Origin of the sequence: Caballeronia sp. INDeC2 (genome assembly GCF_023631325.1) — a bacterium.
GTDB lineage: Bacteria > Pseudomonadota > Gammaproteobacteria > Burkholderiales > Burkholderiaceae > Caballeronia.
On sequence record NZ_JALQDG010000003.1, the window covers coordinates 343,820 to 399,862 of the forward strand.

Consider the following 56,043-nt stretch of genomic DNA (forward strand, 5'->3'; position numbering starts at 1 on the left):
CGCCGCTACAAGCTGATGAGCAAAATGGGCGTGCGCAATCTCGCGAGCTTCAACACGAAGATCGACGAAGCGAAGAAGCGCGACGAAAAAATTCCGAATCCGTTTAGCCTCACGCCCGACGATCCTGAGCCGCTTACGCGCCTGCCGAATATCGTCGTCGTGATCGACGAGCTCGCCGACCTCATGATGGTCGTCGGCAAGAAGGTCGAAGAGCTGATCGCGCGTATCGCGCAGAAGGCGCGCGCGGCGGGCATCCATCTGATCCTCGCGACGCAGCGTCCGTCGGTCGACGTAATCACCGGCCTCATCAAGGCGAACGTGCCGACGCGCATGGCGTTTCAGGTGTCGTCGAAGATCGATTCACGCACGATTCTCGACCAGCAGGGCGCCGAGTCGCTGCTCGGCATGGGCGACATGCTCTATCTGCCGCCGGGCTCGGGCTTGCCGGTGCGCGTGCACGGCGCGTTCGTATCGGATGAAGAAGTGCATCGCGTGGTCGACAAGCTGAAGGAGCACGGCGAGCCAAACTATATCGAGGGCATTCTCGAAGGCGGACTTGCGGGCGACGGCGACGAAGGCGCGACGGGCGCGGCCGGAACCGGCGGCGCCGACGGCGAGTCCGATCCTTTATACGATCAGGCGGTCGAGATCGTCATCAAGAACCGGCGCGCGTCGATCTCGCTCGTGCAGCGGCATTTGCGCATCGGCTATAACCGCGCGGCGCGTCTGCTCGAACAGATGGAGAACTCGGGGCTCGTGTCGGCGATGTCGTCGAACGGCAACCGCGAGATCCTCACGCCGGCCCGCGACGCGGAGTGACGTGCGCGTCCAATTGGAGAACATAACGATGAAGCAAATTACGGGGAATCCGCTTGCCAAGGCTTTGGGCGCGGTGATCTTTTCGGCGTCGATGCTTTTCGCATCGCACGCATTCGCGAGCGGCACGGAACAGCTGAAGGCGTTCGTGTCGCAAGTGCGCGCGGCGCGCGGCGACTTCACGCAGCAGGAAGTCAAGGCGCCCGGCAAGACCAACAACGGCGCGACGTCGAACGCGATGCCGACTCGGGGCGCGACCTCCAGTGGCACCTTCATGTTCGCGCGGCCGGGCAAGTTCATCTGGTCGTATCAGAAGCCGTATTCGCAGATTCTCCAGGCCGACGGCGATAAGCTCTACGTCTACGACAAAGACTTGAACCAGGTCACCGTGCGCACGCTCGGCGGCGCGCTCGGCGCAAGCCCGGCGGCGATTCTCTTCGGCAGCAACGATCTGGAGAAGAACTTCAACCTGCGCGATGCGGGCGAGAAGGGCGGCATCGACTGGCTGGAACTGACGCCCAAGGCGAAGGACACGCAGTTCGAGACGGTCGGCATCGGCTTCAAGGACGGCAATCTGCAGGCGATGGAACTGCACGACGTGTTCGGCAACGTCACGCTGCTCACGTTCTCGAACATCCAGAAGAACCCGCCGATCAAGAGCGATACCTTCAAGTTCACCGTGCCGAAGGGCGCGGACGTGATCAACGGCTGATTCGAAAAGGGCGCGACGAAAGCGCCCTTTCTTCATTCGATGGCCGCGTGCGCGGCGGCCATGTCCTCGAGAAAGGCTTCCACGATCTCGCGTTTCGCGCCCCGCGCGCCGCTCAGGCGTTGCGCGCGCGTGACCATCTGAAACGCGACGCGATAGCGCATCGCCTGCGGATTCAGTGGCGCGAGCACGCCGTCTTTCACGTACGGCGCGGCGAAGTGCTCGGGCAGATAGCCGAGATGCCGGCCCGACAGCACGAGCATCGCGACGGCCTCCATGTTGTCCGCGACCGCGCCGATATTGCGCGGCGTGAGCTCGCCGGCTTCGGGCAGCGGATAGCTGCGCCACGCCCAGTCGTGCTCGAACGCCTGCGCGATGCCGACATCGCCCGCCTGCGCGAACAATGGATGCCCGCGTCCACAGTACGCGAGCTGATCCTCCGCGAAGATTTCGGTGTAGTCGAGCGACGGCACGCGATGCCAGAAGTAGCCGATCGCCATCTGGATGCGCTCGGCCAGCAGCATTTCCTCCAGTTCGCCCGGCGAGCGCACCAGCACCGCGAAGCGCACGGATTCGTCGCGCCGGCGGAAACGCGCGATCGCCTGACTGACGCGCGCGTTCGCGCTGACGGGCGTGTTGCCGATCATCCCGAGCGTGAGCGTGCCGACGAGCGTCTTGCCGACATTGCGCGCGGTCGAATCGAAGGTATCGATGGCGGCGAGCAACGTCCGGCACGCCTCGACGAACTGCTCGCCGCGAGAGGTCAGCGCGAAGCCGCCGCGCCCGCGCTCGCAGAGCCGGTAGCCGAGCCGCGTTTCGAGCGTCGCGAGCTGCGTGCTGATGGTCGATTGCCCGACGTTGAGCGTCGCCTGCGCCGACGAGATGCCGCCCGCATCGGCGATGGCGAGGAACACGCGGATGAGGCGCAGATCGAGATCGGAAAGGTGAGTGAACATGGGCGCCGTCGAAACATCGATAAATGTCGATGTTAAGTTAATTTCGTCGCCATTTTATCTTGATCGAAAAGGCGCTATAAATTTCAGGGTGCCAACGTGAATCCATCTGACGCCATGAATACATCCTCACTTTTCGCGCCTGCCGAACACTTCGATTCCCACTTCGTCGAACAGCGCGCCGAGCGCCCGCAGCCGTTATCGGGCAACCAGATGCCGCGCTGCGGCGGCATCACGACGATGATGCGCCTGCCGCACGTCCATTCGGCCGAAGGGCTGGATGCGTGTTTCGTCGGCGTGCCGTTCGATCTCGGCACGTCGAACCGCACCGGCGCGCGCTTCGGTCCACGCCAGGTGCGCAGCGAATCCGTGCTGCTGCGCCCGTACAACATGGCGACGCGCGCCGCGCCTTTCGATTCGCTGCGCGTCGCGGATATCGGCGATGTCGCGATCAATCCGTACAACCTGCTCGATTCGATCGACCGCATCGAGCGCGCGTACGGCGAGATCCTGAAGCACGGCTGCAAGCCGCTCACGCTCGGCGGCGATCACACCATCGCGCTGCCGATCCTGCGTGCAATCCACGCGAAGCACGGCAAAGTCGGGCTGATCCATATCGACGCTCACGCGGACGTCAACGACACCATGTTCGGCGAGAAGATCGCGCACGGCACGCCGTTCCGGCGCGCGGTGGAAGAGGGCTTGCTCGATTGCTCGCGCGTCGTGCAGATCGGCCTGCGCGGCACGGGTTACGAAGCCGGCGATTTCGACTGGTGCCGCGATCAGGGTTTTCGCGTCGTGCAGACGGAAGAGTGCTGGAACAAATCGCTCGCGCCGTTGATGGACGAAGTGCGCGCGCAAATGGGCGACGGCCCCGTCTACATCACGTTCGATATCGATGGCATCGATCCCGCATTCGCGCCCGGAACCGGCACGCCGGAAATCGCCGGTTTGACCGTGCCGCAGGCGCTCGAAATCGTGCGCGGCGCGCGCGGGCTGAATATCGTCGGCGCGGATCTGGTGGAGGTCGCGCCACCTTATGACCCGTTCGGCACCACCGCGCTCCTGGGCGCGAACCTCGCGTTCGAGCTGCTGTGCGTGTTGCCGGGCGTCGAGTATCGCGCGGGGCGTTGAGTGCCCCGAGTCTATGTGAAAAAGCCGCCAGAAATGGCGGCTTTTTCGTCGGGCGATCACGCGTAGGCGCGGCGCCGTCCCGACACGAGCAGCAAATAGCACACCGCGCCGAGCGCGAGCGCGGGCAGCGTCGCGCCGAGATTCGGCAGCCATTGATTGATCGCGTGATACGCCGCGATGCCGATGCCCCATGCGATGAACGCGCTCACGTGCCAGCCGCCGGAAAAGCCATAGCGCCCGTCGATGGACCCGAGCGCGGCGGTCTCGATGCGGCGCTTGCGCACGATGAAGTGATCGGCCAGCACGACGCCGAAGAGCGGCGCGAACACCGAGCCGATCAGCAACAGGAAGTTCTGATACTTGCCCATCTCGACGACGAGCGCGACGAGCGTGCACAGCGCGCCGAACGCGCATGAGAGCATCGGCACGCTGGCGCGCGCCCAGAACGTGCCCGTCGATACGGCCGCGGAGTGGATATCGGCAAAGGCGTTGTCGGTTTCATCGATCAGAATGAGGAAGAGCGCGACGCCGCCGCCGGCCTGCGCGAACGCGGTGGTGAGGAGCGCATCGCCGCCGCCCGCCGCGAGGCCGTAGATCGCGCCGAGCGCATAGAACCACAGGTTCGCGATGCCGTAGCCGAGCAGCGTGCCGCGGAACGCGCCGCCGGCGCTCTTGCCGAAGCGCGTGTAATCGGCGATGAGCGGCAGCCACGACAGCGGCATCGCGACGACGAGATCGATGCCCGCGCCGAACGCCAGCTCGCCCGTGCCGGGGCGCGCCAGCAGCGCGGCGAGATCGTGCTTGGCGAGCAGATTCCAGGTGAGCCAGCCCGCGCCGCCGAGCAGCAGCCAGATGCCCCAGGTGCGCAGGAAGCGCCGCACGAAGGAGAGCGGGCCGCTCACCGCGAGCAGCGTCGCGAGCGCGCCGAAGATGAGCGTCCAGACGAGCGGCATCGAGAAGTGGAAGGACTGCTTCGCGAGCGCATCGGCGGAGTCGCGCATCACGATGATTTCGAACGAGCCCCAGCCGACGAGCTGGATCGCGTTGAGCACCGCCGGCACCGACGCGCCGCGCACGCCGAGCGTCGGGCGCAGCGAGGACATCGCCGCGAGCCCCGTATCCGTGCCGACGACGCCCGCCAGCGCGAGCAGCACGACGCCGATCACCGTGCCTATGGCGATCGCCGTCAGCGCGTGGGGCAACGACAATCCCGGCACGAGGAGCGCGCCCGCCTGCGCGACCAGCAGCCCGATGCCGAGCGAGAACCACAGCGCGAAGGCATCGCTCGTGCCGAAGGCGCGCCGCTCGGGCGGCACGGGCGTGAGCGGCGCGTAGGTCGAGGTTTCGCCGTGCGCCGCGGCGTTCGTGGTGTGCTCTTGCCCCATCGGATTGCGTCCTTGTCGTGTCGAAGCGTGGTTTGCGGGCGCGTGGCCCGCTTCGTGCGAACCCGCCGCTGTCAGGCTGTCATAATGACCCGATTTCGCGGTCGCGCCGCGCCTTCCCTGAAGGGCGAGATTATCGCCGCGATCCACCCAACTGCGTCAATCCGCATCGCACAGCACATGTTCGAAGAAAACCGTGGCAACGTTCCGCTCGCGGAGCGCCTGCGCCCCCGCACCATCGACGACGTGATCGGCCAGAAGCATCTGCTCGGTCCAAACAAGCCGCTGCGCGTCGCGTTCGAATCGGGCGAGGCGCATTCGATGATTCTCTGGGGCCCGCCCGGCGTCGGCAAGACCACGCTCGCGCGTCTCATGGCCGATGCGTTCCACGCGCAGTTCATCTCGCTCTCGGCGGTGCTCTCGGGCGTGAAGGACATCCGCGAGGCGGTGGAGACGGCGCAAATCCATCGCGCGAACGGGCATCAGACGCTCGTGTTCGTCGATGAAGTGCATCGCTTCAACAAGAGTCAGCAGGATGCGTTCTTGCCGCATGTGGAGTCGGGTTTGTTCGTGTTCGTCGGCGCGACGACCGAGAATCCGTCGTTCGAGGTGAACAGTGCGCTCTTGTCGCGCGCGGCGGTCTACGTGCTGAAAAGCCTCGACGCCGACGAATTGAAGCAACTGCTCGAACGGGCGACGAAGGAACTCGGCGGATTGACGTTCACCGACGAAGCCCGCGACGCGCTGATCGGTTCCGCCGACGGCGATGGCCGCAAGCTGTTGAACAATCTGGAGATTGTCGCGCGCGCGGCGGCGCAGCAAAAGCAGACCGACGTCGACGGTACGCTACTCGGCAGCGCGCTCGCCGAGAATCTGCGCCGCTTCGACAAGGGCGGCGACGCGTTTTACGACCAGATCAGCGCGCTGCACAAGTCCGTGCGCGGCAGCAATCCGGACGCGGCGCTCTACTGGTTCTGCCGCATGCTCGACGGCGGCGCGGACCCGCGCTACATGGCGCGGCGCATCGTGCGCATGGCGTGGGAGGATATCGGGCTGGCCGATCCGCGCGCCGGCCGCATCGCGCTCGATGCGGCCGAAACATACGAGCGCCTCGGAACACCGGAAGGCGAACTGGCGCTCGCGCAGGCGCTCATCTATCTGGCGGTCGCGCCCAAATCGAACGCGGGCTACAACGCGTACAACGAGGCGCGGCGCTTCGTCGGCAAGGATCAATCGCGCGGCGTGCCGGTGCATCTGCGCAATGCGCCGACCAAGCTGATGAAGGAACTCGGCTACGGCCACGAATACCGTTACGCGCACGACGAGCCCGACGCCTACGCTGCCGGCGAAACCTATCTGCCGGACGGCATGCGCGATCCGAACTGGTATCAGCCGACGCCGCGCGGACTCGAAGGCAAGATCGGCGAAAAGCTCGCGCGTCTCGCGGAACTCGACGAAGCCTGGCGGCGCGAACATCGCAACGACAAGAAGTCGTGAAATTCGAGGCGTTCGTTTCGTGCGCGGGCGAATGGCGTTTCGCGAGGCGCATCGCCGATCGCACCCGGCGCGCAATGGCCGTGCGCTAAAATCGGCATTTCCGATTACTTAACAAAGCTGCCCCCGCCATGCTCGACATCCAAACCCTCCGCAAAGACCTGGACGGCGTTGCGAAGCGCCTCGCCGATCGAGGCTACACGCTCGACGTCGCCGCCTTCGCCGCGCTCGAAGCCGAGCGCCGCGAGATCCAGACGCGCACCGAAGAACTGCAGGCGCGCCGCAACAGCCTGTCGAAACAGATCGGCGCGATGAAGGGCCGCGGCGAGGACACGTCCGCGGTGATGGCGGAAGTGGGCGGCATCGGCGACACGATGAAGGAATCGGCGGCGAAGCTGGACGATATCCAGAAGCGTCTATCGGACCTGATGTTGACGGTGCCGAATCTGCCGCACGAGAGCGTGCCGGTCGGCAACGACGAGACGCAGAACGTCGAAGTGCGGCGCTGGGGCGCGCCGCGTTCGTTCGACTTCGAAGTCAAGGATCACGTCGATGTCGGCGCGCCGCTCGGACTCGATTTCGAAACCGGCGCGAAGCTCTCGGGCGCGCGTTTCACGCTGCTGCGCGGGCCGATTGCGCGGCTGCATCGCGCGCTCGCTCAGTTCATGATCGACACGCACACGGAGCAGCACGGCTATACCGAGGCGTACACGCCGTATATCGTGAATCCGGAGATTCTCTACGGCACGGGCCAGTTGCCCAAGTTCGCCGACGACATGTTCCGCGTCGAGAAGGGCGGCGATGAAAACACCATCACGCAGTATCTGATCTCGACCTCGGAGATCTCGCTGACGAACACGGTGCGCGACAGCATCCTCGAAGCCGGCGCACTGCCCGTGAAGCTCACGGCGCATTCGCCGTGCTTCCGTTCGGAGGCTGGCTCGTACGGGCGCGATACGCGCGGCCTGATTCGCCAGCATCAGTTCGACAAGGTCGAGATGGTGCAGATCGTGTCGCCCGAACATTCTTATTCCGCGCTCGACGAGATGGTCGGGCAGGCGGAGGCGATCCTTCAGAAGCTGGAACTGCCGTATCGCGTGATTACGCTGTGCACGGGCGATATGGGTTTTTCGGCCGCGAAGACGTTCGATCTCGAAGTGTGGCTGCCGGCGCAGAACACGTATCGCGAGATTTCGAGCTGCTCGAATACCGAGGCGTTCCAGGCGCGTCGCATGCAGGCGCGTTTCCGCAATGCGCAGGGCAAGCCGGAGTTCGTGCATACGCTGAACGGTTCGGGGCTGGCGGTCGGACGCACGCTCGTCGCGGTGCTGGAAAATTTCCAGAACGCGGACGGTTCGGTGACGATTCCGGCGGTGTTGCGTCCATATATGCGTGGCGCGGAAAGAATCGAAGTTTCGCCGACGGAGTGACGTTTATTTTCAAAACGGCTCTTGGAAACCGCGAAAGAGTTCGATATACTTTCGTTCTTCGTTGAGCAACGACCGGTTCACGAAGACCCGAAAGGGTAGACGGAGAGGTGGCAGAGTGGTCGAATGTACCTGACTCGAAATCAGGCGTACGGTTTTCCCGTACCGTGGGTTCGAATCCCACCCTCTCCGCCAAGACACTAAAACCCCGCAAGTCGCAAGACTGCGGGGTTTTGCTTTTGGGGCGCCGCGATGAAGCTCCGTTCATCGAGCGGCGCGATGCCTCAAGTCGTACACCGTGCGATATCGAAGCGCAGCTCCGGTTCGGGCACGCCGCCATCGTCGCTCGACGACTGCTGCACCTTCACGATCGATCCATACGCCGAAGGCGTCAGCGTCACGAGCCACGCATTCGAGCCGACCAGCACCTCCGTCGTCCCTTGATCGCGCCGCGTTTGCGCGGAGGGAATCATGCGCTGCAAACAACTCGATATATCCGACGCGGGCCGCGCCGACGAAACATGAATCACGGGCTTCGACGCGCGCAACTCGGGACCGCTCGTCGAACTGCAGGCGGCGAGGGCGGCGACGCCCGACAGCACGGCGCAAATCAGTGCAAATCGATACACGTTCATAACACTCCGGCAGGTTCGAAAACGGGCCACTAAAACACAAACGCGCTTTCATCACAAGGGCGAACGACGCTCGCGGCGCGTCGCAAGGAACGCGTCCGAAGCCTCGAAATGCACTGCCCGCGCGGCTCTGCAAGCGGCGGCCGTGCGCGGGAGTGCTATCATCGGGCCCATTGTCCTCGCGCGGCGGCCGTCTCGAACGCCGGTGAAAACGCACACGCGAGGCGGCACGAACCCATCGCATTGCTCAATGGCCATCACGCTCAAGACACCCGCCGACATCGAAAAGTTGCGCATCTCCGGCCGCATGGCCGCCGAAGTCCTCGCGATGATCGCCGAACACGTCCGCCCGGGCGTCACCACCGACGAACTCGACGCCATCTGCAATCGCTTCATCGTCGACGAACTGAAGGCCATTCCCGCCAACGTCGGCTATATGGGCTTCCCGAAGACGGTCTGCACCTCGGTGAATCACGTCGTGTGCCACGGCATTCCCGGGCCGAAAGAACTGAAGGACGGCGACATCATCAACATCGATGTCGCGATCATCAAGGACGGCTACTACGGCGACACGAGCCGCATGTACTGCGCCGGCACCCCGAGCGCCGAAGCGCGCCGCCTTACGGAAACGACCTACGAAGCGATGGTCGCCGGCATGCGAGAAGTGCGCCCGGGCGCGACGCTCGGCGATGTCGGCGCAGCGATCCAGAGCGTCGCGCATCGCGAGGGCTTTTCTGTGGTGCGCGAGTATTGCGGCCACGGCATCGGCCGCGTGTATCACGAAGACCCGCAAGTGCTGCATTACGGCCAGCGCGGCGCGGGCCTGCGCCTGAAGCCGGGTCTCGTCTTCACCATCGAGCCGATGATCAACGCGGGCCGCGCCGCCACGCAGCAGTCGCGCGATGGCTGGACCGTGACGACGAAGGATCGCTCGCTTTCCGCACAATGGGAACACATGGTCGCCGTCACCGACGACGGCTTCGAAGTGCTCACGCCGTGGCCGGACGGCACGGGAAGCTATGCAGCGCCATGAGCGCGCGTTCGCCTGATCGTGTGCGCTGTAAAGCACTTTCCCGGATTTAGGAATTGACGGGTTCGCCCGTTCGGTTGAAGCTATGTCCACGGCCCGCGCGCCGGACCGGCCAAGAGAGCCGCACGCGCATGAGCCAGAGAGCCAGAGAGAAATAGCCCGCATGAGTCCCTCATTGACCGTCAGCCGCATCGCCGCGCAGCAAGGATCGGTTTTGCGCGAGCTTCGCACGGCATCGCTGCGCGAAGCGCCGTATGCATTCGGCGAAACGCTGGAAGATGCGCTGCTCGTCGATCCGTCCTTGTTCGACGACACCGCTGCGCTGCACGCGAATTCTGCCCGGCTCGCGACGTTTCTGCTCTACACGGAAGGTCATCCCTGCGGTCTCGTGCACGCGTACATCGAAGAGGCGCCGAGCGCGCGCGCGTTCGTGAGCGCGCTGTGGGTCGCGCCGGCGGTGCGGCATCTGCGCGGCGGCGAGTTGCTCGTGAACGTCGCGTCGCAATGGCTCGTCGGGCAGGGCGTCGCCGAGGTGCATGCGTGGATTTCCGCGGAGAACCGGACCGCGGTGCGCTTCTACGAGCGACTCGGTTTCGGTCCCACCGGCGATCGTCGCGCCATGCCGTCTCACGAAGAAGAAGCCGAGTCGCTCTTCGTGCGCCATATGCCCACCGGACAGTACGCCTAACTTGCGTTAGTTTGCGCTGCATCGGCGTTGCACGCGCGCCCATCGTGCGCACGCGCGGCGCTCACTTCTCGTTTTCGATAGCTGAAATCGGTCCTAAAAATTATGGCCGTGTGCGGCAACGCCTGTAAAATACGCAAAAATTTTGGCCGTTCCTATGTCGCTCAACAAAACGCCCTTCTTCGAACTGCGCAGCGGCTCCGTCGACACGCTTCTCTTCGTCGTCAAGACTCCCGACCTCGACGCCCTGCGTACCGAACTCACGCGGCGCTTCGAAGCAACTCCCGAATTCTTCGCAGGCGATGTCGTCGCGATCGACGTGCGCCGTATCGCTGATGCCGCGAAGGGCGGCGAGGGCGAGCGCGTGTCGCTCGCCGAACTCGAAACACTGCTGAAGAGCGTGCGCATGCGCCCGATCGGCATCGTCGCGCTGCCCGCGCAAACGTGGGCGATTCAATGGGCGAACGAAGGCGGCCTGCCGATTCTCGAAGCGCGCGACCGGCGCGGCGCGCCGAAGCCTTCCGTCGACGAGGCGAAGCCGAACACCGAAGCCGCAGCCGTGATCGAAGCGGCCGTCGCGAAGGAGCCGGCCCCCGCGTCGCTGCCCGCGCCCGCGACCATCATCGACCGGCCGCTGCGCTCGGGCCAGCAGGTCTACGCGAAGGGCGATCTGATCGTGCTCGGGCTCGTGTCGTACGGCGCCGAAGTGATCGCGGAAGGCAATATCCATATCTATGCGCCGTTGCGCGGCCGTGCGCTCGCGGGCGTGCACGGCAATCTCGACGCGCGGATCTTCTGCACCTGTCTCGAGCCGGAACTCATCTCGATCGCGGGCATCTATCGGACGACCGAGAACCCGTTGCCGGCCGACGTGCTCAGCAAGCCCGTGCAAATCTGGCTGAACGAAGAAAAACTCATGATCGAACCGCTGCGGCTGACCTGACGGGTTGGATCGACTCGCGCGCCCGATGCCCCGGCGCGCGCCCGAAAGCAACGCGAGCGGACCTATTGACGAACACAAGGTACTTGTATGGCAAAAATCATTGTGGTGACTTCGGGGAAGGGCGGCGTCGGCAAGACGACCACCAGCGCGAGCTTCGCATCGGCGCTCGCATTGCGCGGCCACAAGACGGCCGTGATCGACTTCGACGTCGGTCTGCGCAATCTCGACCTCATCATGGGTTGCGAACGCCGCGTGGTGTACGACCTGATCAACGTCATTCAGGGCGAAGCCAATCTGCATCAGGCGCTCATCAAGGACAAGAAGTGCGAGAACCTGTACATCCTGCCGGCGTCGCAGACGCGCGATAAAGACGCGCTCACGCTCGAAGGCGTCGAGAAGGTCATCAACGAGCTGATCAAGATGGATTTCGAGTACATCGTCTGCGATTCACCGGCGGGCATCGAATCCGGCGCGCTGATGGCGATGCACTTCGCCGACGAAGCGCTCATCGTGACGAACCCGGAAGTGTCTTCCGTGCGCGACTCGGACCGCATCCTGGGCATCCTTTCGTCGAAGACGAAGCGCGCGATCGAAGGCAAGGAACCCGTCAAGGAACATCTGCTCATCACGCGCTACAACCCGAAGCGTGTGAGCGAGGGCGAAATGCTGTCGCTCTCCGACATCCAGGAAATCCTGCGCATCGAACTGATCGGCGTGATTCCTGAATCGGAAGCGGTGCTGCATGCATCGAATCAGGGCTTGCCGGCAGTGCATCTGGATGGCACGGATGTCGCCGAATCATACAAGGACGTGGTGTCGCGCTTCCTCGGGGAAGAAGCGGCGCTGCGCTTCACCGACTATCACAAGCCCGGTCTGCTGCAACGCATCTTCGGCACCAAGTAAGGGGACGCAATGTCGATTCTTTCGTTTTTGCTGGGCGAGAAAAGAAAGTCCGCTTCGGTCGCGAAGGAACGCTTGCAGTTGATCATTGCGCACGAGCGCGCGGGTGGCAAAGCCGCCGCCGATTATCTGCCGGCGTTGCAACGAGAACTTGTTGCCGTGATTTCGAAGTACGTGAAGATTTCCGATGACGATATTCGAGTGAGCCTCGAACGTCAGGACGACCTCGAAGTGCTGGAAGTGAAGATCGAGATTCCGCAGGCATAACGCTTGACGCGTAGCGCTTGCGCGCGGTATCGCGTCGGCTCGGGCCGCCCGAGCGCCGCGGGAAAAATGCAGAGCCAGGATCGGGTGATCCTGGCTTTTGTTTTTGCGCGCTATCGTTTGCGCGTGCAATTCGTTCGACGGCTGCGCGCCTTTCATCAATATTCGGTTGCACATGGGGTGTCGTCGTAATACGCGGTTTGTCCTCCTTCTGACGGCCTCGCGCATTGAATGCGTATCGGCGGTGCTGAGTCGCCGGTTGCATCGATCCGCGCCATACGGCGTTTAATGTCTCGAAAGAAGAAGAGGTCCACCATGAAAACATCCCTCCGTACGCTGCTTGCCCGAACCGCGCTGGTCATCGCCGGCGCGATCACCGTGACGGCTGCGTCTGCCGCCGAAGTCGTGATCGTCGCGCCGAGTGCGCCGCCCGCGCCGCGCTTCGAGGCTGCACCGCCGGCCCGCGCGGGCTATGTCTGGGATCGCGGTCACTGGAACTGGGAGCATGGCCGATACGTGTGGGTCGGCGGTCATTGGGAAGCCGAGCGCGTCGGTCATCGATGGGTGCCGGGCGAATGGGTCGGACACGGCGCGCAGTATCGCTGGGTCCCGGCGCATTGGGCGTGAAGGGGCGCGCGATGAAGAGGCTGCTGATGGTCCTCATGGCTGTCGTGCTCGCCGATGCGCTTGCCGGTTGCATCGTCGTGCCGGAGCATCATTACGCGTATCGGCCGGCGCACGTGTACGTGTATTGACGGCCTGACGACGATACGGAACGCAGCGGCGGCCGGCCCGGCATGCTCGCTGCGATCAGTCGATCGGCAGCGGCGTCGCTTCGCGTGCGGGGGCTGAAAAAAGAACAGGCGCGAGGCTTTCGCCGGGCGCCCAAGAAACGCTCCCGCTATAAGCAGGAACGGAGAGGAGAGGTGAGCCGTCAGTACAGCCCGCCAGGCGAGCCGCACGAACCGCATTATCTGCTCAGAGCGGACATTCGCTCGAAAGTTCAATCGATTTGAAATTTTTCTGTAGGCCCGGTCTGCGAAGCCGGGCGCAGCATTTCAGGCAGTCAGCGCTTCGAAAGCCAGCACCGCCGCAAACGCACCCACGTTCGCGACGACCGCCTCGAACAACACGCCTCGCCATGTCGCGGGACGGAATTTCACCGCGAGCAGCAGCGCGGTCACCAGTGCGATGGCGATGATCGCGACGAGATGGGCACTCTGCAAATGAATGCGCATTGCGTTCTCCGTTCGGACTCGCGGCAACGATTTCCCGCGAATCGTTTTTGTCCAATTTGTTTCGAGTATAGGCAGCGACATATTTACTGGAAAGCGGACAAAAAAGTCATTTTGCCGCCAGCTTGCCGACTGCCATCGAGTGTTAATTTAAATACTCGTTGATTCAGGGAATTTTCTTTCTAGACTAGGTACAAACCCCGTATATGCGCGAGGCCAGTTTCGGCGCCGCGTAGAACCGCAAGTCTGTGGAGCATTCGCCAGATGACTTCCTTGACGACACGTTCTCTCGAAGTCGATTTCTTTCGAGGAATCGTGCTGCTCATTATCGCGGTGGACCACATAACGGGAAGCGTGCTATCGCGCTTTACGTTGCATCAATATGCATTCTGCGATTCCGCGGAAGTATTCGTGTTTCTTGGAGGTTATGCGTCGGCGGCGGCTTATACGGCGCTTGCGACTCGCCGTAGCGATTCAGCGGCCCGTCGACGCTTTTTCAAACGCAGCTGGGAAATCTACCGCGCGTATCTGTTCACCGCGTTTCTCATGCTGATCGGCGGCGCGCTTTTGATGGCGCTGAAAGTCGATACGCCGATGGTCCAGTACACCGAATGGCCGAGCTTTCTCACGCGACCGTTCGGCCTGACCGTCGATATCGCATTGCTGCGTCAGCAGCCCTATCTTTCCGCGGTGTTGCCGATGTACTCGGTGTTCGCGCTCGCCGTGCCGGTGATCGTTCCGCTCGCGCAGAAGAAGCCCGTCATCGCGATGTTCGGCAGCCTGCTCGTGTGGCTCGCGGCCATGCCGCTCTTGCGCTTCTTGCCGGGCACGTACGGCGAAGCGTGGTCGTTCAACCCGTTCGCCTGGCAGCTGATGTTCATGACCGGCATTCTTTCGCGCGTCCAGCCGATCAGCGACGAATTCCACGCCGGCCGGGCCGCGCGCTGGCTGACAGCGAGCGCGATCGCCATTGCGCTGACCTTCGCGTTCTACAAGCTCTTCCTCGAAACCCAGGCGCCGCCGGGATACATGAAGCAGAACCTCGCGACGCTGCGCATCGTGAGTTTTGCGGCGATTGCGTGGATCGTCGCGCGCGGCGTGTATGCGGGATGGGTCGGCAAGCTCGCGCGCAAGCTGCCCGGCATCGTGACGATCGGCCAGCAAGGGCTCGTGTGCTTCATCGCGGGAACGGGCGTATCGCTCGTGCTGGATTCGGCGCTGCGCGCGATGGGCGTGCTCGGGCTCGGGCGCTATCCGTCGCACTGGATTCTGGGGCTCATCGCCGATAGCATTGCCATCGCGAGTCTGCTCTTGCTTGCGCGCTTCTGGGCCGACCGCAAGGCGGCGAAGGCGGCGCGCGCGAAGAGCGTCGAACGGCCGGCGCCGCGCATTCCGGTCATCAAGGGCAGGCCGGTGCCTGCCCACGTCACGAACCCGCGCGATCGCTAGACGCGCCGGTTGCCCGCTCTCATTCCAGCGTAATGTTGCGCGTCTCGCGCATGCACAGCACCGCGATGAGGCTCACCGCCGCCGCCGCCGACACATAGCCGCCCACCCATGTCAGCCCGCCGCGATTGGCGAGCAGTTGCGCGATATACGGCGCCACCGACGCACCCAGAATTCCGCCCAAGTTGTACGCAACGCCCGCGCCGGTGTAACGCACGTTGGTCGGGAAAAGCTCGGGCAGCAGGGCGCCCATCGGCGCGAAGGTCACACCCATCAGGAACAACTCGATGGTGAGGAAGAGCGCGACCTGGACCGTGTCGCCGCTGCCGAGGAGCGGGGCCATGGCGAAGCCGGACAGGATCGCCAGCAGGCACCCGACGATCAACACGGGCTTGCGGCCGAAGCGGTCGCTCGCGATGGCGGAGATCGGCGTGGCGATAGCCATGAACAGCACGGCGAAGCACAGGAGCCCAAGAAAAGTCTCGCGCGCGAAATGCAGCTTGGCGACGCCGTAGGACAGCGAGAACACCGTCGAGATATAGAAGAGCGTGTAGCAGACGACCATCGCGAACGCGCCGAGCAGCGTCGGCACGAGATGGCTGGACAGCAGCGTCGCGACGGGCACCTTCACGCGCTCCTCGCGCTCGACGGCCGCGCGAAATGCAGGCGTCTCCGCGATCTTCAGGCGCACGTAGAGACCGAGCGCGACCAGCACGGCGCTCACGATGAACGGCACGCGCCAGCCCCAGCTGCGGAACTGCTCGTCGGAGAGAGAAAGCGCGAGACCGAAGAAGAGGCCGTTCGACGCGAGAAAGCCGATCGACGGTCCGAGCTGCGGAAACATGCCGAAGAGACCGCGCTTGCCTTTCGGCGCGTATTCGGTCGCGAGCAGCGCGGCGCCGCCCCATTCGCCACCGAGGCCGATGCCCTGCCCGAAGCGCAGGACGCACAGCAGGATCGGCGCGAGGCTGCCGATCGAATCGTAGCCGGGCACGAAGCCGATGAGCGTCGTCGAGACGCCCATCACGAGCAGCGAGGCGACGAGCGTGGATTTGCGGCCGATCCGGTCGCCGAAGTGACCGAAGAGAAACGAGCCGATCGGCCGCGCGAAGAATGCGATGCCGAACGTGACGAATGCGGATAGCGCCTGCGCGGCGGGTGAATCGTGCGGAAAGAACACCGGTCCGATGACGAGCGCGGCGGCGGTCGCATAGACATAGAAGTCGTAGAACTCGATCGCGGTGCCGATGAAGCTCGCGAAAATAACGCGAGAAGCGCTTTGGGATCCGTCGCCGGGCTTGGCGGCGGAAAGCGAGGGTGAGGACATGTCGTCTCCGTTGTCTTGTGCGTTGGTGCGAAGCATTGTCGCGCGCATCGCGGGGCTAGAGCGATCGAAATGACGAGCGAATTCGTCGCCCGGCGCGCGTCAGCTTTTTGTAGGAATTGCGGTGCGATGGCAGGAAAGCCACGCTTGACGGTGCGCGCGAGTAGCGCACGATGTCGCGGCGCAGATGGGCTGCGCTCAGGCGCTTCGCGCGACGCGCGGGATGGGCGCGAGGCGAAGGCCGCGCCAGAAGCGGGTCCGGCAGGGGTGCCGAAAATTATAACGAGCGTGCGCGCCGGGCGCCAATCAATCGATGGTCGTCGCCTGTGGCGAGTGCGACGTTTGCAACTGGAACTGGCCGTTGTCGTTGAACATCCAGCCTTCGAAAAGCTCCAGTTGACCTTTGCCGTTCAGGAGACGCACGGGCGGCGCGGGCAGCGGCGACGCGCGGCGCAGCGAGGCGAGCGCGGTGGCTTCGGCTTCGTCGTCGCCATTGGTCCGATACACCGATGAGTCGACGAGCCGCCCGCCACGATCCACCGTGAACGACACGAGCACGAACGAGCGCAGCATCGCCTGTGGCGTGCCCTTCAGCACCAGCGACGGATTGCGCTCGAAGATGCGCTGGGCGATGCGTGCCTTGTACTCGTCGAGCGTCTGACCGGAAACGGACGGCGCGGCGGCGCGCGCGGCCACGACGCTCGGCGGCGGCGTGATCGTGCAGGCGCTCATCGTCGCCAACGTGCCGACGAGCGCAAGCGTGATACAGCAGGAACGTGACGCGGACATCGCGGGCAATGGCGAACGGGCGGTACTTAAATGGTAGTCGCTGCAAAGGCCGTGAGCGGAAGAAATGCGTGCGCTAGCGCGCGCTCGGGCGCGGGATTTGCTCACGATGACTTCATTCGAAAACACTGGAGGAGGGCGCCATGAACAGCGACACGAATCAGCCGGAAGACGGCAAGACTGCCGAACACAGCGACAACGAGAAAAGCAAGTTGCCGGAGCGCGACGACGAAGATCGCAAGCAAGCCCCGAACGACAGACCGGGCAAGCAGTCGGGCGAGGGCGAAGCGCCTGTCGGCTGAGCGGCCTCGATGAGGCAGTGCTATGGTAGTTAGGGGATGTCCCCGAGTTCCGGGAGAAAGCCATGTCACGCAAGAACCATCCTGCACCGTCGGGCGCGCCCGCACGGCAGCAGCAGCCGACTACGGCGGCGCATTCGAAGAGCGAATCGAAACGTGCCGATCCTAAAGCGGATGCGGCCAAGGCGGAGCCGGTTCCGCATGTTCGTCCGCCTGTCAGGTCGGACGACAACTGATTTCAGTCGATGTATGGCTTGACGAGTTCAGCGCAGCGCACCGGCGCGGTGGAACGGACCGTTCCCGTTTCCGCCGCGCGCGTTTCCACGCAGCGATAGAGGCTGTTGTTTTTCTGAAGCACGTAGGTGTCTTCAGGTAGACCCGAGTTGCGTGCGGCGACGCTCGTCACTGCGACGATCCCATAACCGTTTTGAATCAAATCGAAGAGCGTTGCTTCGGTCGCGCGCCATTGTGCGTTGGGTTGCGGCTGGGCCAGCGCGGGCAAGCTCACGGCGGCGATGCAGCCAAAGAGGATGGGCATGATGCGGCCTGACTTCATGGGCGGTTCTCCGCGTTGTTATCGATGAGGCGGTTAGATGGCGTGCGAGCCATTGTGTTCACATGGATTTTCTGCAAAGTGCGGGGTTGCATTTTGATGGACCGAGAAAAAAGGGCCTCGCTCAGTGCGAGGCCCAATCCTTCCATACCCATTGAAACCCCCTCGACCGAGATGGGGAAACTCGGTCCAAGGAGGCAAGACCAAGATACGTGGCTGGGGGTACGTGGGATAGGCGTATCGTCTGAATTTCGGAGTACACCGTGACGGGTTTTACTGCTGACCGTGAGGATGTCGAAACGAAGGAATGCGACGTTGCGCATTTGCTGCGAGCAACGTGCTCGGCAGCGCCACGGGCGTAAAAATCGGCACTGGTGCTTATCTGTCGCCGCATGAAACAACAAAGCCCCGTAAGCTTTCAAACTTACGAGGCTTTCTTCGATTCTCTGGCGGAGGCGGTGAGATTCGAACTCACGGAAGGATCGCTCCTTCGCCGGTTTTCAAGACCGGTGCCTTAAACCGCTCGGCCACACCTCCAGCAAGGCGCGTATTGTAGCGCAACTCATCGTCGTGGAGAAACGCTCATCCTTCGAGCGATTTCGTCGCCTTGAGCGCCGGGAAAAGGCGCATCCACACAATCGCGACGACGATCGTGCCGATTCCGCCGATCAGCACCGCGGGCACCGCACCGAACAATCCCGCCGTCATCCCCGATTCGAACTCTCCGAGCTGGTTCGACGTTCCGATGAACAGCGAATTGATCGCGCCGACGCGCCCGCGCATTTCATCGGGCGTCTGCAACTGCACGAGCGACATGCGCACGACGACGCTGATTACATCCGATGCCCCCAGCGCCGCGAGCGCGATGAGCGACACATAGATACTGCGCGACAGCCCGAACACGATGGTCGCGATGCCGAACGCGATCACGCCGCCGAAGAGCGCATCGCCCGCGCGCTGCCGCAGCGGGAAATGCGCGAGCCAGATCGATCCAGCGAGCGCGCCGACAGCGGGCGCCGCGCGCAGAACCCCGAGTCCCCACGGCCCGGTGTGCAGGATGTCGCGCGCATACACCGGCAGAAGGGCGGTCGCGCCGCCGAGCAGCACCGCGAAGAGATCGAGCGACAGCGCGCCCAGAATCACCGGCTTGCCGCGAATGAAGCCGATGCCGGAAAAGAGCGCCTCCAGCGACAACGGCGCGCGCATGCGCACGGCTTCGTCGATCTTGATGGCGGCCACCGCGCACGCCGCGACGAGAAACGCAACGGTCACCGCGCCGTACACCGTCAGCGCGCCGAGCCCGTAGAGCACGCCGCCCATCGCGGGACCGAGGATCTGCGCCGTCTGGTTCGCGGAGGTCGACCACGCGCTCGCATGCTGCAACTGATTGCGCGCGACGAGATTCGGCAAAAGCGCGGCCATCGAAGGCGATTCGAACGCGCGCGCCGCGCCCGTGATGGCGGCGATCGCGTAGATCGGCGCGACATCGTGCCAGCCGTGCCATGCGCCGAGACACAGCACGAGCGCGGCGATGCCCTCGATCGACTGGCACACGTACGCGATCGTGCGTCTGTCGTAACGATCCGCAACGTGCCCGACGACGAGGGTCAGCACGAACATCGGCAGGAACTGCGCAAGGCCGACGAGACCGAGCGCATAAGCGCTATGCGTGATCGAATAAACCTGCCATCCGATCGCGACCGACATCATCTGAAACGCGACCGACGACATCACCCGCGCGGTCCAGAAGAGCGCAAACGGGCGATGCCGCATCACCGAGTCCCGCGCCATCGTCGGCGCGCTCAATTTTGCGGATCCTTCAAGAACAGCTCCTGCAGATCGTTGAGAAAGCGCTGGCCGAGTTCGGTCGGCGCAATGCGCTCGATATCGCGCGTGATGAGCCCGCGCCGCTCCGCCTCGACGAGCGCGGGCTCGATCGCGGACAGCGACAGGCCCGTGCGCTCGACGAACGCATGCACCGGAAAGCCTTCGACGAGGCGCAGCGTATTCAACATGAATTCGAACGGCAGGTCGCGCGGACCGACATTGCGTTCTTCCTGAATCGCGGTCTCGGTGGACGAGAGCGCGTGATCCATGTACGTCGCCGGATGCTTGAAGCGCGCCTGACGCAGGATCTTCGACGGAAACGACAACTTCGTATGCGCGCCCGCGCCGATGCCGAGATAGTCGCCGAAGCGCCAGTAGTTCAGATTGTGCCGGCTCTGCCGATGCGGCTTCGCATACGCCGACACTTCGTATCGCCCGTAGCCGGCGTCGCGCGTGCGTTCGTGAATCCAGTCCTGCATGTCGGCGGAAGCGTCGTCGTCGGGCAGGGCGGGGGGGTATTTGGCGAAGAGCGTGTTCGGCTCCATCGTCAGGTGATACAGCGACAGATGCGGCGGCGCGAAGGAAATGGCCGTGTCGATGTCATGCCGGCATTCGTCGAGCGATTGCTGCGGCAGCGCGAACATCAGATCGAGATTGAAGTTGTCGAAGTGCTTCGCGGCGATCTCGACGGCTTTGCGCGCCTGCGTCGCGTCGTGGATGCGGCCGAGCGCCCTTAGATGCGCTTCGTTGAAGCTCTGGATGCCGATCGACAGACGGTTCACGCCGCTCGCTCGGAACGACGCGAATTTCGCGGCTTCGAACGTGCCGGGGTTCGCTTCGAGCGTGATCTCCGCGTCGGCGTCGATTGGCAGCAACGCGCGCGCATCGGAAAGAAGCCGGTCCAGACCTTTCGCCGACAACAGCGAGGGCGTGCCGCCGCCGATGAAGATCGTATGCACCTGCCGTCCCCACACGAGCGGCAACGCGCTTTCGAGATCGGCGCGCAAGGCGTCGAGGTAACGGTCCTCGGGAAACGTGTCGTCCTTCCATTCATGCGAGTTGAAGTCGCAGTAGGGACATTTGCGCACGCACCACGGGAAATGCACGTACAGCGAGAGCGGCGGCAACGACGTCAGCCGGATGCTTCCCGGCGACGTGAAAGCCTGCACCACGTTGATGGTCTTCGGTCCGGCGCTCACGCAAGTTCCTTCAATCGTTGCAGCAGCTCACGCAGTGCGAGCGCGCGATGGCTCAGCGCGTTCTTGCGCGCCGGATCGAGCTCGGCGGCGCTCGCGTCGAGCGTCGGCAGAAAGAAGTGCGGATCGTAGCCGAAGCCGTTTGCGCCGCGCGGGACGTCGATCACTTCGCCATGCCAGCGGCCTTCCGCGATGAGCGGCTCGGGATCGTCCGCGTGACGCACGAGGACGAGCACGCAAAAGTAGTACGCGCGGCGATCGGTTTGCCCGGCGAGATCGGCGACGAGGCGCGCGTTGTTCGCGGCATCGCTTTTCTCGCCGCCGTTCAGCGACGCATAGCGCGCCGAATACACGCCCGGCGCGCCGTTGAGCGCGCGCACGCACAGGCCGGAGTCGTCGGCGAGCGCGGGCAGGCCGGTGAGCGCCGATGCATGCCGCGCCTTCGCCAGCGCATTCTCGACGAAGGTCACGTGCGGCTCCGGCGCTTCGGGCACGCCGAGCTCGCCTTGCGCGATCAGTTCGATGCCCGCCGCATCCAGCAGCGATGCGAATTCGCGCAGCTTGCCCGCGTTGTTCGACGCGAGCACCACGCGGCCCAGACCCCGTGCGTCAGACACCTTGAATCCCCAATGCTTCCTTTTGCTTCAGGATCAGCGCGCGGATGCCGCTGTCGGCGAGCGCGATCAGCTCGTTCATCTCTTCGCGCGTGAAGGGCGCGCCTTCAGCCGTGCCCTGCACTTCGACGAAACCGCCCGTGCCCGTCATCACGACGTTCATGTCGGTGTCGCACTTGGAGTCTTCGTCGTAGTCGAGATCGAGCACGGGCGAGCCTTCGAAGATACCCACCGAAATCGCCGCGACGAAGTCCTTGACCGGCGTCTTCGCGATCTTGCCCGCCGCGAGCAGTTTGCCGATCGCATCGTGCGCGGCAACGAACGCGCCCGTGATGCTCGCCGTGCGCGTGCCGCCGTCGGCCTGGATCACGTCGCAATCGATATGCAGCGTGCGTGCGCCGAGCGCGTTCAGATCGAACACCGAGCGCAGCGCGCGGCCGATCAGCCGCTGAATCTCCTGCGTGCGGCCCGTCTGCTTGCCGCGCGCCGCTTCGCGGTCGCTGCGCGTGTGCGTCGCGCGCGGCAGCATGCCGTATTCGGCGGTGAGCCAGCCTTGCTCGCGTCCGCGCAGAAACTCGGGCACGCGCTCGGCGACGCTCGCTGTGCAGATCACCTTGGTATCGCCGAATTCGACGAGCACCGAGCCTTCCGCGTGCCTCGTGTAATTGCGCGTGATGCGCACGTCGCGCAACTGGTTCGCGCGGCGGCCGCTCGGGCGCGGGGGAGAAGGCTTGAGCAGGGGAGAGTCGGTCATGGGTATCGAGAGAAAAGAGTGGAACCAGCGAACCCAGCGATTTTATCGTCATTCACTTGCCGGCGTTGCGGGCGCGTCGCGGCTCCGGGCCCGCCGTCCGGGCGGGCTGCGCGGCAAAAATGGGATAATGCGGATTCCTCGCCCGGCGGCCAGACGCGTGCCCATCCCAAAGCACTTCGAGAGCGCCGGGCGTTTCGTTGAACCGGCCTTCGCAATGGAGGCGCACATCGCGGGACGTACCATGATCTACAGCATGACAGGCTATGCCAGCGCGACGCGCGAAGTCGTCGCGGATGGCGCGGGACCCAATGGCGCGGGCGGTTCGGGCGTCGGTGTATCGGTGGAATTGCGCACGGTGAATTCGCGCTTTCTCGATCTGAATTTCCGCATGCCCGAAGACGTGCGCGCGACCGAGCCGCAACTGCGCGAAATGCTGATGACCAAGCTCTCGCGCGGCAAGGTCGATATCCGCATCAACCTGAACCGCGTCGAGCAGACTGCAAACGCGGGCGCGCTCAATCGCGAGGCGCTCACGCAGCTCGCCACGCTCGAGCGCGCCGTGCTCGACGTCTTCCACGACGCCGAGCGCATGCGCACCGGCGAAATCCTGCGCTGGCCCGGCGTGCTCGCGGAAAGCGCGGTGTCGCAGGACACGTTGCGTGAAGCGGTGCTCGCGTGCGGCAAGCAGGCGATCGCCGATCTCATCGAAGTGCGCGCGCGTGAAGGCGCGGCGCTCGGCCGCGTGCTCATCGACAACGTGACGGAGATGGAAGCGATCGTCGCGCGCATCACGCCGCTCGTGCCGGAGCTCATCGCGAAGCATCAGCAGAAGATCGTCGAGCGTCTGCAGGACGCGCTCGGCATCGCGACCAGCGAAGGCGGCACGACGGTCGCGACGAGCGTGCCGCGCGAGGAGATCGCCGAACGCATCCGCCAGGAAGTGACGATGTACGGCATTCGCATCGACATCGCCGAAGAATTGCAGCGTCTCACGGCGCACCTTGCCGAGACGCGCCACGTGCTGCAAAAGGGCGGCAAGGTCGGCAAACGGCTCGACTTCATGATGCAGGAGTTGAACCGCGAAGCGAACACGCTCGGCTCGAAGGCGGCCGCGAAGGAACTCGCCGACGCATCGATGACGCTCAAGCTGCTCATCGAGCAAATGCGCGAGCAAGTACAGAATCTGGAGTAACGCAACATCATGCCGAATACCACACACCGCTCGCACAGCCACTACACGGGCATCTATCCCGGCAATCTGTTCATGGTCGTCGCGCCTTCGGGCGCGGGCAAGTCGACGCTCGTGAACGCGCTGCTCGCCGAGGATCCGGAGATTCTGCTGTCGGTTTCGTACACGACACGTGAAGCGCGTTCGAAGGAAACCAACGGCGTGCAATATCACTTCGTGTCCGTCGACGAATTCATGGAGCGGCGCGAAAAGGGGGAGTTTCTCGAAAGCGCCGAAGTGCACGGCAACTACTATGCGACGTCGAAGCTGTGGATCGCGGAGCAGATGAAGCAGGGCCACGACGTGCTGCTGGAGATCGACTGGCAGGGCGCGCAGCAGGTGAAGAAGCAGTTTCGCAACGCGGTGGAAATTTTCATTCTGCCGCCGTCGCTCGATGCGCTCGAAGACCGCCTCAAGAAACGCGGCCAGGATTCCGAAAAAGTGATCGTGCGACGCCTGCTCGCGGCCGGCAGCGAGATGGCGCACGCATCGGAAGCGGAGTATGTCGTCATCAACGAGAATTTCGATCGCGCGCTCACCGAACTGCGCTGTCTCGTTGCCGCGACGCGCCTGCGCTTCACGTCGCAATACGCGCGCAATACGCAGCTCTTCGTGGACCTCGGCATCCACTCCACGCCGCAAGCGTGACGCACTGCAGTGGCCGGATCGTCCGGTCACATAAGGTAGAATAAAACCCATATTGAGAAGGAAGCAAACATGGCCCGCATCACCGTCGAAGACTGCCTGAAACAAATCCCGAATCGCTTCGAGCTCGCGCTTGCGGCAACGTATCGCGCGCGCCAGCTCGCGCAGGGCCACACGCCGAAAATCGAGAGCCGCGACAAGCCGACCGTCGTCGCGCTGCGCGAGATCGCCGCGGGCCAGGTTGGCATCGAAATGTTGAAGAAGGTGCCCGTCTAAGGGCTGCCGTTCCGCACGGTTTCATTTTTTGCAACCGAAGACCCAGCGCGTCACATCACCACGGAGGGGAAGATGAGTCAGACACCGTTGCCCATCTCCGCCGCCGTGGACCCCGACCTCGAAATCGATCAGGATTCCCTGCTCGATGCGGACAAGCCGCATGCGGCGCGCAAGTACATCGACGCGGTCCTCGAACAGTCCTTCCGCCATCTGTTCGGCCCGACCGCCACGCCGGAGCAGCCGCGCAAGCACGACGTCGTTTCCATCGCGAAGCTGACGAACGCGCTCGCGAGCTACATCACCCCGGAAGAGATCAAGGAAGTCAAGGCGGCTTTCCATTTCAGCGACGAAGCGCATCTCGGGCAGTATCGCCAGAGCGGTGAGCCGTACATCACGCATCCGGTCGCGGTCGCGGAAATCTGCGCGGGCTGGAAGCTCGACGCGCAATCGATCATGGCGGCCTTGCTGCACGACGTGATCGAAGACCAGGGCGTCACCAAGACCGAGATAGCGGAGCGCTTCGGTGCGAAGGTCGCGGAACTGGTCGATGGCTTGTCCAAACTGGACAAGATGGAGTTTCGCAATCGCGAGGAAGCGCAGGCGGAAAACTTCCGCAAGATGCTGCTCGCGATGGCGCGCGACGTGCGCGTCATTCTCGTCAAGCTCGCCGACCGGCTGCACAACATGCGCACGCTCGGCGCGGTGCCGCCGGAGAAGCGCAGGCGCGTGGCGCGCGAGACGCTGGATATCTACGCGCCCATCGCACATCGGCTCGGCCTCAACAACACCTATCGCGAACTGCAGGATCTGTCGTTTGCGAACTTCAATCCGAACCGGTACGCGACGCTCGAAAAAGCAGTGAAAGCCGCACGCGGGAATCGGCGTGAAGTGGTCGGCAAGATTCTGGAAACCGTGCAGCGCACCATCGCCGATGCCAAGATCAACGCGGAAGTCACTGGCCGCGAGAAAACGATCTTCAGCATCTACAAGAAGATGCGCGACAAGCAGTTGTCGTTCTCGCAGGTCCTCGATGTCTACGGTTTTCGCGTCGTCGTCGAGAGCGCGCTGGAATGCTATACGTGCATCGGCGCGCTGCATGCGCTCTACAAACCCGTACCGGGCAAGTTCAAGGACTACATCGCCATTCCGAAGGTGAACGGCTATCAGTCCCTGCATACCACGCTGGTCGGTCCGTTCGGCGCGCCGATCGAGTTCCAGATCCGCACGCGCAAGATGCACGAGATCGCCGAGGCGGGCGTCGCGGCGCACTGGCTCTACAAGAACGGCGGCGCGGATCTGAACGATGTCCAGAAGCGCGCGCATCAGTGGCTCAAATCGCTGCTCGACATTCAAAGCGAAGCGGGCGATTCGAGTGAATTCCTCGAACACGTCAAAATCGACCTGTTCCCGGACGCCGTCTACGTATTCACGCCGAAGTCGAAGATCATGCCGCTGCCGCGTGGCGCGACCGCGCTCGACTTCGCGTATTCGATCCACAGCGACCTCGGCAACCAGTGCGTCGCGGTGAAGATCAACAACGAGCTCCTGCCGCTGCGCACGGAGCTGAAGAGCGGCGATATCGTCGAAGTGATCACCGCGCCGTATTCGAAGCCGAATCCCGCGTGGCTCGGCTTCGTGCGGACCGGCAAGGCGCGCTCGGCAATCCGTCACTATCTGAAGACGATGCGCCTGAACGAGTCCGTCCAGCTGGGCGAGCGGCTCGTCGATCAGAGTCTCAAGGGTTACGGCCTCGCGCTGTCGGACGTCACGCCGGAAGTGTGGGAGAGGCTCGTGCAGTGGACCGGCAACAAGACACGGCAGGAAATTTTCGCCGATATCGGTCTCGGCCGGCGCGTGGCGGCCGTGATGGCGAAGCGCATCGAAGTGTTGATGAACGGCATCGCCGACGACGAAGATCATCCGCATCGCGAGCATCACAATACCAATACGGCGCCGCCGGTGGTCATCACGGGCACGGAAGGCATGTCGGTGCAGTTGTCGCCGTGCTGCCGCCCGATTCCCGGCGACGACATCATGGGCTACATCGGCATCGGGCTCGGCATGGCGATTCACACGACTGAATGCCGTGTCGCGCAACGGATTCATCGGCGCGATCCAGGCCGCTGGATCGATGTCGCGTGGGCGCCGCAGCCGGGACGTCTCTTCGATGTCGCCGTGAAGGTGCTCGTGAAGAACACGAAGGGCGTCTTCGCGCGCGTGGCGGCGGATATCACGTCGGCCGACGCGAACATCGTGCATATCGCTATGGACGAAGACGTGTCACAGGAAGCCAAGATGCTGCGCTTCGTGATTCAGGTGAGCGACCGCGTGCATCTGGCGAACGTCATGCGCCGCGTGCGCACCAATCCGGACGTGATGCGCATCGCGCGCGAGCGTCCGAGCGACGAACCGCATCACCGTAATCAGGACGGCGGCATGCGCATCGACCGCGAGCGCGCCGACTACTGACGCGGCGCGGGTACGCGGCGTGCATGCCTGTCGTCGATCGACGAACAGGAGAGAGCGCCGCAATGAACACTTCCGACCTCGAAGGCGCCACGCTCGACTATTGGGTCGCGCGCGGACTGCACGAATTCATCCGAGAGATTCATTTCACCGACAGTGGAGAGACGCTCTCCATACGCGGCAACGACCGCGGCAAGCCTTGGGACGGACGTTTCCTGCCGTCGACTTCATGGGAGGCGGCCGCCGTCGTTCTAGAGCGGGCCTGCAAACTCGAAATGCATGATCACGGGCGCGGCGAGGTGATCTGCACCGTGAGTTTCGGCAAGGATGGCAAGCCGGTGGAAGGACGGGGCGCGTCGTTGCGCATCGCATTGCTGCGCGCCTTCGTGCGGCACACGTTCGGCGATACCGTCGACGACGAATTTCCGCGCCGTTCGCAGGCTTTGCTTGGGGTGCGGGCCGAAGCGATTGGGGAGTCGAGTGCGTCGGTGTCGGTGGAAGACGTGCCGAGGCCGGAATTGCATATCGGCGATATCGGCTCGGTGCCGCGTCAATAGAAATAGGCGACGCCCGAGGCTCGCGACAAACAAAAAGCGCCTTCCCTATGGAAGGCCCTTCGAAAGATGGCGCGGCTGGCAGGATTCGAACCCACGACCCCTTGGTTCGTAGCCAAGTACTCTATCCAACTGAGCTACAGCCGCACGCAAAACGGTACTGCTTGAACTGCACTGCGCTTTTGGTTAAGCGCTTGATCTTTTCATCGAGCGGCGCGAACGCCGAACGTGAAAACATCAAAATAGGTGGCGCGGCTGGCAGGATTCGAACCCACGACCCCTTGGTTCGTAGCCAAGTACTCTATCCAACTGAGCTACAGCCGCACGCAGAAGCGGAATTATAGCCAAGCCTATTCCGAAATGGAAGGGGTTTTGACCAAAGCATCGAATTTTCGATCAGCGGACGTTCGGCGAAAGGGGCTTCCGGCGTGGTAAGTTGATGTCTGGAAAGCAAGTCCTCATGGAATTCGACATCATTCGGCATCGACCAGCATCATGAACAAGGCATTTGTCAAAGAGTCGGACGACACCGACGACGACCTCGAACTCGGCCATCCGGACGTCCCGGCGGGCACGAAGAATTACATCACGCCGGCGGGCCACAAACGGCTGCGTGACGAACTTCTGCAGCTTCTGGACACCGACCGCCCGGAAGTGGTCAAGCTCGTTTCCTGGGCCGCGTCCAACGGGGATCGCTCGGAGAACGGCGACTATATCTACGGCAAGCGGCGGCTGCGCGAAATCGACCGCCGCATCCGCTTTCTGACGAAGCGTCTGGATCTCGCGGAAGTGGTGGACAGCAGCAAGCAAGAGAACGTCGATCAGGTGTTCTTCGGCGCGACGGTGGACTACGCAGGCGAAGACGGCGATGTAAAGACGGTGACGATCGTGGGTGTCGATGAGGTGAATCTGGACATCGGCTATGTGAGCTGGATCTCGCCGGTCGCGCGGGCGCTGTTGAAGGCGAAGACGGGCGACACGGTCGCGCTGCATACGCCGGCGGGCGTGCAACAAATCGATATTCTGGATGTGCGATATCCGGATTGATCGAAAGTTATCGCACGGACCAAAAAAAAGCCGCTCCGAAGAGCGGCTTTTCTACAACTAAACTGCTTGTGAAGCTTAGAAGCGGTGACGCACGCCGACCGTAGCCGAAACCTGGTTGCCGTTCGACGACATGCCCACACCGTTGATCACAGCACCGATCGGCAGGCCGTCCTGGTCGGTCATGTGCTGGTATTCGCCTTGCAGGTACACGTCGGTACGCTTGGACAGCGCGTATGCCGTTTGCAGGCTGAACTGGTGGAACTTCGGCTTTTCGCCATCGATACGGCTGTCCGTGTAGGTGTACGCACCCGCGAGCGACAGAGCCGGCGTCAGGTTGTAACGGCCGTTGACTTCGTAGTTCGTGAAGCGAACGTGACCGTCGGTCAGGTTGATCGAGCCAGCGCCTTGCGAGCCGACGTTGGTGATCGACGAAGCGTTGTCCAGCATCGTTTGCGTGAACACGAAGCCAACAGTCGCCGGGCCGAACGCGTAGCTCAGGCCACCGCCGAAGATGCGCTGACGGCCAGCGACGAACGGCGTGTTGTCGGTCGTGATCGCGCCGTTGACGTTGTTCGTCGGCGAGCCGACGTTGTTCAGCTGCATGTACGCGGCTGCCACGTTCAACGGACCGTAGTTGTACGATGCGCCGACGCTGTATGCGCGGTTGTCCGCGAAGCCGCCTGCTTCGTTCGAGAAGCCGTACATCGCGCCCAGCTTGAAGCCGGCGTAGTTCGCGCTCGTGTACTTGACCGAGTTGTTGACGCGGAACGTGTTGTCGAGGTTGTCGTTGTCGAACGGGTGGGCGAACTGCGTGCCGCCGTATTGCGTGCCCGTCAGAGCCAGCGGCCCGAGGAAGTCGACCACGGAGTCATATTGACGGCCGAGCGTCACGGCGCCGAACTGGTTGCTCGACAGACCGACAAATGCCTGACGACCGAACTCGCGACCACCCTGGCCATTCGTGCCGTTCATGATGTTGAAGCCGTTTTCCAACGTGAAGATCGCCTTCAGGCCGCCACCGAGGTCCTCGGAACCACGCAGGCCCCAACGGCTGCCGTTGACGGAACCGCTCGTCGCCTTCCAGTTGCTGTGGCCTTGCTGGTTGTTCGTGTAGGTGATGCCCGCATCGATCAGGCCGTACAGCGTGACGCTGCTTTGCGCATGGGCGGCGGTAGCAAAAACGCCCGTCAGGGCGGCGACCATGAGAGTCTTTTTCATCTTTGTAACTCCGAGAGCAGATTGGGCCGGGGACCCAGGCTTTGAGGAAACCTCGCTCCGACGCGCTGCGAGAGGCGCGGGCGGAGGAGCAATGCGCCGGCGGTGCGACACATTTGTTTCCGGACCAGACGAAGTGTAAAGACGGTGTTACAGAAGGGACCTCCCAATTTCCGCAATAAACCATTGTTGATGCGGCAATGATCTATTCGGCGAACATTTTTCTTTATATACAATGATTTATCGACGAATAAAGTCGTAAGGGCGCAGGTGTCAACCGAATGACGTTGCGGATGCGCGACATGAATCGCGCCGGAAAATAACGAAAAATTCTGCAATTCGATTGTTGAGATATTTGAAACAGAAGTTTGCGTCTTTTGCAGGTAATTAATGCGGGCTGCATCGCTATACTGTCATTTCTGCTTTCCGAAGCAGACTTTTTCGTTGACGGAAAAAGATCTCCAAACTTTGTCAGCGCGACTTCCCGGTCGCGCTTTTTTTTGCCCTGTTCCGCTAGCGCCTCGGGGCGTCTTCCTCCGCAACGAAATCGCCGTCGCGCGGGGTCGCCCAGCCTCCATCACGTGGTGTATTGCGTCCATTGGCAATGAGCGCAGCTTTTGCCAGAGGTCGCCATCCATGCAGGACCGAAATCGAGCGATGAAGCATTCTCTGTCGATGGCGGGGCGAGCTAGTTCAACCATTGAGCGAATCGATTGAAATGGGCCATCGTAGGTCCGCCGCCATTACATTCACATCATGACTTAGTTTCATGTTGCTTAATGTTGGAGAATCGGGCAAGACAGTTAAAAAATCGGATCATCTAGTTGCAGTTTGAATGGAAATCTCGTTTTCTATGTGAGCGCATTGCTCAAGAGTTCTGAAAATATCGCGTTTGTCGGGAATGGGTATCGCCGAAAATTTATTATATTTTCCGCTTCCGAAAGCGCTCTTTGATTTCAATAAAACGATTTCATTCTAATGAGAGATAAAAGGAGATTCACCCGCCCAAGCGGGCGCGCGGCGGGCCACACCGGGCGGCGCGCCGCGCGACGGGCAAGCACATCCGGTCACGCGGTCGTGGACGAAGGCGCGAGCACCCCTTACGGACAAACTCAACGTGAAGATGAAATCAATTTCTGTTAATCGGGGAATGCGATTACGGGTTATCCGCTATTGCGATGATGTGAAGTCAGCACGGGCTTAATAAACGAAAGCGAGATTTTCGCCGTGACGCTTCGTCTCACTGAATTCACAAAACGCGGAAATAATCCCAAGGACCGCGACTTTTGTCAGCGGAGCCCGCAATCCCACGCTGCGTTAGAATGAGCAACCCAGCCAACGCTCCACGCGAGCGTTCACGAAAGCCGCCTCCGCCGTCCACGATGCATCACGATCTGTCCGCAAGCCTTGCCTTTCCCTCCGAGCCCATCGTATTCGTCGATCTCGAAACGACCGGCGCCACGTTTGGCGTCGACCGTATCACTGAGATCGGCATCGTGGAGGCCGGGCCGTCGGGCGTCTCGCAATGGACATCGCTCGTCAATCCGCAAAAGCCGATTCCCGCGTTCGTGCAGCAGTTGACCGGCATCACCGACGCGATGGTGCGCGACGCCCCCACGTTCGAGCAACTCGCGTCCGGTCTGCTCGATCGCTTGAACGGCCGTCTCTTCGTCGCGCATAACGCGCACTTCGACCACGGCTTCCTCAAGGGCGAGTTCAGGCGCATGGGTCTTCGCTTCGCGCCGGACGTGCTCTGCACCGTGCAACTGTCCCGCGCGGTGTATCCGGCGGAAAGCCGTCACGGTCTCGATGCGCTCGTCGAGCGCCACATGCTCGTGCCCTCGGCGCGGCACCGCGCATTGGCCGACGCCGACCTGCTCTGGCAATTCTGGCAACACCTGCATCGCGCGAACGCGCCGGATGTCATGCGCGCGCACCTCGATCGCGTGACGCGCCGGTTCCAGCTCGCGGCGCACATCGACGAAGATACGATCGAGCAGATCGCCGCAGGCTGCGGCGTCTACATGTTCTATGGCGACGACGACGCGCCGCTCTACGCGGGCAGAAGCGTGCGGTTGCGCCAGCGCGTGCGCTCGCATCTCGTCGGCCCGCGACGTTCGGCGAAAGATCTGCGTCTGGCCGCGCTCGTGCGACGCCTCGAATGGAGGGGGACGGGCGGCGAAATCGGCGCGCTGCTGGCCGAAGCGCAATGGATAGCGAGTGCGCGTCCGGCGCACAATCGTGCGCCGAAGTCGCGTCCGGGCGATGTCCGCGGCGCGCCGTGGCCGTACGCAGGCGCGATCGCGATCGAGGAGCGCGATGCGGCATCGGGGCAACGCGCGTGGCATGTCATCGACAACTGGTGCTATCTCGGCACCGCCAGCGCGCTCGGGCAGGCCGGTGCGCTGCACGCGAGCGCCGATTCGCCCGCGTTCGAACTGTCGACGTATCGCATCCTGAGCGAGCGAATCGCGCGCGGGCTCGCCGTGACGCCGCTCGGCTGCGGAACGCTCGCGTCCACGGTCTGACGCGCGATCAGCCGACCGCGCCCACGCCGCCCGACGCGCAGACGTGCGACAGCGCGCGCATGAGCGGCGCGTTCATCGACGAGTTGTAGCGCGTCAAATGCTTCCATCGCGCGACGCTCTCGGCGAGTCGCACGGGGCAGTCCTCCGCGTGACGAATCGGCTCGACATGCGCGAGCGCCGACATGAGCGACTGCGTGAGGCGATCCAGCTTCGGTCGCGTGTCGGTCGCGAGATCGGGCGGCGATGCTTCCGGCGCAGCCTTCAGCGCGCGCCAGTTCGCGAAGAGCGCGTTCTGCACATCCTTGCTGGCTTCGATCTGATCGCGGAAGAACTGTCGCGCGAATTCAGGATCGACTTGCGCGGCCGACGCCTTATCCTCGACGTGCTTGAGCAACGCTTCTTCGCGCGGCGAATCGGTGATCGGCTCGTGACGGGCCCACTTCCAGCGCGCGACGGGCTCCGCAAGCGCGAGCCGTTGCGAGACCAGGGCGATGAGGTTGGTGAACGGAGTATCGTCGCCATCCGCGTGCGCGGATGTGGGCGCGGCAAGCGCGAGCACGCAGGCGAAAGCGACGGAGGCGAGGAGAGATGAGTTCGAGCGACGGCGCATCGGTATCGGATAAAAGCGCGAGAGAACGCCAGAATAGCGCACCGTGCTCAAACCGGAACGAGGCGAGCCGCACCGCACGACTCGCCCGAGTGAGGTCATGAACGAGGGACGCGACGCATCCTGGCCTGCGCCATGTACGGACCGGACGGTCCGAATGCGCCGCACGCGGCGGGCGTCGTTCTCACGACGACGGCGTGATCCAGTATGTCCGCCTACTTGGACTGCGCCGAATTGCGCTGTTCATCGAAGAACGCGCGCACATGCTCGGGCAGCTCCGTCGCGAGAAACTCGACGCCAACCGGCTCCTTATCCGGACAATGCACCGTATCGGGCGTCGGAATTTTGGTCGGTTTTGCGTCCATGATTTCTCTCCTCAATGACTACAACAATTGCGCCAACTGGCCGATGCGACTTTTGCACTGCCGCATGCGGCCGAAATTCAAATACGCTTCTCTCTCTAGATGCGTTATCGGATCGCAACCGCTTCGGCTTGAGCGAAATTGGCGCGACGCATTGATCGACGCATGATCGTTCGTTCGGTTCGGTCCAGCAGCGGTAACTACTTGCCGGCCGAAATCCATTTTGCTGCAAAAACTACAGTTTTGACGATTGCCGATGGCATCTCGCGAAGCCGCGCCCAGCGTGACTTTGGTGCGAAGCTGCCATTGCGTACTTAAACTGTAGCTTTTCCTCTATGGATATAACGATACCGGGAAACCAGCGTTGACGCTTGATGGTGCGGAGCGGAAAATGGCTCGTTGTTGTACGAAAGCGCACATATAAGGCAAATCAGGTGCGCGCAGCGGCGGCTCGTGAAATTGCTGAAGCTGATTTGGAGTCAGTTCGCAATCCCGTGTACGAACTCAACGTTCGTTGCAAGATCGTGAAAGGCTGCGCTTAACCACTGGTCAGGCGGTGGCACAAGGCACAAGGCACAAAAGCAAAAACCCGCGATCACTTGCGTAATCGCGGGTTTTTTGATGCTGCTGAATCTTGATGGTGCCGGAAAGAGGAATCGAACCCCCGACCTTCGCATTACGAATGCGCTGCTCTACCGTCTGAGCTATTCCGGCATCAGAGAAACAAGATTATAGCGAGCACATTCTCGTTTTGGCAATACCCTGAATCAATTTTTCTTTTCGATATGGTAGCGGGTCACACGGTCGACCTCGCTTTTCGAGCCGAGGAACACGGCCACGCGCTGATGCAGGCTTGTCGGAACGATATCGAGGATGCGTTGCTCGCCGTTGGTCGCCGCGCCGCCGGCCTGTTCGACGATGAACGCCATCGGGTTCGCTTCGTACATCAGGCGCAGCTTGCCGGGCTTCGACGGATCGCGCTTGTCGGCCGGGTACATGAAAATGCCGCCGCGATTCAGGATGCGGTGCACGTCCGCGACCATCGATGCGATCCAGCGCATGTTGAAGTCTTCCTTGCGCGCGCCGTCCTTTCCGGCGTTCAGTTCGTCGACGTAACGCTGCACCGGCTCGTACCAGTGCCGCGTGTTCGACGCGTTGATCGCGTACTCGCGCGTCTCGAAGGGGATCGTCATGTCGCGCTGCGTGAGCACCCACGAACCGAGTTCGCGATCGAGCGTGAAGCAGTTCACGCCGTGGCCCGTCGTCAGCACGAGCACCGTCTGCGGACCGTACACCGCATAACCCGCCGCGACCTGCTGCGAGCCCGGCTGCATGAACGCCTCTTCGGTCGGCTCGACGCCGTCCGGGCAACGCAGCACCGAAAAGATCGTGCCGATCGACACATTGACGTCGATATTCGACGAACCGTCGAGCGGATCGAACGTCAGCAGATAATTGCCCTTCGGATAGCGATTCGGGATCGGGAAGATCTTTTCCATTTCTTCCGATGCCATCGCGGCCAGGTTGCCGCCCCATTCATTGGCTTCGAGCAGGATTTCGTTCGAGAGCACGTCGAGCTTCTTCTGCACCTCGCCCTGAACGTTCTCGCTGCCCGCCGAGCCGAGCGCCTCGCCGAGCGCGCCCTTGCTCACGTGATAGCTGATCTGCTTGCACGCGCGCGCAACGACTTCGATCAGGAGACGCAGATCGGCCGGCAGGTTTTGATGTTCGCGCTGCTGTTCGATGAGATATTTCGACAGCGTGGTGCGGCTGGAGATGGAGGACATGCTAGGGCTCCGTGAGCGTTAGACGAATAATCACGATTCTAACCGCTCGACCCGGCCGCCCCATGTGACAGCGACCGCCGCGCACAAACTTCACGCGGCGGTCGCTAAACAGCCATCAAGCCGCGAGCGCCTTTTCGACGACCTCGCGCACGTCGCGCGATTTCGCCTTCGATGCGACTTCGCTCAGCGCCGCGTGCATCTTCTCACGCAAGCGCGGCGTGAAGCGTCGCCACAGTTCGAGGCCGCGTGCGAGGCGCGCCGCGACCTGCGGATTGAGCGTGTCGAGCGCGATCACCTGTTCGGCCCAGAACGCATAGCCGGAACCGTCGGCGGCGTGGAACTGCGCCGGGTTGCCGCTGCAGAAGCTGAAGATCAGCGAGCGCGCGCGATTCGGGTTCTTGATGTTGAACGCCTGATGCTGCATCAGCTTGCGCACGATCTCGATCACCTTGCGATCCGGGCCGCCGCGCTGCGTCGCCTGAAGCGCGAACCACTTGTCGATGACGAGCGCCTCGTTCTCGAAACGCCGATAAAAGTCCTCAAGCGCCGTATCCGCGACGGTCGCATCCGCACCCTTCGTCGCGCTCGCGAGCAAGAGCGCCGCGAGGGCCGCCGAGCGATCCGTCATGTTATTGGCGGCATCGTATTGCGCCTGCGCGAGCTGCACGGCTTCGCGCGGATCGTCGAGCTGGCTGAGATACGCGAGCGAGAGATTCTTCAGGCCGCGCTTGCCGGCATCTTCCGGCAGCGGGCGATATTCACCCGGCGTGCGGTTTGCTTCATACGCCGCGAGCCACTTGTCGCGCAATTGCGACGCGAGACGGCGGCTCATGAAGACGCGCGCCGCGTGCACGGCGGCCGGATCGGACACGGCCATCTGCTCGGCGAGATAGCTTTCCGACGGCAACATCAACGCGAGCTCGCGGAAGGCGGGCGTGAGCGTGGTGTCGTCGAGCACGCGGGCGAACGCCGCGATCACCTGATCGTCGATGGCAAGCGCCTCGCCCCTGGCCGCGCGCTCGGCCAGCGCGAGCAGCTCGCGCGTGGCGAGACGCTGGCCGGCTTCCCAGCGGTTGAACGGATCGCTGTCGTGCGCGAGCAGGAACGCGAGTTCATCGTTCGTATAGTCGTATTCGACGATCACCGGCGCCGAAAAATTGCGCAGCAGCGACGGCAGCGGCGTCTCGTTCACGTCGACGAACGTGAAGGACTGCTCGCGCTCCGTGAATTCGAGCACCCGCGTCGTGCCGTTCGGCTCCTTCTCGCCTTCGAGACGCAGCGGCAGATCCGCGCCGTTCTGACCGATCAGCCCGACCGAGAACGGAATCAGGAGCGGGCCTTTCTGCGTCTCGCGCGCCGCTTCCGAACCATCGCCGTAACCTTGCGTGAGCGTCAGCGTGTAGCGCTTGTTCGCCGCGTCGTAGCTCGCACGGACCGCCACGCGCGGCGTGCCCGCCTGGCTGTACCAGCGCTCGAACTGCGCGAGATCGCGATGATTGGCGTCGGCGAGCGCCTGACGGAAGTCGTCACAGGTCACGGCCTGGCCGTCGAAGCGCTGGAAATAGAGATCCATGCCGCGCCGGAAGCCGTCGCGGCCGAAGAGCGTCTGATACATCCGCACGACTTCCGAGCCTTTCTCGTAGACGGTCATCGTGTAGAAGTTGTTGATCTCGACGTAGCTTTCCGGGCGCACAGGATGCGCCATCGGGCCGGCGTCCTCTGCGAACTGCATTTGACGCAGCACGCGCACGTCTTCGATGCGCTTGGTCGCGCGCGCCGCCGCGCTCGCCGCGCCTTCGGCATCGCCTGCGGCCATGTCGGCGGAGAATTCCTGATCGCGGAACACCGTCAGGCCTTCCTTCAGGCTGAGCTGGAACCAGTCGCGGCAGGTCACGCGGTTGCCCGTCCAGTTGTGGAAGTACTCGTGGCCGACCACGGCCTCGATGTTCGAGAAATCCGTGTCTGTCGCGGTTTCGGGGTTCGCCAGCACATACTTCGTATTGAAGATGTTGAGCCCCTTGTTTTCCATCGCGCCCATGTTGAAGTCGCTCACCGCGACGATCATGAAGCGGTCCAGATCCAGTTCCAGCCCGAAGCGCTTTTCGTCCCAGCGGATCGAATTGATGAGCGAGTCCATCGCGTGGCGGGTCTTGTCGAGATCCTGCGGCTCGACCCAGACCTGCAGTAGCTTCTCCTTGCCCGATCCCGACCGGATGCGCTCCTCGATGCACACGAGCTTGCCCGCGACGAGCGCGAAGAGATAGCTCGGCTTCTTGAACGGGTCCTCCCATTTCGCGAAGTGGCGGCCATCGGGCAGATCGCCTTCCTCGATCAGATTGCCGTTCGACAGCAGCACCGGATACGCGGTCTTGTCGGCGCGCAGCGTGACGACGTAGGTGGCCATCACGTCGGGGCGATCGAGGAAATAAGTGATGCGGCGAAAGCCTTCCGCTTCGCACTGCGTGAAGAAGTTGCCGCTGGAGACATAAAGTCCGGAGAGCGTCGTGTTCTCCGCCGGATTGCAGATGCTCTCGATGCTAAGCTCGAAAGCATCCGATGGAATATTGCCGATGGACAGTCCGTTCTCATGGACACGGACATCCGCGTGCGTGACGCCGTCGATCGCCGCGCTCACGAATTCGAGCTGCTCGCCCATCAATTCGAGGTGCGACGCATCGCTTCGGGCGTCGGGGTTGCGGCGCAGCTTCATCGTGTTCTTCACGACCGTGCGCGCCGGCACGAGATCGAACTCGAGCGCGACGGAGTCGATCAGAAAAGCGGGCGGCGTGTAGTCCTCGCGGCGAATCACAGCGGATGCGTTCGTGGTAGACATGGCAAGATCTTCATGTTTGGATTGAACGGCGCGGGCGTCGAATGGGTGCGCTGTCGAGCACCCACGCGTGCGCGCCTGGTCGAACCATTGTACAAGCCGTCCGGGGATCGTGAATCGGGCGACGTAACGCGTCGTGGAACCCACAAAACAGGACGCCGCCGTGCGAGTCGCGGCGGTGCTGTCTATAACTGAGAAGGGTGCCGAACGAAGTGAGGATGACCATGAATTTCCCGATGAAGACGTTCGCCAGATGGGCGGCGCCGATATTGGCCGCGATGTGGCTCGCGGGCTGCACCACCTACGTCCAGACGCAGGTGACCGCCTTCTCCGACTGGAGCGGCAGCGACACGACGCGCACGTACGCGTTCACGCGCAAGGGCGAGCAGCAGAACAGCATCGAACAGACGACCTACGAGACGCTCGTCGCGAACGAGCTCTCGAAGTACAACTTCCGGCAGGTCCCCGAGGCGAGCGCGAATTATCAGGTCGCGCTCGCCTATTCGGTTCGCGGCGACATGATGACCGTGCGCCAGCCGGTCTACTACGATCCGTGGCCGATGTACGGCGCCTGGGGCGGTCCGTTCTGGGGCGGTCCGTGGGGCGCGTGGGGTCCGTACGGGGCGTGGGGCGCGACCGGTTATGTCGACCAGAGCTATCCGGTCTATATCCACGCGCTGCAGATCCGCATGAACGATCGCAAGACCGGCCGCGAGACCTACAAGGTGACGGCGGTCAACTCGACCGGCGACGCGTCGCTCTATCAGGCGATGCCTTACCTCGTGCGAAGCGCGCTCGCGGATTTCCCGCTCGGCAACGGCACGGTGCGCACGGTGACACTGCCGGTCGACAAGAACGGCGGCTTCTCCAACGAAACCGCGGCGGCCGTGTCGAACGAACGCGCTGTGGCGCCCGCACCCGCGGCCAAGACCGTCGATTGATCGGGAAGACGATGCGACGGCCACGCGCCGTCGCATCGCCGCGAAAATTGCGTCGGAATTTTTTTCCGCGATGAGCCGGGCGCGATTCCCTTCACTGCTTCGGCATCAGTTTAAAAAACGCCCGCCGGCCTTGTCTAAACAGGGAATTATCGCCGCGACGCCGGGCCGCAATATATGCAGCTTCGGCGAATTAGCGATATATTTCCGGGATGACAAAATCGTGTCCGCCCGATGCTAAAACCGTTCCCGCGCCCACCACATGGGATGCGCGGCTCGCACGCCGCCTCGTCACGCCGCTCGTCGGCACTCCGGTAACGCCCAACCATCTGACCACGCTTCGCCTCGCCATCGGCCTGGCCGGGGCGTATTATTTGTCGCTCGGTCAATTCTGGATGTGCACGCTCGGCGCGCTGCTCATCGCGCTGTCGAATCTCGTCGATCACACCGATGGCGAACTCGCGCGCATCAGCGGACAGTCGAGCAAGATCGGCCACTTCTACGACCTCGCGTGCGACGCGCTCGTGACCGTGCTGCTGTTCCTCGGCATCGGCTTTTACGTCGCCGTGCATCACCCGTCGATGATCGTGCCCGCGCAATGGCTCGGCGGCATCGCGGGCGTGGCGGTCGCGCTGATCTTCTTCCTGCGCATGCGCATCGAGTCGATGGTCGGAAAGTCCGGCACGAAGCAGGCGTCGATGGCCGGTTTCGAAACCGAGGACGTGCTGTACCTGTTGCCGGTCGTGACCATCCTGAACGGCATGACGCCGTTTCTGATCGCGGCTGCGATCGGCGCGCCGCTCTTCGCCATTTATGTGGCGGTGGACTATCAGCGCGTGAGTTCGCAGCTGAAGCGCCGCGCGCAGGCCACCCACGCAAAAGACGACAAAGATTTCCAGGCGGTGAGATGAGCGATACGGCAACTCCGGAAAACACGCTGACGCAACCCGCGCATGCGGCGACGGCTACACGCCCGTCGAAGCGCGACATCGATTCGACCCTGAACGCGCGGCTCGCCACGCTGCACACGTCGAAGCTGCGCGACGAATACGGCCAACAAGGCTCGTTTCTCTATATCGAAGACTTCCTGCCGCGCGACTACACGGAGCGGCTGATTGCCGCCGTGCATGACGTGATGCCGTCCGTGAACCGCAACTATCTGCCGGGTCACAAGGCGGGCGGCAGCGTGAGCCGCCATACGCTCGACAAGCTCGCGCCGTTCATCGCGGATCTGTATCGTTCGGACGCGCTCATCAAGTGGCTTGAAACCATCACCGGCGACAAGCTGCAACTCTCGCCGGAAGACGATCCGCACGCCTACGCGCTGTATTTCTACACGCGTCCGGGCGACCACATCGGCTGGCATTACGACACTTCGTACTACGACGGCCGCCGCTACACGCTCCTGCTCGGCGTGATCGACGATTCTTCCTGCAAGCTCGACTACGAACTGCACACGAAGACGCCCGGCATTCCGGATCAGCCGGGCTCGGTGCAGTATCCGCCCGGCGCGTTCGTGTTCTTCGACGGCGACAAGCTGCGCCATCGCGTCACGCCGCTCGGCGAAAACGAAATGCGCGTGTCGCTCACGTTCGAGTACGTAACGAACCCCAACATGCGGCCGTTCCAGCGCTTCATCTCGAACATGAAGGACTCGATCGCGTATTTCGGGTTCAAGCAGGTCTTTCGCCGCAAGAGCGGCAAGAACGGACTGGCATGAGCCGCGCGGGCACATTCCTGCTGTCGGTCGGCGTGGTGCTGTTCATCGCGCTGCTCGGCTGGCAAGGCTTCGGTTCGGTCGCATCGACGCTGGCCGCGGCGGGCTGGGGGCTGCTCGCGGTCGCGGCCTTTCACTTCGTGCCGCTCGTCGTCGATGCCGGCGCGATCAGCGTGCTCTTCGCCGATCGTCAGCGCGACGTCACCGTGCTCGACGCGTTGCTCGCGCGCTGGGCCGGTGAATCGGTGAACAGCCTGATGCCCGCGGGCCAGATCGGCGGGCCGATGCTGATGGTCCGCTATCTTGCGCAACGCGGTATGCGCGCGCGCGACGCGGCCGCGGTCATCACCGTCAGCACGACGATGCAGACCGTCGCGCAACTGATCTTCGCGCTGATCGGCGTCGTTCTGCTGACGGGCTATGCGACGGGCGGCTCGTCGTCGACCGTGACGATCGCCGTGCTCGCGGTCATCGGCGTGATCGGTCTCATGATCTTCGGTTTCTATCTCGCGCAGCGTCGCGGTCTCTTCGGCCGCGCAATGCGCTTCGCGTCGGGCATCGCCGCGAAGTTCTCGGCCAAGCGCGACTGGTCCTCGCTCGTCACGCGCGCCGAAGCCGTCGATGCCGCCGTCCACGAGATGTATCGCGAGCGCGGCAAGGTGGCGTCGAGCTTCGGTTTGAGTTTCGTCGGCTGGATCGTCGGCACGGGCGAAGTGTGGCTCGCGCTGCATCTGCTCGGCCATCCGGTCGGCCTCGCGGAAGCGCTGCTGCTGGAAAGTCTCGGCCAGGCGATCCGCGGCGCGGCCTTCGCGATTCCCGGCTCGCTCGGCGTGCAGGAAGGCGGCTATCTGCTGCTCGCACGTCTGATCGGCTTGCCGCCCGAGGCGGCGCTCGCGCTGTCGCTCGCCAAGCGCGCGCGCGAACTGCTGCTCGGCGTGCCGGGCATCGTCTATCTGCATTACGTTGAAAAAGGCTGGCAGCGCCGCCGTCTCGCGCGCGTGCCGGACATCGACTGACCCACCCACGAAGGGAACACAAGCATGCGCGCAATTATTCTTGCGGCCGGGATGGGCTTGCGCCTCGTTCAGCCCGAAGGCCAGCAAAAGCCGAAGTGTCTGCTTCGCTTTGGCGATGCATCGCTGTTGGAGCGTCATCTGCACTTTTTGAAGTCCGCGAATGTCGATGAAGTCGTCTTCGTGACCGGCTTCAAGAGCGAGCAGATCGAAGCGGAGCTCGCGGCCATCGACTGGAAACCGAAGACCGAAATCGTCGTCAACGAGGAATTCGCGCTCGGCAGCGTGCTGTCCGTGCACACCGCGCGCGACGCGATGACGCGCGGCGGCGATGTCCTTTTGATGGACGCCGACGTGCTCTACGACGAACGCATCGTCGAGCCGCTCGTCGCGGGCGGCTCGGTGAATCGCCTTCTCATCGATCGCGATTTCGAAGCCGGCGACGAGCCGGTGAAGCTGTGCATCGAGAACGGCGTGCCGGTCGAACTGCGCAAGCAGGTCGCGGCGGGGTTGAAGTACGACACCATCGGCGAATCGGTCGGCTTCTTCCGCTTTGACGAGAAGATCGCCACACGCCTCGCTGACATCTGCGCCGGTTACGTGGCGTCGGGCCGCGCGAAGATGCCGCACGAAGAAGCGGTGCGCGACTTGTTGCTGGAGAATGTGCAGAACCCGTCCCACGTGTTCGATATCGCCGACGTGACCGGCGCACCGTGGATCGAAATCGATTTTCAGAACGACGTGAAGCGCGCGGCCGACGAAGTGCTGCCGCAATTGCACGCGCTGCGTCAGTTTGCAGGAGCCTCCCAACAATGAATGCACCCGGAAACATTCCCGTGGGCTACTCGCGCACCATGCGCCTGCGCGAGATGCTGCAAAGCAATCGCCTCGAATTCCTGATGGAAGCGCACAACGGCATTTCAGCGCGTATCGCGAAGGAAGCCGGCTTCAAGGCGATCTGGGGCTCGGGCCTGTCGATTTCCGCTCAGTTCGGCGTGCGCGACAACAACGAAGCGAGCTGGACGCAGGTCGTCGACAACCTCGAATTCATGGCCGACGCGAGCGATCTGCCGATCCTCCTCGACGGCGACACCGGCTACGGCAACTTCAACAACGTGCGCCGTCTCGTGAGGAAGCTGGAGCAGCGCGGCATCGCGGGCGTGTGCATCGAGGACAAGCAGTTCCCGAAGACCAACAGCTTCATCAACGGCGAAGCGCAGCCGCTCGCCGATATCGACGAATTCTGCGGCAAGATCAAAGCGGGCAAGGATTCGCAGAGCGATCCGAACTTCTCGATCGTCGCGCGCGTGGAAGCGCTCATCGCCGGCTGGGGCATGGAAGAAGCGCTCAAGCGCGCCGAGGCGTACCGCCAGGCGGGCGCGGACGCAATCCTGATCCACAGCAAATTGTCGAAGCCCGACGAGATCCTGACGTTCGCGCGCGAGTGGGCCGGGCGCGGTCCGCTCGTCATCGTGCCGACGAAGTATTACAGCACGCCGACCGACGCGTTCCGTCAGGCCGGCATCAGTTGCGTGATCTGGGCGAACCATCTGATTCGCGGCGCCGTTTCCGCGATGCAGGCCATCGCGAAGGAAATCCACGACAGCGAGACGCTCGTGAACGTCGAAGACCGCATAGCGTCTGTGAACGAGATCTTCCGTCTGCAGGACGCGGACGAGTACTCGGCGGCCGAAAACATCTATCTGAGCGCGGCCAACGAAAAGCGCAGCGCGATCGTGCTCGCGGCGAGCCGTGGCGCGGGCCTCGAAGCGCTGACCGAAGCGCGTCCGAAAGTGATGTTGCCGGTCGCCGGCAAGCCGCTTCTGCGCCATCTCGTCGAGGCGTTCAAGAAGGAGAGCATCAACGACATCACCGTGGTCGGCGGTTATCGCGCCGATGCGATCGAGAAGGGCGGCATCCGCCTCGTCGTCAACGAGCGGCACGACACGACGGGCGAGCTCGCATCGCTCGCGTGCGCCGTCGGGCACATGAACGGCGACACCGTGATTTCCTACGGCGACCTGCTGTTCCGCAGCTACATCCTGCGCGATCTGACCGAATCGGACAGCGACTTTTGCGTGGTCGTCGATTCGTCGCAAGCGCCGGAGGCAAGCGCTCCCGCGACCGATTTCGCGTACTGCTCGACCGCCGACGACCGTGCGCTCTTCGGCCAGAAAGTATGGCTCGATGGCGTCGTCGGAGCGGGGCAAAAACTGACGGACGGCCGCGCGCCGCAAGGCCGCTGGATGGGCCTCATCAAAGTGCGCGCCGGCGCGCGCGAACGCCTGCTCGCGACGCTCGACACGCTGAAGCAGCACGCCGATTTCGACAAGCTCGACATGGCCGCGCTGCTCAACGCGCTGATCGCCGCGGGGCAGAAGATCGAAGTGCAGTATGTGCACGGCCACTGGCGCGGCGTGAACGACCTCGACGATTTCCGTCGCGCGGGCGATTTCGCGCACGGTCAGACGCCCATCGGTTCGGAAGGAACGGAGAACGTGCGTGATTGAGGCCGCCCAGTTCGTCGAGGCCGCGCGTGAGCGTGGTTTCGACTGGTACGCGGGCGTGCCTTGCTCGTTTCTCACGCCTTTCATCAACTACGTGTTGCAGGACGAGTCGCTGCATTACGTGTCGGCGGCGAACGAAGGCGATGCGGTCGCGCTGATCGCGGGCGTCGAACTCGGCGCAAATCGTAAGCGCCGCGGCATCGCGATGATGCAGAACTCCGGCCTCGGAAATGCCGTGAGCCCGCTGACGTCGCTGACATGGACATTCCGTCTGCCGCAACTGCTGATCGTCACCTGGCGCGGCCAGCCGGGCGTGCACGACGAGCCGCAGCACGCGCTGATGGGGCCGATCACGCCGCAGATGCTCGAAACGATGGAGATTCCGTGGGAGCTGTTCCCGACGGAAGCCGACCAGATCGGCCCGGCGCTCGATCGCGCGACGCAGTACATGGACAGCACCGGCCGTCCGTACGCGCTCGTCATGCAGAAGGGCAGCGTCGCGCCGTTCGAGCTGAAGAAGACGGGCTTGTCGGGCGTGCGCGCCAATGCGCATCCCGCGCCCGTGCAGCGCTTCGAAGGCGAGCGCGTGACGCGCCACGACGCGCTGCGCCAAGTCATCGCCAATACGCCGAAGGAAACGACCGTCGTGCTCGCATCGACCGGATTCTGCGGCCGCGAGCTCTACGCGATCGACGACCGGGAGAACCAGCTCTATCTCGTCGGCTCGATGGGCTGCGTCACGCCGATGGCGCTCGGCCTCGCGCTTTCGCGTCCCGATCTGCGCGTGGTCGCGCTCGACGGCGACGGCGCGGCGCTCATGCGCATGGGCGTCTTCGCGACGCTCGGCGCATACGGACCGTCGAATCTGATTCACTTGCTGCTCGACAACGGCGCGCACGAATCGACGGGCGGCCAGGCGACGGTATCGCGCGGAGTCGATTTCGCGTCGATCGCGTCGGCGTGCGGCTACGCGCTCGCGCTCGACGGCGACGATATAGGCGTGATCGATCGTCTCTTCGACGCGAAAGACGTGAACGGCGCACGTTTCGCGCGCCTGTCGATCAGGACCGGCACGCCGGGCGATTTGCCGCGCCCGAAGATCACGCCCGAGGACGTGCGCGCGCGTTTGCAACAACACATTGGAGGCCGTTGATGCTGCTGCTCAATCCGGGTCCTGTCACGCTGAGCGAACGCGTGCGCAAGAGCCTGCTGCAAACCGACTTGTGCCATCGCGAGCCGGAGTTTTTCGATTTGCAGGATGAGGCGCGCCAGCGTCTCGTCGCCGCCTACGAACTCGATCCGGCCGTCTGGAGCGCCGTGCTCATGACGGGCTCGGGCACCGCCGCGGTCGAAAGCATGATCGCCGGTCTCGTGCCGGAAGGCGGGCGCTTGCTCGTCGTGGAAAACGGCGTGTATGGCGATCGCATCGCGCAGATCGCGAAGCAATACGGCATCGAGTACGAAGTCGCCAAATACGAGTGGATGCAGGCGCCGGACATCGACGCGATCATCGCGCTGCTCGACAGCAAGCGGTTCACGAACGTCGCGATCATCCACCACGAAACTACGACCGGCCGCCTGAACGCGATCGATCAGTTGTCGCGCGCGTGCAAGGAGCGCGGCATCGGCCTGCTGCTCGACGCGGTGAGCAGCTTCGGCGCCGAAGCAATCGACTTCGACGGCGGCGGCATCGCCGCGATCGCCGCGACGGCGAACAAGTGCCTGCACGGCGTGCCGGGCGCGGCGTTCGTCATCGCGCGCCGCGATGCGCTGGCGAAAGCGGCGAGCCGCAATTACTACCTCGGCATCGCGCGTCTCGCAAAGCTGCAGGACGAGCGCAATACGCCGTTCACGCCGTCGGTGCATGCGTATTACGCGCTCGTCGAAGCGCTGCGCGAGTTCGAAGAGGAGGGCGGTTGGCGTGCGCGGCACGCGCGTTACGCGAAGCTCGCGGAGCAGGTACGCGCGGGGCTGGCGTCGCTCGGCATCGACAGCGCGTTGTCGCCCGAGGAGTCGTCGGTGGTGTTGCGGGCGTACCGGCTGCCCGCGGGCGTCACGTATGAGACGCTGCATGACGCGCTCAAGGCGAAGGGCTTCGTGATCTATGCGGGGCAGGGCGGGTTGTCGAAGGAACTGTTCCGCATTTCGACGATGGGCGCGCTCGATGCGAACGATATGGACCGGTTGATTTCGTCGTTCGTCGAATTGCTGCGCTGACGCTGAGTCACGAGCGAGCCGCTCACTGCTTGCAGAAAATCGCCGTGATGAAGGGCGCGACGTGGTGCACATCCGCGTCGCTGCCCGCGGCGCGCACCTGCTGTTCGACCTCTTTATCGCCGCCCCACACGACCGCACCGTAGGCCGAATCGGCGATCGGCTCGCCCTTGCCGGGCTTGAAGACCGGGTCGTCCTTCTGGTAAGCGACGACCACGTAGACCTTGAAACCATAAGCCGTCAGCGTCGCGCCTTTCACGGGCTTGAACGCATTGACGGAGTTCGGCTCCACGCGCATCGGCCTGGTTTCCAGCAGTCCGTCTCGCTGCAACGGCGCGACGAAATCATGCGCGGTCGATTTGCAGTCGAGTTGCGCATCGATCGCCTTCGCGTGCGCGAGCGCGCCGAGCGACGCGAGCGTCACGGTCAGGGCGATTCGGCAGAGTCGGGCGGCGTGCTTCATGTTGACGCGATGTTCAGGACAGCTTGCACTTTAACGAGATTGCAACAAACCTGCACGACACGTCGAGCGAATCGTCGGGCCGCGCGTGGCCGATCCAACAAAAAAGCGGCCCGCAGGCCGCTTGTCGGATGAATCGCAGACGGCGCGTCAGGCCGCCAGCTCCAGCTTCGCCGTGTTGCGCTTGTCGCGCGAATGCACGCGCTTGCCGGCCGCATAAGTCTCGAACACCGCGCGATCGTCGCCGAGCAGCGCGAACGCGAACAGCAGTTCTTCCAGCGATTCCGTGCGCGACGTGCGGCGGGCGAGCAGCGGCGTCGCGTTCGGATCGAGCACGACGAAGTCCGCTTCGCTGCCGGGACTCAGCGTGCCGATCTTGTCGTCGAGTTCGAGCACTTGCGCCGCGCCCGTCGTCGAGAGCCAGAACATGCGCGTCGCGGTCAGATGATAGCCGGTCAGGCGCGCGATCTTGTGGGCGGCGCCCATCGTCTGAAGCATGGAGAACGACGTGCCGCCGCCGACATCCGTCGCCATCGCCACGGGCATGTTCGACGCGCCCGCCTTCTCGAAGTCGAACAGGCCGCTCCCGAGGAACAGGTTCGATGTCGGGCAGTGCGACGCCACCGCGCCCGTTTCCGCCATGCGCTCGCGGTCGCGGTCATCGAGATAAATGCAGTGGCCGTACACCGCGCGGCGGCGCAGCAGACCGTAGTGATCGTAGATGTCGAGATAGCTGCGATGCCCCGGAAACAGGCTCTCGACCCATTTGATCTCGTCCGTGTTCTCCGCGACATGACTTTGGACGAACACGTCCTGATGCTGCTGCGCGAGCGCGCCGCACGCTTCGAGCTGCGCTTGCGTCGATGTCGGCGCGAAACGCGGCGTCAACGCGTAGTGCTGACGGCCGCGGCCGTGCCAGCGCGCGATGAGTTCCGCGCTGTCGTCGTAGCCGGATTGCGCCGTATCGCGCAGAAACTCGGGGCAGTTGCGATCCATCAGCACCTTGCCCGCGACCATGCGCAGATTGCGCGCCTCGCTTTCGGTGAAGAAGGCATCGGCGGATTGCTTGTGTACCGTGCAGTACACGAGCGCCGTCGTCGTGCCGCAGGCGAGCAGTTCGTCGACGAAAAAGCTCGCCGTTTCGCGCGCGATCGCCGGATTCTCGAAGCCGCGCTCCGTCGGGAACGTGTACGTGTTGAGCCACGGCAGCAGGCCCGGCGCGGGCGAGGCGATCATGTCCGTCTGCGGATAGTGAATGTGCGAGTCGATGAAACCCGGCACGATCAGCTTGTCGCGCATGGTGTGGACGGTCGCGTCGGGACTGAGCCTGTCGCGCAGCGACGCATACGCGCCTGCCGCGGCCACTTTGCCGTCCTCGACGATCAGAAGGCCATCGGCCTCGTAGACCGCGCCGTCAGCGGCATGCGCGGGATCTTCCCGGAAGGTCAGCAACTGGGCGCGGTAGGCGGTTTGAGTCATGATGCAACGTCTCCGTTTCTGGGTTTAAAGCTGTGAAAGCAGCACTAGCGAAAAGGCAGCGATGATCCACATCGCCGGCTTGATTTCCTTCGCGCGCCCCGTCGCCGATTTCAGGACGACGAACGCGAGAAAGCCGTACGCGACGCCATCGGTGATCGAGTAGGTCAGCGGGATCAGGATCATCGCGAGGAATGCGGGAATGGCTTCATCGAAGCGATGCCATTCGATCTGCGTGATCGCTTCCATCATGAACACGCCGACGAGCACGAGCGCGGGCGCGGTGGCGATCGCCGGAACGAGCGACAGGAGCGGCGAAAGAAACAGGAAGGGCAGGAAGCACAGGCCCGCGACAACGGCGACGAGGCCCGTGCGCCCGCCCGCCGAAATGCCCGCTGCGGATTCGATATACGCGTTCGCCGGGCTCGTGCCGAGCGGCGCGGAAACGAGCGCGGAGAAGGAATCGACGATCATCGACTGACGGATGTTGCGTGGATTGCCGTCCTTGTCGTAGAGCTTGCCGGCCTCGGAAATCGCCATGAACGTGGAGAGCGCGTCGAAGAACGACGTGAACAGCATCACGAAGATGAACGGCCAGTAGATCACCTTCAGCGAGCCGACGAGATCGAGCTGGCCGATCGCGGAGAAATCCGGCGCGGCGACCAGGCCGTTCCAGTTGACGAGCGTCTTCGTGGCGATCGCGGCGGGCCAGTACGCGGTGCCGTCGCCGTAGAAACGGCCGATCGGAATCGCGATGATCGTCGTGAACACGATGCCGAGCATCAGCGCGCCGGTGACCTTGCGGGCGACGAGAATCGTCGTGACGGCGAGGCCGATCAGGAACGTGATGACGACGGGATTCAACGACGCCGAATGCACGATCGTCACCGGATCGCCGACGACGAACTTCGCGTTCACGAGGCCGATGAGGCTGATGAAGAGGCCAATGCCGCACGACACCGCGTGCCGCAAATTCGCGGGAATCGCATCGACGACGAGCTTGCGCGCGTTGAACGCCGCGAGCACCGCGAAGATCACGCCGGACCAGAACACGCAGCCGAGCGCGGTCTGCCACGGCATCTTGCCGCCGTGAACCATGACGAACGCGAAGAGCGCGTTCATGCCCATGCCGGGCGCGACGAGCACCGGATTGCGCGCGTAGAGGCCCATCGCGCAACTGCCGAGAAAGCTGACGACGACGGTCGCCGTCAGCGCCGCCGGAAACGGCACGCCCGCCTGCGAAAGGATGCCCGGATTGACGACGATGATGTACATCGCCGTGAGGAACGTCGTGATGCCCGCGACGATTTCGGTCTTGGTGCGCGAGCCCGCCGCGCGGATGCCGAAGAAGCGTTCGAGCGCGGTCGCGTCGCGTTGTGATGTTGTTGCTGTGGTTTCCATGCTTGTTCTTTACTGCTTCCAGTGCTGATCCAGGCGCGCGACCATCGCGTCGCGTTCTTCTTCGGTGACGAACGAGGCTTCCAGGCTGTTCTTCAACAGCGTGTAGACCTCGTTATCCGTAAGCTTCAATGCGTCGACGATCGCGAAGTAATTCGCGTTGACGTAGCCGCCGAAGTAGGCGGGATCGTCGGAGTTGATCATCACCGCGACGCCTTGATCCAGCAGGTCTTTCAGCGTGTGCTTCGTCATGTCGTCGAACACGCAGAGCTTGATGTTCGAGAGCGGGCACACGGTCAGTGCGATGCGCGCATCCGCGAGACGCGCGACGAGCGCCGCGTCCTCGATGCTACGCACGCCGTGATCGACGCGATCCACCTTGAGCAGATCGAGCGCTTCGTACACATACGACGGCGGACCTTCCTCGCCCGCATGCGCGACGAGCTTAAGGCCCCGCTCACGCGCCTTCGCGAACACGCGCTCGAACTTCGACGGCGGATGGCCGCGCTCCGACGAATCCAGCCCGACGCCGATCAGCCGATGCGCGTATTTGTCGAAGAGCGGCAACGCGCTTTCGTACGTCGCGAGCGCGTCTTCTTCGGAAAGATGCCGCAGGAAGCAGAGAATCAGCTTGCTCGACAAACCGCGCTTCTCGCCTTCGGCCAACGCGGCATCGATGCCCGCGACGACCGTTTCGATCGATACGCCGCGTTCCGTGTGCGTCTGCGGATCGAAGAAGATTTCGGCGTGCGCGACGTGGTCCTCGAGCGCGCGCTCGACATAGGCCATCGTCATGTCGTAGAAGTCCTCTTCGGTGAGCAGCACGCTCGCGCCCGCGTAGTAGATGTCGAGGAACGATTGCAGGTCGGTGAAGGCGTACGCGGCGCGCAGTGCGTCGATCGAGTCGTACGCGAGCTTCACGCCGTTGCGCTTCGCAAGCGCGAAAATGAGCTCGGGTTCGAGCGACCCTTCGATATGGATATGCAGCTCGGCTTTTGGCGCGCGCGCAATCTTGTCGGCGAGTGTGGGGTTCATGTGGGCTGTGTTGTTGTGTTGGGGCTACGGTTGCGCCTGTGGGTCAGGCGGTCTGTTGCGACGACGAGTAGCTCGAAGCGTGGGCTTCGACCGCCTGCAGCAGTTGGGCTGCCGCTGCAACGGCGATCACTTCGGGCGCCTTGTCGACGATCCCGTCGATGCCGATCGGACACACCATCCGCGCGATGCGCGCGGGGTCGATGCCGCGCGCCGCGAGCCGATGCTCGAACTGCTTCTTCTTCGTGAACGAGCCGATCATGCCGAAGAACGCAAAGTCGCCGCGTCTGAGAATGCATTCCGCCAGCGCGAGATCCACCGTGTGGTTGTGCGTCATCACGATGAAGTACGCGTTGGGCGGCGCTCGGTCGACGGCTTCGTCGGGCGCGTCGTTCGGCTCGATCGTCACGTTGTCCGGCACGAACTGGGGCGCGGGAAACACCGCGTCGCGCTCGTCGACCCAGGTGACGTGGCAGGGCAGCGTCGCGAGCACGCGCACGAGCGCCGCTCCGACGTGGCCCGCGCCGAACAGCACCACCTGAAAGTCGCGCGGCGCGATGGTTTCGGTCAGGAGCGCGCCGCTCTCGTCGAAACCGGCGCCGTCCCACAGGAGGCAGTCGGCGTCGGTCGTGCCCGGTTCGGGATCGGAGAGCATGACGGCGTCGGGCATCGGCGCGAACGAGACGCTGCGCACGGTCGACAAACCCTGCGCGGTGCGTTTCGCGAGCGTCGTCACCCAGTTCAGATCGGATACGTCGAGCCGCTCGAACGCCAGGACGACCGCGCCGCCGCAGCACTGGCCGAGGCTCGGGCCCAGAGCGAAACGCTCCAGCCGCCGCATGCGCGGGCTGCGCATGCCGTCCTTCAGCACTTGCCGTGCGGTCTCGATGGCCTTCCATTCCAGATGGCCGCCGCCGATCGTGTAGCGCGCGTCCTCGCGCGTGACGATCATCTTCGTGCCCGGCTCGCGCGGCGCGGAGCCTTCGACACGCGCGACCGTCACGAGCACGACGGCGTCGCCGTGCGCGAGCAGGTGTTGCAGGTCGTTCAGCCAAACTTGCATCGAGTGAGCTCCAGAAAATGTCGTTTTGCGTCGTCGCAGGCGCTAGTTTACCGGGGCGGCTTCTTCGGCCTCGACAGACAGCGCGTCTAGAATTGCTTCGGGCGTCGCCGGCGCGCGCAGTTTCGGCGCATCGGCCGAGTCGGGCGCGACGGAGGCGATCGCCGCGCGTATCGCGAGCAGCACAGAAAATGACAACAAGAGCGGCGGCTCGCCCACGGCTTTCGAGCGGAAAACGGTCGGTTCGGCGTTGTCGTTTCGAAAGAGGGCGACGTTGAAGATCGCGGGCGCGTCGTTGACGGCCGGAATCTTGTAGGTCGACGGCGCGTGCGTCATCAGGCGTCCGTCTCGGTTCCACCACAGTTCCTCGGTCGTGAGCCAGCCCATGCCCTGGATGAAGCCGCCTTCCACCTGGCCGATGTCGATTGCCGGATTGATCGAGCGTCCCGCGTCGTGCAGCAGATCGGCGCGCAGGAGCTTCCATTCGCCGGTGAGCGTATCGACCACGACTTCCGACACCGCCGCGCCGTACGCGAAGTAGTAGAACGGATGGCCTTGCAGCGTCTTCGCGTCCCAGCGCACTTTCGGCGTGGCGTAGAAGCCGTCCGACCACAATTGCACGCGCGCGAGATACGCGGCCGCGACGAGCTGATCGAACGGCATCTGCCCGCCGTTCACCTCGACGACGCCGCCGTGAAAGCGCACGTCGGCCGCATTGCCGCCGAGCTGTTTTACGACGAGTTCGGCGAGACGCGCGCGGATCGCGAGCGCTGCGGCTTCGGCGGCCTTGCCGTTCAGATCGCTGCCCGTTGATGCCGCCGTCGCCGATGTATTCGCGACCTTCGATGTATCGGTCGCCGTGACGCGCACGCGCTGCAAGCCGATGCCGAGCACGCTCGCGACGACCTGCGCGACCTTCGTGTTGAGCCCCTGGCCCATTTCCGTGCCGCCGTGATTGACGAGCACGGAGCCGTCCTTGTAGACGTGCACGAGCGCGCCCGCCTGATTCAGGAACGGCACGTTGAACGAAATGCCGAACTTGACCGGCGTGAACGCGATGCCGCGCCTGAGCACGCCGCCTTTCGCGTTGAACGTGGCGATGTCGGCGCGGCGCTGCCGATATTCGCTCGACGCGACGAGTTCGTCGGTCAATCCCGCGATCACGTTGTCCTCGACCGGCTGGCCGTAAGGCGTTACGTTGCGTTCGCCGACGCCGTAATAGTTCGCGCGCCGCACGTCGAGCGGATCGCGTTGCAGCCGATGCGCGATTTCGTCGACGATCACTTCCATCACGAGCGCGCCTTGCGGGCCGCCGAAGCCGCGAAACGCGGTGTTCGACTGCGTGTTTGTCTTGCAGCACAGCGCGCGGATGTCGACATCGCTCAGGAAGTACGCGTTGTCGAAATGGCAGACGGCGCGCGTGGCGACGGCGCCCGACAGATCCGCCGAATAGCCCGCCCGCAACGCGATCTCGACGCGCACGCCGGCGATGCGCCCGTCGTCGTCGAAGCCGCATTCGTATTCGTAGACCGCGTCATGGCGCTTGCCGGTGATCATGAAGTCGTCGTCGCGATCGGCGCGCAGCTTCACGGGACGCTTCAGCACATGCGCCGCGAGCGACGCCACGCACGCGAACAGCGCAGATTGCGATTCCTTGCCGCCGAAGCCGCCGCCCATGCGCCGGCATTCGCAGAGCACGGCGTGCGTCGGCCAGTCGAGCATGTGCGCGACGACCTGCTGCATCTCGCTCGGATGCTGCGTCGAGCTATGAACCAGCATGCCGTCCTGCTCTTTCGGCAGCGCGTAGGCGATCTGTCCTTCGAGATAGAACTGTTCCTGCCCGCCGACTTCGAATTCGCCCGCGAGCCGATGTTTCGCCGATGCGATGCGCCCGGCCGCGTCGCCGCGCCTCAGATGCAGCGGCGGCAGCACGAACTGGTTGCGCGCCTTCGCTTCGCGCGGCGTGAGCACGGCCTCGAGCGGCTCATAGCGCACGACGTCCTCGCTTTTCGCGAGCGCGGCGGCGCGGCGCGCCAGATCGTGACTCTCGGCGATGACGGCGAATACCGGCTGGCCGAGGTACTGCACGACATCGGCGGCGAGAATCGGATCGTCGTGCAGCACCGGGCCGCAATTGTTCTCGCCGGGGATGTCCGCCGCGGTCAGCACCGCGACGACGCCCGGCGCGGCGCGTACTGCATCCAGATCGAGCGACACGATGCGCGCATGCGCGTGCCGCGACAGACCTAGCGCCGCGTGCAGCGTGCCGCGCAACTCGGGAATGTCGTCGGTGTAGACCGCTTCGCCGCTCACGTGCAGCGCCGCCGATTCGTGCGGCAGCGCGGCTCCGGCGGCGTCGAGGACCATCGGTTCGGTCAGTCGGTTCATGACGTTTCCTCTCCGTGCGCGGCGTACGCGAAGGCGTTCACATCGGCGAGCGCGAGCGGGGCGTGCGGACGCGTTTCAAGATAGAAGCGCCAGAGCACGTTGCGCGCCACTTTGGCGCGATAGGCGCTCGATGCGCGCATGTCGGTGAGCGGCTGGAAATCGGCGTCGAGCGCGGCCATCGCGGCGCGCGCCGACGCTTCGTTCCATTCTCGGCCGACGAGCGCCGCTTCGGCTTGCGCCGCGCGCTTGGGCGTCGCCGCCATGCCGCCGAACGCGATGCGCGCATCCGTCACGCGATGGTTGCCGTCGAGCCGGATCGCGAACGCCGCGCACACCGCCGAAATGTCCTGGTCGTAACGCTTCGACACCTTGTACGTCCGAAAGCGCAGCGCCGCGACCGGACGCGGCACGCGAATCGCCGCGACGAATTCGCCGGCATCGAGCGCGGTCTTCTGATAGCCGAGATAGAACGCGTCGAGGCGCATCGTGCGGGTCGTGTCGGCCTTCTGCAGCACGAGTTCCGCGTTCAGCGCGATGAGCGCCGGCATCGAGTCGCCGATCGGCGAGCCGTTCGCCACATTGCCGCCGAGCGTGCCCGCGTTGCGGATCGGCCGCGACGCGAAGCGCGTCCATAATTCGGCGAGTTCGGGATAGTCGGCGGCGAACGCGGCATACGCATCGTCGAGCGAGGCGGCCGCGCCGATCGTCAGCGTGTGCGCGTCGCGCTCGATCGTCTTCAGCTCGTCGACGTTGCCGATGTACAACACGTCGCCGAGATCGCGGAACTGCTTCGTGACCCACAGGCCGACATCGGTGCTGCCCGCGAGCAGACGCGCGCTCGGATGCGCGGCGCGCAATCGGGCGAACTCCGCGCGCGTGACGGGCGCGTGGAACGTGTGCGGCCCGGATGCATCGGACGCGCGGTACTCGAACGTCTGCGTGCGCTTCAGCGCGAGCAACTGTCGCGCGATGGCATCGGGATCGAACGACGGACGCGGATACTCGAACATGCGCTGCGCGGCATCGACGATCGGCCGATAGCCTGTGCAGCGGCACAGATTGCCCGAAAGCGCGACGGCGATTTCATCGCGCGACGGCGGGCCCGCATCGCGCGGATGGTGGTGATAGAGCGCCCACAGCGACATCACGAAGCCCGGCGTGCAAAAACCGCATTGCGAGCCGTGACAGTCCACGAGCGCCTGCTGCACCGGATGCAGCGCGCCATCTTCGCCACGCAAATCTTCGACGGTGAAAAGGGCGCGGGAATCGAGCGTCGGGAGAAACTGGATGCACGCGTTGACGGCTTTGAGCGCGAGCGCGCCGGACGCGTCGAGTTCGCCGATCACGACGGTGCATGCGCCGCAATCGCCCTCCGCGCAGCCTTCCTTCGTGCCGGTGCAGAGCGCGTCCTCGCGCAGATGCTGAAGCACCGTGCGCGTGGCGGGCGCGTCGCCGATTTCGCGTACGGCGCCGCGTTGAAGAAAGCGGATGGTTTGCGTTGTCATGACTCGGGAAGACATTGCGGACCGGGCGCGCGTTACGCGGTTTCCGTTCGCTTCATGGGTTGCCGTGAGAAAACGCTAGGCTGCCTTTGAACGAATCGGACTGCGCGCACGTAGATCGCCATCCAGGCACGACCTTAACACCCCAATATCCCAAAAATATTGCCGGGCACGTATCAAGATTATGCGGATGCGCTGATGCGGGAAAGGAGGAAGCGCGTAGAGCGCGATGAAGCGGGGAAAGCGGGCGGCAAGAAGGGGCCGCCCGGAATAATTTACCGGACCGTCGTGCGCAGCTTGCGCTTCAGACGCACGCTGCCCGCGACCAGCACGAAAATCAGCGCAAACGCGATCAGCGACCATTGCGGCAAGGACAGCCCGAGAATCGGC

At 63.6% G+C, this 56,043-nt stretch carries 53 protein-coding genes and 5 tRNA genes (2 of these 58 only partly in view); 30 read left to right on the forward strand and 28 right to left on the reverse strand.

Translation table 11 applies throughout. The annotated features are described in order from the left end of the window. On the forward strand, positions 1–819 hold the 3' end of the coding sequence (locus tag NCS28_RS03205; RefSeq protein ID WP_250512437.1) for a DNA translocase FtsK. It extends 1,497 nt beyond the left edge of the window; the window shows 819 of its 2,316 coding nt (coding positions 1,498–2,316); the start codon falls outside the window, past its left edge; it ends in the stop codon at positions 817–819. A gap of 28 nt (positions 820–847) precedes the next feature. Continuing rightward, positions 848–1,528, forward strand: a complete 681-nt coding sequence (lolA, locus tag NCS28_RS03210; RefSeq protein WP_250512438.1) for an outer membrane lipoprotein chaperone LolA — start codon at positions 848–850, stop codon at positions 1,526–1,528. A gap of 32 nt (positions 1,529–1,560) precedes the next feature. On the opposite strand, the gene NCS28_RS03215 is transcribed toward lolA, so the two are convergent. Next, complete coding sequence (locus tag NCS28_RS03215) at positions 1,561–2,481, reverse strand: LysR family transcriptional regulator (protein ID WP_250512439.1); 921 nt, start codon at positions 2,479–2,481, stop codon at positions 1,561–1,563. A gap of 114 nt (positions 2,482–2,595) precedes the next feature. Here NCS28_RS03215 and speB point away from each other — a divergent pair, with 114 nt between their 5' ends. Beyond that, complete coding sequence (speB, locus tag NCS28_RS03220; RefSeq protein WP_250512441.1) at positions 2,596–3,612, forward strand: agmatinase; 1,017 nt, start codon at positions 2,596–2,598, stop codon at positions 3,610–3,612. A 56-nt stretch (positions 3,613–3,668) separates the two neighbouring features. On the opposite strand, the gene cytX is transcribed toward speB, so the two are convergent. Then, positions 3,669–4,997: a putative hydroxymethylpyrimidine transporter CytX gene (gene cytX, locus NCS28_RS03225; protein ID WP_250512443.1), complete on the reverse strand. Its 1,329-nt coding sequence runs from the start codon at positions 4,995–4,997 to the stop codon at positions 3,669–3,671. A gap of 177 nt (positions 4,998–5,174) precedes the next feature. Between cytX and NCS28_RS03230 the strand changes: the two genes are divergently transcribed. From NCS28_RS03230 to NCS28_RS03240, 3 genes are all read left to right on the forward strand, one after another. After that, positions 5,175–6,491 (forward strand): replication-associated recombination protein A, encoded by a 1,317-nt coding sequence (locus NCS28_RS03230; RefSeq protein ID WP_250512444.1) that lies wholly within the window; start codon positions 5,175–5,177, stop codon positions 6,489–6,491. 128 nt (positions 6,492–6,619) lie between these two features. Continuing rightward, positions 6,620–7,918, forward strand: a complete 1,299-nt coding sequence (serS, locus tag NCS28_RS03235) for a serine--tRNA ligase (RefSeq protein ID WP_250512445.1) — start codon at positions 6,620–6,622, stop codon at positions 7,916–7,918. A gap of 101 nt (positions 7,919–8,019) precedes the next feature. Beyond that, positions 8,020–8,110: transfer RNA gene (locus NCS28_RS03240), tRNA-Ser, on the forward strand. A gap of 89 nt (positions 8,111–8,199) precedes the next feature. Here the strand turns inward: NCS28_RS03240 and NCS28_RS03245 are convergent. Continuing rightward, positions 8,200–8,550 (reverse strand): hypothetical protein, encoded by a 351-nt coding sequence (locus NCS28_RS03245; RefSeq protein WP_250512446.1) that lies wholly within the window; start codon positions 8,548–8,550, stop codon positions 8,200–8,202. A 247-nt stretch (positions 8,551–8,797) separates the two neighbouring features. Between NCS28_RS03245 and map the strand changes: the two genes are divergently transcribed. The 6 genes from map (at position 8,798) to NCS28_RS03275 (ending at position 12,996) form a co-directional block, all read left to right on the forward strand. Next, complete coding sequence (gene map, locus NCS28_RS03250) at positions 8,798–9,580, forward strand: type I methionyl aminopeptidase (RefSeq protein ID WP_250512447.1); 783 nt, start codon at positions 8,798–8,800, stop codon at positions 9,578–9,580. 160 nt (positions 9,581–9,740) lie between these two features. Then, positions 9,741–10,265 (forward strand): GNAT family N-acetyltransferase, encoded by a 525-nt coding sequence (locus NCS28_RS03255; protein ID WP_250512448.1) that lies wholly within the window; start codon positions 9,741–9,743, stop codon positions 10,263–10,265. Positions 10,266–10,419: 154 nt separating this feature from the next. After that, positions 10,420–11,205, forward strand: coding sequence for a septum site-determining protein MinC (minC, locus tag NCS28_RS03260; RefSeq protein ID WP_250512449.1), 786 nt, complete (start codon positions 10,420–10,422; stop codon positions 11,203–11,205). An 87-nt stretch (positions 11,206–11,292) separates the two neighbouring features. Continuing rightward, complete coding sequence (minD, locus tag NCS28_RS03265) at positions 11,293–12,108, forward strand: septum site-determining protein MinD (protein WP_250512450.1); 816 nt, start codon at positions 11,293–11,295, stop codon at positions 12,106–12,108. Between the two features lie 9 nt (positions 12,109–12,117). Continuing rightward, the gene (gene minE, locus NCS28_RS03270) at positions 12,118–12,372 is read left to right on the forward strand and encodes a cell division topological specificity factor MinE (protein WP_006999197.1); all 255 of its coding nucleotides are present in this window, start codon (positions 12,118–12,120) and stop codon (positions 12,370–12,372) included. Positions 12,373–12,684: 312 nt separating this feature from the next. Beyond that, entirely contained in the window at positions 12,685–12,996 is a 312-nt protein-coding gene (locus tag NCS28_RS03275; protein WP_250512451.1) for a YXWGXW repeat-containing protein, read from the forward strand. A 431-nt stretch (positions 12,997–13,427) separates the two neighbouring features. On the opposite strand, the gene NCS28_RS03280 is transcribed toward NCS28_RS03275, so the two are convergent. Continuing rightward, positions 13,428–13,607, reverse strand: a complete 180-nt coding sequence (locus NCS28_RS03280) for a hypothetical protein (RefSeq protein ID WP_250512452.1) — start codon at positions 13,605–13,607, stop codon at positions 13,428–13,430. Between the two features lie 261 nt (positions 13,608–13,868). Here NCS28_RS03280 and NCS28_RS03285 point away from each other — a divergent pair, with 261 nt between their 5' ends. Then, positions 13,869–15,053 (forward strand): OpgC domain-containing protein, encoded by a 1,185-nt coding sequence (locus NCS28_RS03285; RefSeq protein ID WP_250512453.1) that lies wholly within the window; start codon positions 13,869–13,871, stop codon positions 15,051–15,053. A 19-nt stretch (positions 15,054–15,072) separates the two neighbouring features. On the opposite strand, the gene NCS28_RS03290 is transcribed toward NCS28_RS03285, so the two are convergent. Both NCS28_RS03290 and NCS28_RS03295 read right to left on the reverse strand, forming a co-directional pair. Next, positions 15,073–16,377, reverse strand: coding sequence for an MFS transporter (locus NCS28_RS03290; RefSeq protein WP_250512454.1), 1,305 nt, complete (start codon positions 16,375–16,377; stop codon positions 15,073–15,075). A 303-nt stretch (positions 16,378–16,680) separates the two neighbouring features. Continuing rightward, positions 16,681–17,163, reverse strand: a complete 483-nt coding sequence (locus NCS28_RS03295; RefSeq protein WP_250512455.1) for a TonB family protein — start codon at positions 17,161–17,163, stop codon at positions 16,681–16,683. Positions 17,164–17,303: 140 nt separating this feature from the next. On the opposite strand from NCS28_RS03295, the gene NCS28_RS03300 reads away from it, so the two are divergent. Beyond that, positions 17,304–17,462 carry a hypothetical protein gene (locus tag NCS28_RS03300; RefSeq protein WP_250512456.1) on the forward strand — a complete coding sequence of 53 codons (159 nt, stop codon included), beginning with the start codon at positions 17,304–17,306 and terminating at the stop codon, positions 17,460–17,462. Positions 17,463–17,524: 62 nt separating this feature from the next. After that, positions 17,525–17,695 carry a hypothetical protein gene (locus NCS28_RS03305; RefSeq protein ID WP_250512457.1) on the forward strand — a complete coding sequence of 57 codons (171 nt, stop codon included), beginning with the start codon at positions 17,525–17,527 and terminating at the stop codon, positions 17,693–17,695. Between the two features lie 2 nt (positions 17,696–17,697). Here NCS28_RS03305 and NCS28_RS03310 read toward each other — a convergent pair whose 3' ends face one another. From NCS28_RS03310 to rph, 6 genes are all read right to left on the reverse strand, one after another. Next, positions 17,698–18,015, reverse strand: coding sequence for a hypothetical protein (locus tag NCS28_RS03310; protein WP_250512458.1), 318 nt, complete (start codon positions 18,013–18,015; stop codon positions 17,698–17,700). A 444-nt stretch (positions 18,016–18,459) separates the two neighbouring features. Beyond that, a tRNA-Ser gene (locus NCS28_RS03315) sits at positions 18,460–18,549 on the reverse strand. Between the two features lie 45 nt (positions 18,550–18,594). Then, on the reverse strand, positions 18,595–19,803 hold the full coding sequence (locus NCS28_RS03320; RefSeq protein ID WP_250513047.1) for an MFS transporter: 1,209 nt from the start codon (positions 19,801–19,803) through the stop codon (positions 18,595–18,597). An 11-nt stretch (positions 19,804–19,814) separates the two neighbouring features. After that, the gene (gene hemW, locus NCS28_RS03325; RefSeq protein ID WP_250512459.1) at positions 19,815–21,038 is read right to left on the reverse strand and encodes a radical SAM family heme chaperone HemW; all 1,224 of its coding nucleotides are present in this window, start codon (positions 21,036–21,038) and stop codon (positions 19,815–19,817) included. Further along, positions 21,035–21,652 carry an RdgB/HAM1 family non-canonical purine NTP pyrophosphatase gene (gene rdgB / locus NCS28_RS03330; protein WP_250512460.1) on the reverse strand — a complete coding sequence of 206 codons (618 nt, stop codon included), beginning with the start codon at positions 21,650–21,652 and terminating at the stop codon, positions 21,035–21,037. The genes hemW and rdgB overlap by 4 nt, the downstream gene beginning before the upstream one ends. Beyond that, positions 21,645–22,403 carry a ribonuclease PH gene (rph, locus tag NCS28_RS03335; protein ID WP_250512461.1) on the reverse strand — a complete coding sequence of 253 codons (759 nt, stop codon included), beginning with the start codon at positions 22,401–22,403 and terminating at the stop codon, positions 21,645–21,647. Before rph ends, rdgB begins: the two co-directional genes overlap by 8 nt. Positions 22,404–22,644: 241 nt before the next feature. Between rph and NCS28_RS03340 the strand changes: the two genes are divergently transcribed. From NCS28_RS03340 to NCS28_RS03360, 5 genes are all read left to right on the forward strand, one after another. Next, the gene (locus NCS28_RS03340; protein ID WP_250512462.1) at positions 22,645–23,595 is read left to right on the forward strand and encodes a YicC/YloC family endoribonuclease; all 951 of its coding nucleotides are present in this window, start codon (positions 22,645–22,647) and stop codon (positions 23,593–23,595) included. A gap of 9 nt (positions 23,596–23,604) precedes the next feature. After that, on the forward strand, positions 23,605–24,279 hold the full coding sequence (gene gmk / locus NCS28_RS03345) for a guanylate kinase (RefSeq protein ID WP_250512463.1): 675 nt from the start codon (positions 23,605–23,607) through the stop codon (positions 24,277–24,279). A gap of 69 nt (positions 24,280–24,348) precedes the next feature. Further along, positions 24,349–24,552: a DNA-directed RNA polymerase subunit omega gene (gene rpoZ / locus NCS28_RS03350; RefSeq protein WP_006999799.1), complete on the forward strand. Its 204-nt coding sequence runs from the start codon at positions 24,349–24,351 to the stop codon at positions 24,550–24,552. 72 nt (positions 24,553–24,624) lie between these two features. Continuing rightward, positions 24,625–27,021, forward strand: a complete 2,397-nt coding sequence (locus tag NCS28_RS03355; protein ID WP_250512464.1) for a RelA/SpoT family protein — start codon at positions 24,625–24,627, stop codon at positions 27,019–27,021. A 62-nt stretch (positions 27,022–27,083) separates the two neighbouring features. Continuing rightward, positions 27,084–27,575, forward strand: a complete 492-nt coding sequence (locus tag NCS28_RS03360) for a phage protein NinX family protein (RefSeq protein WP_250512465.1) — start codon at positions 27,084–27,086, stop codon at positions 27,573–27,575. A gap of 67 nt (positions 27,576–27,642) precedes the next feature. On the opposite strand, the gene NCS28_RS03365 is transcribed toward NCS28_RS03360, so the two are convergent. Together NCS28_RS03365 and NCS28_RS03370 are read right to left on the reverse strand one after the other, a co-directional pair. Next, a tRNA-Arg gene (locus NCS28_RS03365) sits at positions 27,643–27,719 on the reverse strand. A gap of 100 nt (positions 27,720–27,819) precedes the next feature. Then, positions 27,820–27,896, reverse strand: a tRNA-Arg gene (locus tag NCS28_RS03370). Between the two features lie 171 nt (positions 27,897–28,067). On the opposite strand from NCS28_RS03370, the gene greB reads away from it, so the two are divergent. Next, positions 28,068–28,619 (forward strand): transcription elongation factor GreB, encoded by a 552-nt coding sequence (gene greB, locus NCS28_RS03375; protein WP_250512466.1) that lies wholly within the window; start codon positions 28,068–28,070, stop codon positions 28,617–28,619. Between the two features lie 75 nt (positions 28,620–28,694). Here the strand turns inward: greB and NCS28_RS03380 are convergent, their stop codons facing one another. Continuing rightward, complete coding sequence (locus NCS28_RS03380; protein ID WP_250512467.1) at positions 28,695–29,837, reverse strand: porin; 1,143 nt, start codon at positions 29,835–29,837, stop codon at positions 28,695–28,697. Positions 29,838–31,216: 1,379 nt separating this feature from the next. Between NCS28_RS03380 and NCS28_RS03385 the strand changes: the two genes are divergently transcribed. Beyond that, positions 31,217–32,362, forward strand: a complete 1,146-nt coding sequence (locus tag NCS28_RS03385) for an exonuclease domain-containing protein (protein WP_250512468.1) — start codon at positions 31,217–31,219, stop codon at positions 32,360–32,362. Positions 32,363–32,369: 7 nt separating this feature from the next. Here the strand turns inward: NCS28_RS03385 and NCS28_RS03390 are convergent, their stop codons facing one another. From NCS28_RS03390 to pepN, 5 genes are all read right to left on the reverse strand, one after another. After that, positions 32,370–32,972 carry a chorismate mutase gene (locus tag NCS28_RS03390; protein WP_250512469.1) on the reverse strand — a complete coding sequence of 201 codons (603 nt, stop codon included), beginning with the start codon at positions 32,970–32,972 and terminating at the stop codon, positions 32,370–32,372. Positions 32,973–33,184: 212 nt separating this feature from the next. After that, complete coding sequence (locus tag NCS28_RS03395) at positions 33,185–33,334, reverse strand: hypothetical protein (protein ID WP_250512470.1); 150 nt, start codon at positions 33,332–33,334, stop codon at positions 33,185–33,187. 635 nt (positions 33,335–33,969) lie between these two features. Further along, positions 33,970–34,045 (reverse strand) — tRNA-Thr (locus NCS28_RS03400). A 53-nt stretch (positions 34,046–34,098) separates the two neighbouring features. Further along, on the reverse strand, positions 34,099–35,118 hold the full coding sequence (locus NCS28_RS03405; RefSeq protein ID WP_250512471.1) for a class 1 fructose-bisphosphatase: 1,020 nt from the start codon (positions 35,116–35,118) through the stop codon (positions 34,099–34,101). Between the two features lie 115 nt (positions 35,119–35,233). Then, entirely contained in the window at positions 35,234–37,951 is a 2,718-nt protein-coding gene (gene pepN / locus NCS28_RS03410; protein ID WP_250512472.1) for an aminopeptidase N, read from the reverse strand. A gap of 221 nt (positions 37,952–38,172) precedes the next feature. Here pepN and NCS28_RS03415 point away from each other — a divergent pair, with 221 nt between their 5' ends. From NCS28_RS03415 to NCS28_RS03450, 8 genes are all read left to right on the forward strand, one after another. Further along, positions 38,173–38,889, forward strand: coding sequence for a DUF4136 domain-containing protein (locus NCS28_RS03415; protein WP_250513048.1), 717 nt, complete (start codon positions 38,173–38,175; stop codon positions 38,887–38,889). 209 nt (positions 38,890–39,098) lie between these two features. Next, positions 39,099–39,797 (forward strand): CDP-alcohol phosphatidyltransferase family protein, encoded by a 699-nt coding sequence (locus NCS28_RS03420; protein ID WP_250512473.1) that lies wholly within the window; start codon positions 39,099–39,101, stop codon positions 39,795–39,797. Beyond that, entirely contained in the window at positions 39,794–40,606 is an 813-nt protein-coding gene (locus tag NCS28_RS03425; RefSeq protein WP_250512474.1) for a HalD/BesD family halogenase, read from the forward strand. Before NCS28_RS03420 ends, NCS28_RS03425 begins: the two co-directional genes overlap by 4 nt. Next, positions 40,603–41,619: a flippase-like domain-containing protein gene (locus NCS28_RS03430; RefSeq protein WP_250512475.1), complete on the forward strand. Its 1,017-nt coding sequence runs from the start codon at positions 40,603–40,605 to the stop codon at positions 41,617–41,619. The genes NCS28_RS03425 and NCS28_RS03430 overlap by 4 nt, the downstream gene beginning before the upstream one ends. A gap of 24 nt (positions 41,620–41,643) precedes the next feature. Then, entirely contained in the window at positions 41,644–42,432 is a 789-nt protein-coding gene (locus NCS28_RS03435) for a phosphocholine cytidylyltransferase family protein (RefSeq protein WP_250512476.1), read from the forward strand. After that, positions 42,429–44,126 carry a phosphoenolpyruvate mutase gene (aepX, locus tag NCS28_RS03440; RefSeq protein WP_250512477.1) on the forward strand — a complete coding sequence of 566 codons (1,698 nt, stop codon included), beginning with the start codon at positions 42,429–42,431 and terminating at the stop codon, positions 44,124–44,126. The genes NCS28_RS03435 and aepX overlap by 4 nt, the downstream gene beginning before the upstream one ends. Next, a complete protein-coding gene (gene aepY, locus NCS28_RS03445; RefSeq protein ID WP_250512478.1) occupies positions 44,119–45,276 on the forward strand; it encodes a phosphonopyruvate decarboxylase in 1,158 nt (385 codons plus the stop codon). Before aepX ends, aepY begins: the two co-directional genes overlap by 8 nt. Continuing rightward, the gene (locus tag NCS28_RS03450) at positions 45,276–46,340 is read left to right on the forward strand and encodes a 2-aminoethylphosphonate aminotransferase (RefSeq protein ID WP_250512479.1); all 1,065 of its coding nucleotides are present in this window, start codon (positions 45,276–45,278) and stop codon (positions 46,338–46,340) included. The genes aepY and NCS28_RS03450 overlap by 1 nt, the downstream gene beginning before the upstream one ends. Before the next feature lie 22 nt (positions 46,341–46,362). On the opposite strand, the gene NCS28_RS03455 is transcribed toward NCS28_RS03450, so the two are convergent. The 8 genes from NCS28_RS03455 to NCS28_RS03490 all read right to left on the reverse strand — a co-directional run. Next, complete coding sequence (locus tag NCS28_RS03455) at positions 46,363–46,800, reverse strand: hypothetical protein (protein WP_250512480.1); 438 nt, start codon at positions 46,798–46,800, stop codon at positions 46,363–46,365. Between the two features lie 147 nt (positions 46,801–46,947). Continuing rightward, positions 46,948–48,276, reverse strand: a complete 1,329-nt coding sequence (gene guaD / locus NCS28_RS03460; protein ID WP_250512481.1) for a guanine deaminase — start codon at positions 48,274–48,276, stop codon at positions 46,948–46,950. Between the two features lie 24 nt (positions 48,277–48,300). Further along, entirely contained in the window at positions 48,301–49,674 is a 1,374-nt protein-coding gene (locus NCS28_RS03465; RefSeq protein ID WP_250512482.1) for an NCS2 family permease, read from the reverse strand. A 9-nt stretch (positions 49,675–49,683) separates the two neighbouring features. Then, positions 49,684–50,706 carry an adenosine deaminase gene (locus NCS28_RS03470; RefSeq protein WP_250512483.1) on the reverse strand — a complete coding sequence of 341 codons (1,023 nt, stop codon included), beginning with the start codon at positions 50,704–50,706 and terminating at the stop codon, positions 49,684–49,686. A 43-nt stretch (positions 50,707–50,749) separates the two neighbouring features. After that, positions 50,750–51,766, reverse strand: coding sequence for a xanthine dehydrogenase accessory protein XdhC (gene xdhC, locus NCS28_RS03475; protein WP_250512484.1), 1,017 nt, complete (start codon positions 51,764–51,766; stop codon positions 50,750–50,752). A 42-nt stretch (positions 51,767–51,808) separates the two neighbouring features. Beyond that, complete coding sequence (xdhB, locus tag NCS28_RS03480; protein WP_250512485.1) at positions 51,809–54,151, reverse strand: xanthine dehydrogenase molybdopterin binding subunit; 2,343 nt, start codon at positions 54,149–54,151, stop codon at positions 51,809–51,811. Further along, entirely contained in the window at positions 54,148–55,656 is a 1,509-nt protein-coding gene (xdhA, locus tag NCS28_RS03485) for a xanthine dehydrogenase small subunit (RefSeq protein ID WP_250512486.1), read from the reverse strand. The genes xdhB and xdhA overlap by 4 nt, the downstream gene beginning before the upstream one ends. Before the next feature lie 272 nt (positions 55,657–55,928). After that, on the reverse strand, positions 55,929–56,043 hold the 3' end of the coding sequence (locus NCS28_RS03490) for a disulfide bond formation protein B (RefSeq protein ID WP_250513049.1). The gene runs 404 nt beyond the window's last position; only the last 115 of its 519 coding nucleotides appear in the window; its start codon lies off the right edge, out of view — the gene reads right to left on this strand; the stop codon is at positions 55,929–55,931.

Excerpts from the sequence above, each read along its gene's own strand:
- lolA (WP_250512438.1), top strand. The coding sequence starts at position 848 with ATGAAGCAAATTACGGGGAATCCGCTTGCCAAGGCTTTGGGCGCGGTG.
- NCS28_RS03215 (WP_250512439.1), bottom strand. The coding sequence starts at position 2,481 with ATGTTCACTCACCTTTCCGATCTCGATCTGCGCCTCATCCGCGTGTTC.
- speB (WP_250512441.1), top strand. The coding sequence starts at position 2,596 with ATGAATACATCCTCACTTTTCGCGCCTGCCGAACACTTCGATTCCCAC.
- cytX (WP_250512443.1), bottom strand. The coding sequence starts at position 4,997 with ATGGGGCAAGAGCACACCACGAACGCCGCGGCGCACGGCGAAACCTCG.
- NCS28_RS03230 (WP_250512444.1), top strand. The coding sequence starts at position 5,175 with ATGTTCGAAGAAAACCGTGGCAACGTTCCGCTCGCGGAGCGCCTGCGC.
- serS (WP_250512445.1), top strand. The coding sequence starts at position 6,620 with ATGCTCGACATCCAAACCCTCCGCAAAGACCTGGACGGCGTTGCGAAG.
- NCS28_RS03245 (WP_250512446.1), bottom strand. The coding sequence starts at position 8,550 with ATGAACGTGTATCGATTTGCACTGATTTGCGCCGTGCTGTCGGGCGTC.
- map (WP_250512447.1), top strand. The coding sequence starts at position 8,798 with ATGGCCATCACGCTCAAGACACCCGCCGACATCGAAAAGTTGCGCATC.
- NCS28_RS03255 (WP_250512448.1), top strand. The coding sequence starts at position 9,741 with ATGAGTCCCTCATTGACCGTCAGCCGCATCGCCGCGCAGCAAGGATCG.
- minC (WP_250512449.1), top strand. The coding sequence starts at position 10,420 with ATGTCGCTCAACAAAACGCCCTTCTTCGAACTGCGCAGCGGCTCCGTC.
- minD (WP_250512450.1), top strand. The coding sequence starts at position 11,293 with ATGGCAAAAATCATTGTGGTGACTTCGGGGAAGGGCGGCGTCGGCAAG.
- minE (WP_006999197.1), top strand. The coding sequence starts at position 12,118 with ATGTCGATTCTTTCGTTTTTGCTGGGCGAGAAAAGAAAGTCCGCTTCG.
- NCS28_RS03275 (WP_250512451.1), top strand. The coding sequence starts at position 12,685 with ATGAAAACATCCCTCCGTACGCTGCTTGCCCGAACCGCGCTGGTCATC.
- NCS28_RS03280 (WP_250512452.1), bottom strand. The coding sequence starts at position 13,607 with ATGCGCATTCATTTGCAGAGTGCCCATCTCGTCGCGATCATCGCCATC.
- NCS28_RS03285 (WP_250512453.1), top strand. The coding sequence starts at position 13,869 with ATGACTTCCTTGACGACACGTTCTCTCGAAGTCGATTTCTTTCGAGGA.
- NCS28_RS03290 (WP_250512454.1), bottom strand. The coding sequence starts at position 16,377 with ATGTCCTCACCCTCGCTTTCCGCCGCCAAGCCCGGCGACGGATCCCAA.
- NCS28_RS03295 (WP_250512455.1), bottom strand. The coding sequence starts at position 17,163 with ATGTCCGCGTCACGTTCCTGCTGTATCACGCTTGCGCTCGTCGGCACG.
- NCS28_RS03300 (WP_250512456.1), top strand. The coding sequence starts at position 17,304 with ATGAACAGCGACACGAATCAGCCGGAAGACGGCAAGACTGCCGAACAC.
- NCS28_RS03305 (WP_250512457.1), top strand. The coding sequence starts at position 17,525 with ATGTCACGCAAGAACCATCCTGCACCGTCGGGCGCGCCCGCACGGCAG.
- NCS28_RS03310 (WP_250512458.1), bottom strand. The coding sequence starts at position 18,015 with ATGAAGTCAGGCCGCATCATGCCCATCCTCTTTGGCTGCATCGCCGCC.
- NCS28_RS03320 (WP_250513047.1), bottom strand. The coding sequence starts at position 19,803 with ATGGCGCGGGACTCGGTGATGCGGCATCGCCCGTTTGCGCTCTTCTGG.
- rph (WP_250512461.1), bottom strand. The coding sequence starts at position 22,403 with ATGACCGACTCTCCCCTGCTCAAGCCTTCTCCCCCGCGCCCGAGCGGC.
- NCS28_RS03340 (WP_250512462.1), top strand. The coding sequence starts at position 22,645 with ATGATCTACAGCATGACAGGCTATGCCAGCGCGACGCGCGAAGTCGTC.
- gmk (WP_250512463.1), top strand. The coding sequence starts at position 23,605 with ATGCCGAATACCACACACCGCTCGCACAGCCACTACACGGGCATCTAT.
- rpoZ (WP_006999799.1), top strand. The coding sequence starts at position 24,349 with ATGGCCCGCATCACCGTCGAAGACTGCCTGAAACAAATCCCGAATCGC.
- NCS28_RS03355 (WP_250512464.1), top strand. The coding sequence starts at position 24,625 with ATGAGTCAGACACCGTTGCCCATCTCCGCCGCCGTGGACCCCGACCTC.
- NCS28_RS03360 (WP_250512465.1), top strand. The coding sequence starts at position 27,084 with ATGAACACTTCCGACCTCGAAGGCGCCACGCTCGACTATTGGGTCGCG.
- greB (WP_250512466.1), top strand. The coding sequence starts at position 28,068 with ATGAACAAGGCATTTGTCAAAGAGTCGGACGACACCGACGACGACCTC.
- NCS28_RS03380 (WP_250512467.1), bottom strand. The coding sequence starts at position 29,837 with ATGAAAAAGACTCTCATGGTCGCCGCCCTGACGGGCGTTTTTGCTACC.
- NCS28_RS03385 (WP_250512468.1), top strand. The coding sequence starts at position 31,217 with ATGCATCACGATCTGTCCGCAAGCCTTGCCTTTCCCTCCGAGCCCATC.
- NCS28_RS03390 (WP_250512469.1), bottom strand. The coding sequence starts at position 32,972 with ATGCGCCGTCGCTCGAACTCATCTCTCCTCGCCTCCGTCGCTTTCGCC.
- NCS28_RS03395 (WP_250512470.1), bottom strand. The coding sequence starts at position 33,334 with ATGGACGCAAAACCGACCAAAATTCCGACGCCCGATACGGTGCATTGT.
- NCS28_RS03405 (WP_250512471.1), bottom strand. The coding sequence starts at position 35,118 with ATGTCCTCCATCTCCAGCCGCACCACGCTGTCGAAATATCTCATCGAA.
- pepN (WP_250512472.1), bottom strand. The coding sequence starts at position 37,951 with ATGTCTACCACGAACGCATCCGCTGTGATTCGCCGCGAGGACTACACG.
- NCS28_RS03415 (WP_250513048.1), top strand. The coding sequence starts at position 38,173 with ATGAATTTCCCGATGAAGACGTTCGCCAGATGGGCGGCGCCGATATTG.
- NCS28_RS03420 (WP_250512473.1), top strand. The coding sequence starts at position 39,099 with ATGACAAAATCGTGTCCGCCCGATGCTAAAACCGTTCCCGCGCCCACC.
- NCS28_RS03425 (WP_250512474.1), top strand. The coding sequence starts at position 39,794 with ATGAGCGATACGGCAACTCCGGAAAACACGCTGACGCAACCCGCGCAT.
- NCS28_RS03430 (WP_250512475.1), top strand. The coding sequence starts at position 40,603 with ATGAGCCGCGCGGGCACATTCCTGCTGTCGGTCGGCGTGGTGCTGTTC.
- NCS28_RS03435 (WP_250512476.1), top strand. The coding sequence starts at position 41,644 with ATGCGCGCAATTATTCTTGCGGCCGGGATGGGCTTGCGCCTCGTTCAG.
- aepX (WP_250512477.1), top strand. The coding sequence starts at position 42,429 with ATGAATGCACCCGGAAACATTCCCGTGGGCTACTCGCGCACCATGCGC.
- NCS28_RS03450 (WP_250512479.1), top strand. The coding sequence starts at position 45,276 with ATGCTGCTGCTCAATCCGGGTCCTGTCACGCTGAGCGAACGCGTGCGC.
- NCS28_RS03455 (WP_250512480.1), bottom strand. The coding sequence starts at position 46,800 with ATGAAGCACGCCGCCCGACTCTGCCGAATCGCCCTGACCGTGACGCTC.
- guaD (WP_250512481.1), bottom strand. The coding sequence starts at position 48,276 with ATGACTCAAACCGCCTACCGCGCCCAGTTGCTGACCTTCCGGGAAGAT.
- NCS28_RS03465 (WP_250512482.1), bottom strand. The coding sequence starts at position 49,674 with ATGGAAACCACAGCAACAACATCACAACGCGACGCGACCGCGCTCGAA.
- NCS28_RS03470 (WP_250512483.1), bottom strand. The coding sequence starts at position 50,706 with ATGAACCCCACACTCGCCGACAAGATTGCGCGCGCGCCAAAAGCCGAG.
- xdhC (WP_250512484.1), bottom strand. The coding sequence starts at position 51,766 with ATGCAAGTTTGGCTGAACGACCTGCAACACCTGCTCGCGCACGGCGAC.
- xdhB (WP_250512485.1), bottom strand. The coding sequence starts at position 54,151 with ATGAACCGACTGACCGAACCGATGGTCCTCGACGCCGCCGGAGCCGCG.
- xdhA (WP_250512486.1), bottom strand. The coding sequence starts at position 55,656 with ATGACAACGCAAACCATCCGCTTTCTTCAACGCGGCGCCGTACGCGAA.